This is a genomic window from Actinomyces ruminis (assembly GCF_002154335.2).
Lineage (GTDB): Bacteria > Actinomycetota > Actinomycetes > Actinomycetales > Actinomycetaceae > Actinomyces > Actinomyces ruminis.
In genome coordinates, this window is record NZ_MTPX02000041.1 from 172,291 (window position 1) to 225,663 (window position 53,373).

General features: G+C 67.1%; 47 protein-coding genes and 5 pseudogenes (1 of these 52 only partly in view). 21 read left to right on the forward strand and 31 right to left on the reverse strand.

The annotated features are described in order from the left end of the window. From BW737_RS07865 to BW737_RS07890, 7 genes are all read right to left on the reverse strand, one after another. Nucleotides 1-1,119, reverse strand: the 5' portion of a protein-coding gene (locus BW737_RS07865) for a Gfo/Idh/MocA family protein (protein WP_086614046.1). It extends 6 nt beyond the left edge of the window; the window shows 1,119 of its 1,125 coding nt (coding positions 1-1,119); it begins with the start codon at nucleotides 1,117-1,119; its stop codon lies off the left edge, out of view. A gap of 487 nt (nucleotides 1,120-1,606) precedes the next feature. Continuing rightward, complete coding sequence (locus tag BW737_RS07870) at nucleotides 1,607-2,638, reverse strand: LacI family DNA-binding transcriptional regulator (protein WP_218961847.1); 1,032 nt, start codon at nucleotides 2,636-2,638, stop codon at nucleotides 1,607-1,609. Between the two features lie 46 nt (nucleotides 2,639-2,684). Beyond that, nucleotides 2,685-3,206: a carbohydrate ABC transporter permease gene (locus BW737_RS16865; protein ID WP_218961848.1), complete on the reverse strand. Its 522-nt coding sequence runs from the start codon at nucleotides 3,204-3,206 to the stop codon at nucleotides 2,685-2,687. Further along, the gene (locus tag BW737_RS16870; RefSeq protein ID WP_218961849.1) at nucleotides 3,119-3,541 is read right to left on the reverse strand and encodes an ABC transporter permease family protein; all 423 of its coding nucleotides are present in this window, start codon (nucleotides 3,539-3,541) and stop codon (nucleotides 3,119-3,121) included. The genes BW737_RS16865 and BW737_RS16870 overlap by 88 nt, the downstream gene beginning before the upstream one ends. After that, entirely contained in the window at nucleotides 3,538-4,479 is a 942-nt protein-coding gene (locus tag BW737_RS07880; RefSeq protein WP_086614045.1) for a carbohydrate ABC transporter permease, read from the reverse strand. Before BW737_RS07880 ends, BW737_RS16870 begins: the two co-directional genes overlap by 4 nt. 62 nt (nucleotides 4,480-4,541) lie before the next feature. Further along, nucleotides 4,542-5,855 carry an ABC transporter substrate-binding protein gene (locus tag BW737_RS07885; protein WP_086614044.1) on the reverse strand — a complete coding sequence of 438 codons (1,314 nt, stop codon included), beginning with the start codon at nucleotides 5,853-5,855 and terminating at the stop codon, nucleotides 4,542-4,544. Nucleotides 5,856-6,647: 792 nt separating this feature from the next. Then, the gene (locus tag BW737_RS07890) at nucleotides 6,648-6,827 is read right to left on the reverse strand and encodes a hypothetical protein (RefSeq protein ID WP_086614043.1); all 180 of its coding nucleotides are present in this window, start codon (nucleotides 6,825-6,827) and stop codon (nucleotides 6,648-6,650) included. A 443-nt stretch (nucleotides 6,828-7,270) separates the two neighbouring features. On the opposite strand from BW737_RS07890, the gene BW737_RS16210 reads away from it, so the two are divergent. Continuing rightward, complete coding sequence (locus tag BW737_RS16210) at nucleotides 7,271-7,723, forward strand: hypothetical protein (RefSeq protein WP_180272129.1); 453 nt, start codon at nucleotides 7,271-7,273, stop codon at nucleotides 7,721-7,723. An 80-nt stretch (nucleotides 7,724-7,803) separates the two neighbouring features. Further along, a complete protein-coding gene (locus BW737_RS07900) occupies nucleotides 7,804-8,427 on the forward strand; it encodes an alpha-L-rhamnosidase C-terminal domain-containing protein (RefSeq protein ID WP_180272130.1) in 624 nt (207 codons plus the stop codon). 455 nt (nucleotides 8,428-8,882) lie between these two features. Here the strand turns inward: BW737_RS07900 and BW737_RS07905 are convergent, their stop codons facing one another. The 10 genes and pseudogenes from BW737_RS07905 to BW737_RS18135 all read right to left on the reverse strand — a co-directional run bounded on the left by BW737_RS07905 (nucleotide 8,883) and on the right by BW737_RS18135 (nucleotide 19,523). Then, nucleotides 8,883-10,616 (reverse strand): glycosyl hydrolase family 2 protein, encoded by a 1,734-nt coding sequence (locus BW737_RS07905; protein WP_143233329.1) that lies wholly within the window; start codon nucleotides 10,614-10,616, stop codon nucleotides 8,883-8,885. Beyond that, a complete protein-coding gene (locus BW737_RS07910; RefSeq protein ID WP_086614039.1) occupies nucleotides 10,604-11,830 on the reverse strand; it encodes a hypothetical protein in 1,227 nt (408 codons plus the stop codon). The genes BW737_RS07905 and BW737_RS07910 overlap by 13 nt, the downstream gene beginning before the upstream one ends. Nucleotides 11,831-11,859: 29 nt before the next feature. Next, nucleotides 11,860-12,537, reverse strand: coding sequence for a hypothetical protein (locus tag BW737_RS16875; RefSeq protein WP_218961858.1), 678 nt, complete (start codon nucleotides 12,535-12,537; stop codon nucleotides 11,860-11,862). Next, nucleotides 12,516-12,773, reverse strand: a complete 258-nt coding sequence (locus tag BW737_RS19900) for a family 43 glycosylhydrolase (protein ID WP_420835724.1) — start codon at nucleotides 12,771-12,773, stop codon at nucleotides 12,516-12,518. Before BW737_RS19900 ends, BW737_RS16875 begins: the two co-directional genes overlap by 22 nt. A gap of 11 nt (nucleotides 12,774-12,784) precedes the next feature. Further along, a pseudogene (locus tag BW737_RS16880) lies at nucleotides 12,785-13,450 on the reverse strand (family 43 glycosylhydrolase); the annotation flags it as partial. Between the two features lie 67 nt (nucleotides 13,451-13,517). Next, on the reverse strand, nucleotides 13,518-14,315 hold the full coding sequence (locus tag BW737_RS16215) for an alpha/beta hydrolase (RefSeq protein ID WP_180272131.1): 798 nt from the start codon (nucleotides 14,313-14,315) through the stop codon (nucleotides 13,518-13,520). Between the two features lie 251 nt (nucleotides 14,316-14,566). Continuing rightward, a complete protein-coding gene (locus tag BW737_RS07925; protein WP_086614037.1) occupies nucleotides 14,567-15,607 on the reverse strand; it encodes an alpha/beta hydrolase fold domain-containing protein in 1,041 nt (346 codons plus the stop codon). 27 nt (nucleotides 15,608-15,634) lie between these two features. Beyond that, entirely contained in the window at nucleotides 15,635-17,911 is a 2,277-nt protein-coding gene (locus BW737_RS07930; RefSeq protein ID WP_218961851.1) for a glycoside hydrolase family 3 N-terminal domain-containing protein, read from the reverse strand. 122 nt (nucleotides 17,912-18,033) lie between these two features. After that, nucleotides 18,034-19,332 (reverse strand): MFS transporter, encoded by a 1,299-nt coding sequence (locus BW737_RS07935; protein ID WP_257210611.1) that lies wholly within the window; start codon nucleotides 19,330-19,332, stop codon nucleotides 18,034-18,036. Beyond that, nucleotides 19,326-19,523 (reverse strand): hypothetical protein, encoded by a 198-nt coding sequence (locus BW737_RS18135; RefSeq protein ID WP_257210612.1) that lies wholly within the window; start codon nucleotides 19,521-19,523, stop codon nucleotides 19,326-19,328. Before BW737_RS18135 ends, BW737_RS07935 begins: the two co-directional genes overlap by 7 nt. Nucleotides 19,524-20,314: 791 nt before the next feature. Here BW737_RS18135 and BW737_RS07940 point away from each other — a divergent pair. From BW737_RS07940 to BW737_RS19905, 3 genes are all read left to right on the forward strand, one after another. Continuing rightward, nucleotides 20,315-21,265 (forward strand): ROK family protein, encoded by a 951-nt coding sequence (locus BW737_RS07940; protein WP_086614034.1) that lies wholly within the window; start codon nucleotides 20,315-20,317, stop codon nucleotides 21,263-21,265. A 499-nt stretch (nucleotides 21,266-21,764) separates the two neighbouring features. Further along, on the forward strand, nucleotides 21,765-22,076 hold the full coding sequence (locus BW737_RS07945; protein WP_086614033.1) for a type II toxin-antitoxin system Phd/YefM family antitoxin: 312 nt from the start codon (nucleotides 21,765-21,767) through the stop codon (nucleotides 22,074-22,076). Then, nucleotides 22,073-22,645, forward strand: a complete 573-nt coding sequence (locus BW737_RS19905; RefSeq protein WP_086614032.1) for a type II toxin-antitoxin system RelE/ParE family toxin — start codon at nucleotides 22,073-22,075, stop codon at nucleotides 22,643-22,645. Before BW737_RS07945 ends, BW737_RS19905 begins: the two co-directional genes overlap by 4 nt. Here BW737_RS19905 and BW737_RS07955 read toward each other — a convergent pair. Genes BW737_RS07955 through BW737_RS07960 form a run of 3 tightly spaced genes read right to left on the reverse strand, consistent with a single transcriptional unit; the run spans nucleotide 22,571 to nucleotide 24,006 of the window. Next, nucleotides 22,571-22,963, reverse strand: a complete 393-nt coding sequence (locus tag BW737_RS07955; RefSeq protein ID WP_086614031.1) for a C-glycoside deglycosidase beta subunit domain-containing protein — start codon at nucleotides 22,961-22,963, stop codon at nucleotides 22,571-22,573. The genes BW737_RS19905 and BW737_RS07955 overlap by 75 nt on opposite strands. A gap of 9 nt (nucleotides 22,964-22,972) precedes the next feature. After that, the gene (locus BW737_RS18140; RefSeq protein ID WP_257210613.1) at nucleotides 22,973-23,101 is read right to left on the reverse strand and encodes a hypothetical protein; all 129 of its coding nucleotides are present in this window, start codon (nucleotides 23,099-23,101) and stop codon (nucleotides 22,973-22,975) included. 23 nt (nucleotides 23,102-23,124) lie between these two features. Then, the gene (locus BW737_RS07960) at nucleotides 23,125-24,006 is read right to left on the reverse strand and encodes a sugar phosphate isomerase/epimerase family protein (RefSeq protein ID WP_218961852.1); all 882 of its coding nucleotides are present in this window, start codon (nucleotides 24,004-24,006) and stop codon (nucleotides 23,125-23,127) included. Between the two features lie 381 nt (nucleotides 24,007-24,387). Here BW737_RS07960 and BW737_RS07965 point away from each other — a divergent pair, with 381 nt between their 5' ends. From BW737_RS07965 to BW737_RS07975, 3 genes are all read left to right on the forward strand, one after another. Further along, entirely contained in the window at nucleotides 24,388-25,230 is an 843-nt protein-coding gene (locus BW737_RS07965) for an ROK family transcriptional regulator (RefSeq protein WP_086614030.1), read from the forward strand. Then, nucleotides 25,173-25,592: an ROK family protein gene (locus BW737_RS07970; RefSeq protein ID WP_086614029.1), complete on the forward strand. Its 420-nt coding sequence runs from the start codon at nucleotides 25,173-25,175 to the stop codon at nucleotides 25,590-25,592. Before BW737_RS07965 ends, BW737_RS07970 begins: the two co-directional genes overlap by 58 nt. 85 nt (nucleotides 25,593-25,677) lie before the next feature. Further along, nucleotides 25,678-25,962, forward strand: a complete 285-nt coding sequence (locus tag BW737_RS07975; protein WP_086614028.1) for a putative quinol monooxygenase — start codon at nucleotides 25,678-25,680, stop codon at nucleotides 25,960-25,962. Nucleotides 25,963-25,976: 14 nt separating this feature from the next. On the opposite strand, the gene BW737_RS07980 is transcribed toward BW737_RS07975, so the two are convergent. The 4 genes from BW737_RS07980 to BW737_RS18150 all read right to left on the reverse strand — a co-directional run bounded on the left by BW737_RS07980 (nucleotide 25,977) and on the right by BW737_RS18150 (nucleotide 29,044). Then, nucleotides 25,977-26,372 (reverse strand): C-glycoside deglycosidase beta subunit domain-containing protein, encoded by a 396-nt coding sequence (locus BW737_RS07980; protein ID WP_086614027.1) that lies wholly within the window; start codon nucleotides 26,370-26,372, stop codon nucleotides 25,977-25,979. A 7-nt stretch (nucleotides 26,373-26,379) separates the two neighbouring features. Then, complete coding sequence (locus BW737_RS07985; RefSeq protein WP_180272133.1) at nucleotides 26,380-27,414, reverse strand: sugar phosphate isomerase/epimerase family protein; 1,035 nt, start codon at nucleotides 27,412-27,414, stop codon at nucleotides 26,380-26,382. Between the two features lie 362 nt (nucleotides 27,415-27,776). Beyond that, on the reverse strand, nucleotides 27,777-28,499 hold the full coding sequence (locus BW737_RS18145) for a DUF4143 domain-containing protein (RefSeq protein ID WP_257210614.1): 723 nt from the start codon (nucleotides 28,497-28,499) through the stop codon (nucleotides 27,777-27,779). Next, nucleotides 28,460-29,044 carry an AAA family ATPase gene (locus BW737_RS18150; protein ID WP_257210615.1) on the reverse strand — a complete coding sequence of 195 codons (585 nt, stop codon included), beginning with the start codon at nucleotides 29,042-29,044 and terminating at the stop codon, nucleotides 28,460-28,462. The genes BW737_RS18145 and BW737_RS18150 overlap by 40 nt, the downstream gene beginning before the upstream one ends. 534 nt (nucleotides 29,045-29,578) lie before the next feature. Here BW737_RS18150 and BW737_RS16885 point away from each other — a divergent pair. Both BW737_RS16885 and BW737_RS08000 read left to right on the forward strand, forming a co-directional pair. Continuing rightward, nucleotides 29,579-29,815 carry a hypothetical protein gene (locus BW737_RS16885; protein ID WP_218961853.1) on the forward strand — a complete coding sequence of 79 codons (237 nt, stop codon included), beginning with the start codon at nucleotides 29,579-29,581 and terminating at the stop codon, nucleotides 29,813-29,815. Between the two features lie 166 nt (nucleotides 29,816-29,981). Then, nucleotides 29,982-30,983: a sugar phosphate isomerase/epimerase family protein gene (locus tag BW737_RS08000; protein WP_086614025.1), complete on the forward strand. Its 1,002-nt coding sequence runs from the start codon at nucleotides 29,982-29,984 to the stop codon at nucleotides 30,981-30,983. A 5-nt stretch (nucleotides 30,984-30,988) separates the two neighbouring features. Here BW737_RS08000 and BW737_RS08005 read toward each other — a convergent pair whose 3' ends face one another. Continuing rightward, nucleotides 30,989-33,244 (reverse strand): MMPL family transporter, encoded by a 2,256-nt coding sequence (locus BW737_RS08005; RefSeq protein WP_086614024.1) that lies wholly within the window; start codon nucleotides 33,242-33,244, stop codon nucleotides 30,989-30,991. Nucleotides 33,245-34,155: 911 nt separating this feature from the next. Here BW737_RS08005 and BW737_RS15675 point away from each other — a divergent pair. Both BW737_RS15675 and BW737_RS08020 read left to right on the forward strand, forming a co-directional pair. Beyond that, entirely contained in the window at nucleotides 34,156-36,348 is a 2,193-nt protein-coding gene (locus BW737_RS15675) for a hypothetical protein (protein ID WP_143233331.1), read from the forward strand. 140 nt (nucleotides 36,349-36,488) lie between these two features. Next, nucleotides 36,489-38,462: a hypothetical protein gene (locus BW737_RS08020; protein WP_086614021.1), complete on the forward strand. Its 1,974-nt coding sequence runs from the start codon at nucleotides 36,489-36,491 to the stop codon at nucleotides 38,460-38,462. Nucleotides 38,463-38,502: 40 nt separating this feature from the next. Here BW737_RS08020 and BW737_RS16890 read toward each other — a convergent pair whose 3' ends face one another. Beyond that, the gene (locus BW737_RS16890; protein WP_086614020.1) at nucleotides 38,503-38,700 is read right to left on the reverse strand and encodes a hypothetical protein; all 198 of its coding nucleotides are present in this window, start codon (nucleotides 38,698-38,700) and stop codon (nucleotides 38,503-38,505) included. A gap of 62 nt (nucleotides 38,701-38,762) precedes the next feature. Between BW737_RS16890 and BW737_RS08030 the strand changes: the two genes are divergently transcribed. The 8 genes from BW737_RS08030 to BW737_RS08065 all read left to right on the forward strand — a co-directional run bounded on the left by BW737_RS08030 (nucleotide 38,763) and on the right by BW737_RS08065 (nucleotide 47,138). Next, entirely contained in the window at nucleotides 38,763-39,989 is a 1,227-nt protein-coding gene (locus BW737_RS08030) for a hypothetical protein (protein ID WP_086614019.1), read from the forward strand. Nucleotides 39,990-40,055: 66 nt separating this feature from the next. Further along, on the forward strand, nucleotides 40,056-41,603 hold the full coding sequence (locus BW737_RS08035; RefSeq protein ID WP_143233332.1) for a hypothetical protein: 1,548 nt from the start codon (nucleotides 40,056-40,058) through the stop codon (nucleotides 41,601-41,603). A gap of 101 nt (nucleotides 41,604-41,704) precedes the next feature. Then, nucleotides 41,705-43,744: a hypothetical protein gene (locus BW737_RS08040; protein WP_143233333.1), complete on the forward strand. Its 2,040-nt coding sequence runs from the start codon at nucleotides 41,705-41,707 to the stop codon at nucleotides 43,742-43,744. 191 nt (nucleotides 43,745-43,935) lie between these two features. Further along, nucleotides 43,936-44,271, forward strand: coding sequence for a hypothetical protein (locus BW737_RS15680; protein WP_143233334.1), 336 nt, complete (start codon nucleotides 43,936-43,938; stop codon nucleotides 44,269-44,271). After that, complete coding sequence (locus BW737_RS08050) at nucleotides 44,235-44,645, forward strand: hypothetical protein (RefSeq protein ID WP_086614015.1); 411 nt, start codon at nucleotides 44,235-44,237, stop codon at nucleotides 44,643-44,645. Before BW737_RS15680 ends, BW737_RS08050 begins: the two co-directional genes overlap by 37 nt. Further along, a complete protein-coding gene (locus BW737_RS08055; RefSeq protein WP_086614014.1) occupies nucleotides 44,591-46,003 on the forward strand; it encodes a hypothetical protein in 1,413 nt (470 codons plus the stop codon). The genes BW737_RS08050 and BW737_RS08055 overlap by 55 nt, the downstream gene beginning before the upstream one ends. 97 nt (nucleotides 46,004-46,100) lie before the next feature. Next, nucleotides 46,101-46,475, forward strand: a complete 375-nt coding sequence (locus BW737_RS08060) for a DUF2218 domain-containing protein (protein WP_257210616.1) — start codon at nucleotides 46,101-46,103, stop codon at nucleotides 46,473-46,475. 225 nt (nucleotides 46,476-46,700) lie between these two features. Beyond that, entirely contained in the window at nucleotides 46,701-47,138 is a 438-nt protein-coding gene (locus tag BW737_RS08065; protein ID WP_086614013.1) for an organic hydroperoxide resistance protein, read from the forward strand. Between the two features lie 52 nt (nucleotides 47,139-47,190). On the opposite strand, the gene BW737_RS08070 is transcribed toward BW737_RS08065, so the two are convergent. From BW737_RS08070 to BW737_RS08090, 5 genes and pseudogenes are all read right to left on the reverse strand, one after another. After that, a complete protein-coding gene (locus BW737_RS08070; RefSeq protein WP_086614012.1) occupies nucleotides 47,191-48,669 on the reverse strand; it encodes an MFS transporter in 1,479 nt (492 codons plus the stop codon). Nucleotides 48,670-48,679: 10 nt separating this feature from the next. Next, a pseudogene (locus BW737_RS08075) lies at nucleotides 48,680-49,442 on the reverse strand (IspD/TarI family cytidylyltransferase). 79 nt (nucleotides 49,443-49,521) lie between these two features. Continuing rightward, a pseudogene (locus BW737_RS08080) lies at nucleotides 49,522-50,015 on the reverse strand (CarD family transcriptional regulator). A gap of 124 nt (nucleotides 50,016-50,139) precedes the next feature. Beyond that, nucleotides 50,140-50,865: a response regulator transcription factor gene (locus BW737_RS08085; protein ID WP_086614011.1), complete on the reverse strand. Its 726-nt coding sequence runs from the start codon at nucleotides 50,863-50,865 to the stop codon at nucleotides 50,140-50,142. Beyond that, a pseudogene (locus BW737_RS08090) lies at nucleotides 50,862-52,123 on the reverse strand (sensor histidine kinase). Before BW737_RS08090 ends, BW737_RS08085 begins: the two are co-directional and overlap by 4 nt. Nucleotides 52,124-52,187: 64 nt before the next feature. On the opposite strand from BW737_RS08090, the pseudogene phoU reads away from it, so the two are divergent. Beyond that, nucleotides 52,188-52,846: pseudogene (gene phoU / locus BW737_RS19445) on the forward strand (phosphate signaling complex protein PhoU). Nucleotides 52,847-53,373 lie beyond the last annotated feature (527 nt).

Consider the following 53,373-nt stretch of genomic DNA (forward strand, 5'->3'; position numbering starts at 1 on the left):
GAAGTAGACGGGCTTGCCGCCCTGAGCCGCGGACTTGTAGATGCCATCGAGAATCTCGGTGACGACGACGGCCTGGTCAGCGGTCACGTAGGGCTCGGTGTCGTTGAGGATGGCGTCGAGCCACAGGCCGGCCTCCAGGCCACCCATGTAGGAGAAGCCGGTCTGGGCGCCGCCAACGCCGCCGGCGGAGAAGTAGGCGCCGCCCGCGCCGAAACCGGTGTTGACCTGCTTGCCGCCCTCGATGGAGTTGACGTCAACGATCAGGTTAGCGGAACCGGCCGGGTCCTGGATGGTCTCGGCGCCGGCCTCGGTGCCCATGATGGTGATGCAACCCTCGCGCGCGGCCTTGATGTTCAGCGCCCAGGAGGCCTCAACGAACAGGGAGGCACCGTTCTTGAAGGTGACGAACCCGAAGGCGGAGTCCTCCACCTCGTAGGTGGCCGGGTCCCACTCGCCACCGATGTTGCCCTCCGGCTTGTCGGCCAGCTTGTAGTTGACCACGCCGGTGACGGAGGCGACGTCGTAGTTGTTCATCAGCCACAGGGCCACGTCGATCGAGTGGCCGCCCAGGTCGATGAGCGGGCCGCCGCCCTGCTTGGACTTGTCGGTGAACACGCCCCAGATCGGCACGCCGCGACGACGGGTGGCGTGGGCCTTGGCGGCGTAGATCTCGCCGAACTTGCCTTCGTCGGCCAGGGCCTTGAGGAACTGGTACTCCTCGCGCTGGCGGTACTGGAAGCCGACGGTGAGCTTCTTGCCGGTCCGCTTGGCGGTGTCGCGCATCTTGCGGGCGTCCTCACCGGTGACGGCCATCGGCTTCTCCACCATCACGTGCTTGCCGGCCTCCAGGGCGGCACAGGTGATCTCGCAGTGGTTGGCGTTCCAGGTGCACACGTGCATGACGTCGATGGAGTCGTCGTTCACGAGGTCCATGTAGTCGGTGGTGGTGTAGGCGTCCTCGTTGCCCCACTCCGCCTTGCCGGCCTCGGCACGCTCGATGTCGAAGTCGCAGAAGGCGACGATCTCGCACTTGTCCTTGTGCTGCGCCAGACCCACCAGGTGCTTCTGGGTTCCGATGAACCCCAGACCCACGATGCCGATGCGAAGCTTCTTGCTCATGTCTGAACTCCTGTGTTCGGGTTGAGCCCGCCGGCAATGGCTGGGCCCGGCAGGATGCGTTCCCGCCTCACGGGTTTGATTCAACTCGCCCTCTAGAGCCGATCCCAAGCCCCGCAGAGATAACTTGCGCCCTGGATGTGCATAAGTTGCTGCAGGCGGTCGGTTCGCATCTCGCCTCATCGACGGGCATCCCCGCCGCCTCGACAGCAACGAGGGGATGGCGGTCAGAATGTCCAAATCCGGCAGAAACGGTCCCGGGACGCACGCGAGCGCCCAGCGAGACCGTTGGAATCACGCCGTTTTTCCCTCCGGTCCGAGCGGTGTGGCGGGCGTTTATGCCGTTCTTGGACAATTCCTCGGCCCGACCGGGCCGACCGGTGCTTGCTGGCGGTTGAGTTTCACGACGTGGTAGCGGAAAGCCGCACCGGCCGACACTCACCGAGCCCATTACGAGGCCCGAGCATGACGCCGTGCCAATGGGCCGGCCCTACGGGAGTACCGTCGACCCCCGCACGATCAACTCTGGAGTGAGCACAACCCGCTGGTGGACGTGGTCACCGTCCCGGTTCATCTCGTCCAGAAGCAGGCGCACAGCCGCGGCACCCATCTCCTGCCCCTTCATGGCGATGCTGGTTAGTGGCACTCGGCAATCCCCCGCGGAACTGTTGCGGTCACACCCCATGACGGCGATTTCGTCGGGGACGGTAATACCCGCCTCGCTCAGTCCCTCGACCAGGCCGGAGGCGAGCGAGTCGGACACGCCTATGATGCCGTCAGGACGGGTATCGGGGCCCCTTCCGGCGATCTGGCGCGCCACGGTCAGCCCATCCGCCTCCTTGACTCCATCGGCCATGATCTCCTCGAAGGATGCGGCTCCCGCAGCCTCACGCATGGCACGCCGCGCCCCCCTGCGCCGCAGCCGGACCGGCTGGTAGTACTCGTCACCGCCCGCCGCGAAGACGATCCGTCGGCAGCCGATGTCCAACATGTGCCGTACCGCGAGATAGCCAACCTGCTCGTTGTCGACGACGACGGTGCACAAGTTGTCGTCCCCCTGGTCGTAGTTGATAAGAACCACGGGGGTCTGGCGGGCCTTCAGGCGAGCCACGTGCTCCGAGGAGTCCTGCATGGGGGCCAGGAGCAGTCCCGCCACGCGCGCCTCGTTGAAGGAATCGACGTTGTCCCCCTGGGCACCGAAGTCGTCGGCGCTGTCCGCCAGCAGCAGGTTGTGTCCGGCGGCGCGGGCTGCTGCCTGTGCGCCCCGCGCCACATCGACAAACATGGAGTTTGAGAGGTTTATAACTACAAGCCCCAGGGCCCCGGATCTACCGGAGGCGAGGGTACTGGCGTTGGCATTGCGGACGAAGCCGAGTTCGTCGATCGCCATCCGCACTCGCTCGATAGCGGCTGCCGAGACGCGCTCGGGGTGGTTGAGAACATTCGACGCGGTGCCCAGTGACACCCCGGCCCGGTCTGCGACATCGCGCAGACGCGGCGGCCGCTGCGTACGTGTGGGCACCTGTCGAACACCTCCCTTACCACCCCGAGCGCACGGAGCCGCCCGGTCACCCCTTCACGGCGCCCGCCGTCATGCCCTCCTGGATCTGCCGATTGAAGAAGGCGTACATGATGAGCGGCGGTATGGTGATCAGTAGGACATCCATGAACAGCAGGTTCCACTGGTTCAGGCCTTGGGACTGGTAATTGTACAGCGTGAGCTGGACGGTCTCGTTGCCAGCACCCGGCAGGAAGTACAAGGCGTAGGTGAAGTCGTTGAAGACGGTCACCGCCTGTACCACGATCACCGTGACAATCGTCGACTTCAGTAGCGGGAAGATGACCCGGAAGAACAGGCGCAGCGGGCCCGCGCCGTCGATCACAGCCGCCTCGTCCAGTTCTCTGGGGATCGTCTCCACGAAGGCACGGAACAGCAGGATGCAGAACGAGAGCCCGAAAGCTACGTGGACGGCGATCAAGCCGGCCAGAGTCTTGTACAGCCCTAGCCCCTCCAGAACCCAGATGGTCGGGACGACAGCTGGAGGATGATGAGTCCCATCATGACGAACAGATTGATGATGCCGTTCCACCGCGACCGACGCCGTTGCAGGACGTAGCCGACCATCGCGCCCAAGATCACCTGGATCGCTACGGCGAGCACCGTTACGACGGCAGAGTTGACGAAGGCACGTATCAGCACGTAGTCCTGGGTGGCGATCACTGCTTTGAAGTTCTCTACGAAGGCCCACTGGGTGGGCAATGAAAACTCCAGCAGGGAGGCTTCCTTCTGCGTCTTCCCCGCCGTCAGCACAATGAAGACGAACGGCACGATGAAGATCACGACGCTGACTAGGATCGCGATGATCCCCGGCACCAGACCTTTGCGAGTACGCCGTCTTCCGGCGAAAGGTGCGGTGGCACTCATGATTGGTCGCCCTTCCTGTTTAGCCACGCGTTGAGAGGAATCACGATCACCGCGATCACGAGGAACAGCACAACGTTGCCCGCTGTCGACAGGCCGTAGAACCCCGCCTGGTACTGCTTATAGATGACCGAGGCGATCACGTCGGAGGAGAATCCGGGGCCGCCACGGGTCATGGTCCAGATGAGGTCGAAGGACCGCAGTCCGCCGATGAGCGACAGGATGATGACAGTCACCGTCGCCGGCCGGCACAGGGGCAGGGTGATGTTCTTAAAGATCTGCCAGGCACCGGCGCCATCCACCTTCGCCGCCTCGACGAACTCGTGAGGAATAGCGACGATGCCGGAGATGTAGATGACGGTGGCCAGCCCGACTCCCTTCCAGACGTCGACGCCGGCTACGGAGAAGAGCGCGAGGTTCGGGTCGGTCAGCCAGCCGGGACCGTCAATGCCGACGACGGCTAGCACTCGGTTGACCAACCCGTCCCGCGGATCAAGCAGTACCTTCCAGGTCACGCCGACCCCGATGGTGGAAACCAGCACCGGGAAGAAAACAACGGACCGCAGGTAGTTGCGCCCGAAGACCTGCGAGGTGAGCAGGACCGCGAGGGCGAGTCCCAGGACAACCTTGGTCCCCGAGGTGACGAAGGCGTAGATGAAGGTGTTGATGAAGCCCTTCACCAAGGAGGGCTCCTTGAAGAACTGGACAAAGTTGTCCAGTCCGATGAACTCCATGTCGAACAGGGTCCAGCGTGTTAGGGAGAAGTAGAACGAGGCGACCGTCGGGATCAGGAAGAGAATGACAAAGAACAATGCTGCGGGGATGTGGAAGTACAGCGGGTAGTACTTGTCCAGGCCCCGCCCTTTACGCTTCGCCTTCCTGACCCGGGCCGCCTTCTTCGAAGCCCCGCCCGAAGCTGCGGGTGCGGTTGTAGCAGTCATGATCACTCCGAATGATGTGTGGGGGCGGGCCGCCGGACCCGCCCCCACACGGCGGTTGCCTGTCACCAACCCTCAAGGCCGAGCTGCTGCGCCTGTTTCTCGACATCCTGGTCATACAGTGCAGCGCCCTCGGCGGCCGTCGAGATACCGGAACCGACCTGAACGGTGATCTGCTCAAGCGAAGGCCCCTTGATCGGCGAGAGGAACTCCAGTGCCAGGCCGGTGTTGTCCTCCTCGTAGTAGGGGGTCATATCGCCAACCAGCGAAGTGGCGGTGCTAGGAAGCTCGCAGCCATCAATCACGAACGGGCCGCCAACCGTGATTGCCGAGCCCATGACAGAGCAGGCATCCGGAGTAGCCAGCCAGTCCAGGAGCTCGTAGGCGGCGTCGAGCTTCGCCCCCTCGGTGGTCTTGGGAATGTACATGCCGTTCGGCGTGCCGATAGTCAGCGTGGTGTTGGCTGCGTCATCGGCGGGAATCGCGAAGACGCCGAGTGACGCGTCGGCATCCGGATAGTTCTCCCCGATGGCCGCAGAAACGTTCGAAGTCAGCATCGGATAGTGGGCCGCAGTTCCCTCGGCGAGCATCTTGACACCGTCGTCGTACGTAGCGGAAGCGAAGTCGTCGTTCAGGTAGCCAGCGTCATAGACATCCTGCAGGTGCTGGAAGCCTGCGAAGGCGGGATCGTCAACGTACTTGGCCTTATTTGCCGTGTAGTTGTCGGCCCACTCGGGATCCGCAGCCAGCACGTTGGCGGCGTCACCGAGGACCATGACCTGCGAAGTCCAGGTGTCGGAGTAGGTCTGCACCACCGGAGTAATACCAGCAGCCTCGATAGCCTCGTTGTTGTCCATGAATTCCTCCCAAGACTCGGGCACATCCAAGCCGAGCTGGTCATAGACATCCTTGTTGTAGATCATTCCGAAGGCGAAGGAGGCACCGACCGGCAGACCGTACAGGCCATTATCCGTGGAGGCCGCCTGCGTCCAGTTGTCGTCAACCTTGTCGGCCCATTCCTGATCGGACAGATCCACGAGTGTGGAGTCGGGACTCAGCGCCTTAAGCAGCGAGCCGGAGTTGTACCAAAACAGGTCGTTCATATCCCCCGTAGACAGACGGGTCTTGACTAGGTTGTCGCCCTCGGATCCGGAGGGGTGAGTCTCGTAGGAAATCTGAATGTCCTCGTGAGAGGAGTTGAACGACTCCACCAACGGGTCCCAAAGGGCGATCGACGAGGGATCGGAGTCGATGTAGATCGAGAGCTCGGTGACGCCGTCGGCAGAGTCGTCTCCAGTGCCTGAGCCGCAGGCGCTGAGACCCAGCGCCCCGACCAGGGTAACGGCCGCCAGGGCAGCCATAGACTTGCGGATTCTCATGTGGGATGTCCTCCATGTGTGGATGCCTTCGCCGCTCCTCCGTTGGAGTGACGTGAGCCATGAAACTGAAGCGCTTCATTGCAGGCTCAGGATAGCCGCGGGCCACAGAGATCGTCAAGCAGCTATGTCGGAGCCGGCGCCTCCGAACGACACAGGCCGACAAAATGGCATAATATCGGTGTTTCGATCGCACGTACACCTTCCCGAACAGAGGCCTTCAGACATACATCCCCGACCCTCGAGCTTGCGTCCAACACTCCGAAGCGCTTCAATACAGACCTGCGGGCATCCGAGCAGATCGCGGTCCCGCACAATGCAGCGCGGCAACCACTTCCCCTGCGAGGTACACACATGTCTTTCCCTCCATGCGCGCCAGCCATGGTCGCCCAAGTCCCCTCCCCGCCTCGCTGCGCCCGCGATGCCATCGTCGCCCGCTCCCCGTTACCGCTGATCGGTATGGACGGACCCACGTCCCTCTCGGCCGAAGAAGACGTAGAAAGGATGACCTGCTGGTTCTACCCACGAGCACAGTTCGGACGCGGGGCGCTACGGGTCCAACTGGCGGAGAGTCGGCGAACCATGAGACACGTCTCCTACCCGGAAACCGCAACTCCTCCAGCGGTGCGCGCCATGTTTCGGCTGCGCGGGCGCGGCACCGCCGTCCTTGCCCGTGCCACCGGTGTTGTACACGTGCTGCCAGGCGGTAATCCCATCGCGGCAGGGATATCCGCAACGTCAAGCGGTCCGTGGGCACTCCCGCGACACGCGGAATACTTAAGACCCGGCGCGTCACTACACCTCGATAACGAGGAGACAATAACCCTCGTCGTCGACGCCCGGGAGGGCCAGCCGCCGGCGATATGCCTCGTCCCGAACACCGCGCGCGGGCGGGAGGCTAGTGGCGTCGATCTCGGCAGCAGCGACCACCATTGTCAGAACATCCGTGTCGACACACTGCTGGAGGGAGATCAATACTGGTATCCGGCCGCCGTTCATCCCGGTGGCCGTGTGCCACCGCACGAGGCCGGCGAGCCAGTTACCGACGTCGAGCTGCTACGCGAAGACTTCGCCCAAGCGTCGCTATGGGTTGCGCCTCTCCCCGTGCTGGGGAATGTAGTCATCGATTGCCACCCGGAGCTGGGCGACCAGTGCTGACAGTGGGGGAATCCGCGGCCGAGGCCCTGGCCGGCCTCGAGTTCGCGGAGTGCCGTACCGAGTTGGTGCAGGAGGGTACGAGTCGCTGGGTGAGTGCGAATCGCCTGGGCCTGCGGTACGTACGCGTGAGCGGCGTCACCGCCTCACGTGTGCACGTGCGCGCCAGTTCGCGAGCCTTCCTCCGACGTGGAGCATTCGCATGCTCGGATGAGCAACTTACCCGGATGTGGACGGTGGCGGCGACGACTCTGGGAACCTGTATGCAGACGCTCATCGTCGACGGGATCAAACGGGACCGCCTGCCCTGGATGGCGGACAACGCCGCCGCCATCGGCCCGAACGCGTACGCATTCGGCGATCCGCGTATCACCGCCGATGGCATCGCTGCCCTGTTCCGCCCGCAAAACGCATTCGCGAACGGAATTGCCGACTACACACTGTGGGGAATCATCGCGCTTGCCCTCGATCTGGAGGCCTTCAATGACGAGGCACTGCTGACTGCGACCGCATCCGACCTGATCGAAGTGCTCTCCTCATTGCTGGCTATGACGGATACCGGAGGCCTGCTGCATACGGTGAAGGACGACCTCTCCTTTCCTGAGTCAGGACCGGGGGCGATATTCCTGGACTGGGGCGTTGAGGTGGATCCGCTGCGCACACCGACGGCGTTCCAAGCTCTGTGGTACTGGGCGCTGCAAAGCGCGATACGGTAGGCACTCATGTGCGCAGGATGGAGGCGCCAGGCGCGCCGGGACCCGAACGGCTGCGCGCCTGGAAGGAATATGCCGCACGGGTGGCCGGGACGCTTTGGCGCGACGGATGGGATCCCGATGCCGGCGCATGGCGCGAGTACGTAGACGGCGTCTCTCAGCCGGTACCGCTGGCGAACACGCTGGCCACCCTAGCCGGGCTCACGCCTCCGGAGTCGCCCGGCGTGGAGGCGCAGATTCTGGCCACGTCGTCGGGAACTCCGTCGATGCGAGCGTGGGCTCTGCGCGCACTCGTACAGCGCGGGCTGCGTGGCCAGGCGGTTGATGAGCTTATTCGGTCCTGGGGACCTCTGGTCGCGGCCGGGGCCGATACGTTCTGGGAAGACTTCGCCTCGGAAGGGGAGCAGCCGACACAGATGTACGGGCGGCCGTTCGGTAAGAGCCTGTGCCACGGATGGTCTTCGGGGCCCGCGGATCTGCTGGTACTTGCGATCCTTGGCACACGGCCTCTGGTGCCCGGATGGGCACAGTTCACGGTGGATCCGCAGCTGGGGGACCTTGAGTGGGCCGCATGCGTCGTCCCGACCGTGCGCGGAGACGTGTGCGTCGTCGCGGAGCGGGGAACGACGACCGTAGACGTGCCGGCTGGCACAGTGCTGGTTCACGGCGCGGACCGGTTCACGGGCCCTACTAAGGTGAGTTGGTGAACTTGGCGCCCGAACGTAGAACCTCTCCGGCGCATTCCTTTAAAGGCTTGCCCTGGCGAACAGCGCCTCGGTCGAACAGTCGCATGGCGCCACCACCACGGATACGGCGGCGCCGCACACCGGAGAAACCGGGGCTCACCCAAGAACCGCATGATTCTGCGGTTTCACTCATTTGGTCTGGAACGCTGGATGGCCTCCGGTGTGCAACGACGGCCTTGCTGCACACCGGAGCACAACCACACAAATCCGACCGAACCGCCATTCCCGCAGGATGTCAACGAAAAACCGGGACCGGAAGAGTTTGTCATGACAGCTCCAGTGTGCAGCACTCACAAAATCGTCCCAGCCACACCTGCCCGGAGGGCACGCCCCACCGGCTGCCGCCATAACGACCGACCGCGGCGGTTATATCTACCGGTCTGGGCACGTGACTACAACCGACCTCGGCGGTTATATCAACCGACCTCGGTGAGATGGACGGGGCCGAGGAGGCCGTGCGGCACGCTCGGGTGCTGCACCGCCCAGGGGCCCTTCATGTATACGTCGGCGGCCAGCGTCGCGTTGCGCAGCGTCGTGCGCACCTCGATCTCGATGGTCGGTTCCTGCCCCGCAGCCACGACCGCCGCCAGCGCCTCCCCAACCGGGATGTCCACGTCATCGCGCAGCACCGGCCCAAACTCGCGGTCGCCCACCCGCACCAGCGCGCTGCCGCCCAGCTCCCCGAGCCGCAGCACCACGCCCGCGAGGGCGGCCCGGTCATCATCAGCGCCGGCGCCGACTTCCACCCGGGCCCGGTACACCCCGATGCCGGAGACGTCCTTCAGCCCCGGCACTTCACGCCAATCGCCGGGTCCCTGCCCGGGCAGGACGATGGTGCGCGGTCCGTCTGGCGCCTCGCTGGTGACGGTCAGGCTCCAGTCCACGAGGGCGAGTTCCGCACCGTCGGCGCCCATGGCGTCAATCGCGCCCGTACCGATCACCGCCCCGGCGACTGCACAGGCCCCGCCCGCACCCGCCACTTCTCCGGCGTCGGCACCGGGCCCTGTGGGCACAACCCGCAGCACTGCCAGCCCGAGCGGGGCGAGTGCGGTCTCCACGCGCGTGCACCCGACGACCGCTTCGGCACCCACCGGGGTGATCGTGCCCGTGTCCAGGTCCAGAACCTCCACGCGCCCGGCGCCCTCGATCTCCAGCGGCAGTGCAACCGCCTCGGCACCGGGGTTGTAAACAAGCACGTAGCGGCCCTCGACAGCGTCGCGCACCTGGCTCAGCAGCACCGGCCCGCGCCAGGCTACGCGGGGACGCACCCCGAGTGCCGCGAGCGCACCGGGCACCAGCGCCCAAGCATCCACCCGCTTCACGCACGGTCCGGCGAGCGCGGCGGCAATCGCCTCCCGCACCGCCGCGTCGGCGTCGGCGCCGCCCCAGCCGGCATCCCCCGCCGGTGGCTGCCCGACGACGACGATGGCCATCCCTGCCTGTGCGGCGCACGCCAGCGCCCGGGCCGCGTTAAGCGGGATGGTGCCGCCCTGGAGCGCGGCGTCCAGAATCAGGGCCCGGTAGGCGGGCCCGTCAGGGAAGAGCACCGTCCCGCCGGCATCCGTGTCGTGTTCGGGGCCGACGATTCCGTCCTCGGCCAGGCCGACCGGGTCGAGGATCTGCACGTTGTATCCGGCCCGCTCCAGCGGCTCGGCGTCGATGAGCCGGTCGGGGGCGGTGGCGTCGGCCTCGGCGTTGCCGCGGGCGGCGGTGGTCAGGAAGCCGTCGCGGTAGACGGCCACGTCCGCCCGGGGCGTGCCGGTCTCCAGCACGGCGGTGCCCCGCGCCCAGTAGTCGGTCAGCCCCTTCCAGTGCTCCCACTGGGGAAAGTGCCGGTGGTTCCAGGACTCGGAGACTACCGTGCCGAAGCGACCGCGCGTGGGCCAGAGCGCCTCGGGATCCTGGGCGGCAAAGCCGTGCACGAAGGGCTTGGTGACGCCCACCGCCCACTCCTTGTTGAGCATGTGCCGGTAGTCCGCCAGGGAGAAGTCGTAGCACTTGTCCATCTGGGCGCCGAGCTCGGTGGACACGCGCACGGCCCCGCCCTGGTGGGCGCCGCCCACGCAGCTGCGCTGCCAGTCCAGGGCGAAGCGCCAGTTCGGGTGGTCCATGCGCATGGGTGCGCGGTCGCCGGAGTTCAGGGACTCCACCTCGGCACGCCCGCCGCAGCGCACGAGTTCGCGGAAGGAGCGAACCGGTTCGAGGTTCTGCCCGTAGGCGGCCTGGGCCTTGTGCGCATGTGATGCCCGGTGGCCCAGTCCTGGATGAGGGCCAGGTGGTCAGTGACGTACAGGTCGGTGACGGTGCGGTCATAGTCGGTGCGCACGCGTCGCCCCAGGTCGGTGGTGGCTCCGTCCGCGTCGGCGGAGTCGAAGTCGGGGCGCGGGGGCGCCTCGGGCACCCAGTAGCGGCACTGGCCGTGTGCCATGAGCAGCGGCAAGTAGCGGGTGGGGTCGTATCCGCGCAGGGATCGGAAGCGCTCGAGGAAGCCGCGGCTCCAGAACAGGCAGTCGGCGTTCAGCTCCAGGGAGTCCTCAAACAGCTCGGTGGCGGTGGAGGTGTCGGCAGCCAAGGCGGCTGCGCCCGCCTCCCCGATCTGGTGCTCGTCCAGGTATGCCAGGGCAGCGCGGGCGGCCTCGGCGTCGAGGAAGCTGGTCACTCCCTGCTCGCTGTCCCGGGACCAGAAGGCCGTCAGCGCCCACTGCCCCTCCCCCGGCCTCCAGGCGACGACGGCGTCCGCGCCCTCGCCGCGCACCTGTCCGCTCAGGACGGTCAGGGTGGTCTCGTCCAGCAGGGTGGAGTGCTCGGGCTCGATGACCTTGGTGGGCTTGCCCCAGGGGTTGCCGGAGGGGACCACCCGTGGGGAGGTACCGCGCTGAACCACCCGGGCGGCGACGACGGCGACCAGCTCCCCGCCGCGTTCGAGGTCGGGATCATCGAAGGGTGCGGGCACGGGCGTGGTCACTGCGCCGCCGTCGCCGACGGCGTCCACCCAGGCGACCCCGTACTGGAGCTCCTGGGCGGCGTATGCGGTGCCGCGGGCGGTGTTGGGGGTCTGCAGCGGCCAGGCGGCGCCGAGGGTCATGGCCACGCCCACCCCCAGGCCCCGGGCCTCCTCCAGGACGGCGTCCAGGGCCTCGCGCTGGGCGGCGTCGGCCCAGAAGCCCGGTGAGAAGGCGATCTCCACCTCCCCGAAGCCGGCGGCGGCGATCGCCCGCAGCTCTTCAAGCAGCTCCGCCACGGGGGTGGGCTGCTGCCACCACCAGCGGATTCCAGGCCGGTCGCTCATTTCCGGCGTGGCGAAGCGGGCGGCGGTCAGGGCGGCGCGGGTGGCGGGGCGGTGCAGGTCGGCGGGCGCGGTCATGGTGTGCTCCTAGTTCGAAAGCCCGGCCCTCACAGGGCCCGGTACCGAAAGTCGGTGATGCGAGCGCTACCCGGCCCGGCGGCGAAGACGGCGGGGCGCAGCGAGACCAGGTCGTTCGCGGTGTTGGCGTGGTAGCCGGAGCACTCCAGGGTGAGCGGGTAGTGGGTCCACTCCGCCTGCCCGGGGGCGCGGTAGTACATCTGCACGATGTGCTCACGCTTCTCCAGGGCGAGCTCCAGCGCGCGGGTGCCCTCCGGCAGCGGCTGGCCGGCCCAGGTAGGGATGCCGCCGGTCCAGGCCTGCAGGCGCCCCTCGGCAAGCTCCAGCCCGAGGAAGAGCCGGTGGTTGAAGAACAGCAGCAGACCCGCCGTAGTCTCAGGGGCCTGCGAGCCGCCCGCGCCGCCGCCGTCGGCAGCGCTCGTGGAGCCGAGCAGCTCAACACCCACCTCGACCCGGTAGGAGCGGTCGGGGGCGCGCACGGTCATGGGCGAGGCCGACGCCGGCCCCTCCCCCTTGCCGGCCAGCACCAGACCCTCGCCGGTGAAGTCGGCACGGACGGTCTCGTCGGCGCCCGGCTGATCAAAGGTCCACCGCCAGCCCCAGGCGGGCGCAGCGAAGTCGTCGGACAGGGCGACGCCGTGGGGACGCTGCTCGCTACCGCCGCCGGGCAGGGGCAGCGGCACGGTCAGGTCGCCGCCGCAGGCCACCGGCCAGCCGTCCTCGGTCCAGTCGATGGGTTCGAGGAGGATCTGGCGGCCGAGCCCGGTGTGGCCGTTCTCGTAGGCGTGGTAGATGACGTACCACTGCCGCCCGGGCCCTCCAGCAGGGTGCCGTGGCCGCGGGACCACCAGGGCTGGGCCGGGTCGGTGCAGCGCAGCAGCGGGTTGGTGGACATGTTCTCCCAGGGACCGTCGATGGAGCGGGAGCGGGCCACGATGACCATGTGCCGGTGGCGGGGCCGGCGGTGCCGCCGACGGCGGATACCAGATAGTGCCAGCCGTCGCGCATCACGTGCTTGGGCCCCTCCAGGGAGTAGGCCTCCACCACCCAGTCCTCGGGGTAGTGCCAGCCGTCGTACACGTGCTCGACGTCCCCGACGGTGGCCAGGCCGTCATCGGTGAGCCGCACCCGGTCGACGCCGTTGAGGAACAGGTACCGCTCACCGTCCTCGCCCACGGCGTGGCCGGGGTCGATGTAGCCGCGCAGGCCCAGGTCGATGGGGCCGTGCCAGGAGCCCTCGATGTCGTCGGCCCACATCACCGCGATAGTGGGGGCGTCCACGCGCGACCAGGAGGTGGGCATGAAGGGGATGTACATGTAGTAGCGGCCGGCGTGCTCGACCAGGTCGATGGCGAAGACGCTGCCCCAGGGCTCGGGGCAGGTGGGACCGACGGGCTCCCAGTCCACCAGGTTCTCCGAGCGCCACAGCACAATGCCGGGGCTGGACTCGAAGGAGGAGTAGGTCAGGTAGTAGCGGTCCCCCACGCGCAGGACGGTGGGGTCGGGGTAGTCCCCGCCCATGACGGGGTTGCGGTAGGTGCCGTCGCCGAGGTTGGCGCGGCGCTGGTTCTCAATGCCGCGCCCCCAGGCGGGGGCGGCGGACGGGGCAGTGGCGGTCATAGGGTCTCTCCGGTGGTGCGATAGTGGTTCTTTGTCAGGAGTGCGGAGGAAGGCCCGCTGCACGGGCTCAGCGCGTGACGTCGCTGATAAAGGCGGCGAAGTGGGCGCAGGTGGTCTTGGCCGTGGGCAGGCCGGGCACGGACAGGTGGCCGTGGGTCTCCCCGGGAACGGTGTGCTGCTCGACGTCGACCCCGGCCTCCACCAACTGCTGGGTGAAGCGCTCCCCGGAGGCGCGCAGGTCGTCGGCCTCGCAGTTCTCGATGTAGGTGCGCGGGTAGCCGACCAGTGAGTCCGCGTTGCCGGGCATGGCGTAGTCGAAGTGCTCGACCCCGGTCATCTCGGGGCCGAGGAGTTGCCCGATGAGATGGTCATTCTGGGCGACAGCGGCCTCGCGACCGGCCCACAGGAGCGGCGGGAGCGTCTCGAGGACGGCGGCGAGCTCGGCGGAGGGTGCGGGCATCGGGTAGTGGACCAGCGGGTAGGCGAGGAAGACGCCGGCGGGTGGGCAGTCCGCGTCGCGCCCGTGCAGGCCGACGGAGGCCGCCAGGCAGGCGCCGGCGCTGCCGCCGCCGACGGCTACGCGTTCGGGGTCGGTGGGCAGGCCGTGTCCGCCGGCGCGGACCCACTGGTAGGCGGCCCAGCAGTCGTCGTGCGGGACGGGGTGGGTGATGCCGTCGACGGCAAGCCGGTAGTCGACGCTGATGACGGGCAGCCCGGTGGCGTCGGCCAGGCGGGCGGCGGTGTGGTCGGCCTCGGCGGTGTCCAGGTCGCCGAAGATGAAGGCGCCCCCGTGGATCCAGACGATGGCGCCGCGGCGGCCGTCGGTGTCGGGGGTGGTGAGCTCGCGCGGGGTGTACACGCGCACGGGCACGTCCCCGTGCGGGCCGGGGGCGACGGCGTCGCGGCGCTCGACCGCGGGCAGGTCGACGGGCTCGACGAGCAGGTCGTAGAGCGCCGCCTGAGCTGGTGCTCTGCGGTGAATTCGGGCCCGCGCGGGGGTAGGCCGTCCAGGACGTGAATCCGCTCGCCGTGGACGCCGGAGACACCTCCGACCTTCTCGGGGCCCTCGGTGACGACGACGGGTGCTGCTGAACTGTTCTGGCGCATGGTTGGTCGTCAGGCGTGGTGGTGGTTGATGACGTCGTTTATGAAGGCGGCCAGGTGCGCGCACATGCGCACACCGGACTCCAGGCCGGGCACGTTCAATGGGGCGTGCAGCTCGCCGGGGCAGGTGTGGACCTCGACGTCGACACCCGCATCGGCGAGCTGCTGGGCGAAGCGCTCCCCGGAGGCGCGCAGGCCGTCGAGCTCGCAGTTCTCAATGAAGGTGCGCGGGTAGCCGGTGAAGTCCTCGGTCATGCCCGCGAGCGCGTACTCGGGGTGCTCGATATCCAGCATGTCCGGGCCAAGCATGTTGCTCATCAGCCAGTCGTCGCCGTCGGGGTTGTCCTGGAAGGCGTCGGGCAGGACGGCCAGGGCGGCGGTGAGCTCCGCGGAGGCCGGCGGGCGCGGATAGTGCACCAGCGGGTAGGCGAGGAAGATGCCGGCAGGCGGGCAGCCCGCGTCGCGCCCGTGGTGGCCGACGGTGGCGGCCAGGGCCGCACCGGCGCTGCCACCGCCGACGAACGCCAGCCCGGGGTCGGTGGGCGTTCCGTGGCCGCCGGAGCGCGCCCAGGTGTAGGCGGCCCAGACGTCGTCGTGGAGCACCGGGTGGTGACGTCCCTCGGTGGCGAGCCGGTAGTCGACGTTGACGACGGGCAGGCCGGTGGCGTGCGCCAGGCGGGCGGCGGTGTGGTCGCCCTCGGGCATCTCCGGGCTGCCGCCGAGGAAGGCGCCGCCGTGCATCCACACGATGACGCCGCGGCGGCCGGCGGAGTCGGGCTCAGCAAGCCTCTTCGGAGTGGTGACGATGACGCGGATATCCCCGTTGGGGCCGGGAGCGAAGGCCTCGCGGCGATCCACCGCCGGCAGGTCAATGGGCTCGACCGGGGCATCGAAGCGGGCCAGCCGGGCGTTCTCCTCCGGCCCCCAGGCGGGCCCGCGCGGGGGCAGGCCCTCCATGAGGTGCAGGCGCTGGGCATGTACGCCGGTGAGGTGGCCGACCTTCTCGGGGACGCCGTCGTCGACGACGGGCGCGTGGGATGAGTTGAAGCGCATTGCTTACCTCCTTGTAGGCGCGACAGGTCAGTCGGTGACGGTCAGGAGCAGCGGCTCGGCGTCGGGGTCCGGCCCCAGCCGGATCTCGAAGTCGCCGGGCTCCACGCGCCAGCCCTGCCCGTCGTCATCCCACAGGGCCAGGTGGCTGCGCTCCAGCCGGAAGATGACCTGGGCTGTGGTACCTGCGGGGACGGCGACGCGCTGGAAGCCGGAGAGCCTGCGCACGGCGGGGGCGAGCGAGGCCAGCACGTCGCGGGTGAACAGCAGCACCACGTCTTCGCCGTCGCGCTCGCCGGTGTTGGCGACCGTGACGCTCACCTCCACGGCCTGGCCGGCGTTGAGCTCGGCCCGGGTGATGGTGGCGCGGTTCAGCTCGGCGTCCCGGTAGGTGAAGCTCGTGTAGGACAGGCCGTGGCCGAAGCGGAACCGGGGTCCGAGCTCCAGGTCGCGGTACTTGGAGGTGAAGAACTCCTGGAGGTTGGCGGGGCCGTCCAGGCCCATGTCGAAGGCGGGCTTGATCATCTCCCCGCCGCGGGTGGCGGGACGGCCGGTGTTCTCGTGGGCGTCGTAGGTGGCGGGCAGCTGCCCGCTGTGGCGGGGCAGGCCCATGGGCAGGCGCCCGGAGGGGTTGACCGCGCCGGTGAGGACGTCGGCGATCACCTCCGGGGCGGTGGTGCCCAGGTGCCAGGCCATGAGGACGGCGCCCGGCTCCTCGATCCAGTCCTCGACGACGAGCGGGCGCCCGGCCACGAGCACCACGGCCAGGGGCGTGCCGGTGGCGGCGACGGCGTGTACCAGGGCGGCCTGGTTCCCGGGCAGGTGCAGGTCGGCGCGGGAGGTGGCCTCGCCGGTGAGCTGGCTGGGCTCGTCCAGGGCGAGGATGACCAGGTCGGCGTCGGCTGCGGCCGCGGCGACTTCGGCGATCTGCGCGTCGGTGACGCCGAGCGGGTCCTGGCCGCCCAGCACCGTGAGCTCGGGTGCGGGCGTGCTGGTTGCCGCGGCGCGGTCGGCCAGGGCGGCGGTGAGCGCGTCTGCCAGCGAATGGGCGGGTGGGGCGGCGAAGTGCTGCACCCAGGCGCCCAGGTGGTCGGTGTGGGTGGCGGCCGGGCCGGCCAGCAGGATGCGGCGGGCCGTGGGGGCGATGGGCAGGGTGCCGTCGTTGGTGAGCAGCACGGGGCACTTCTCGGCGGCGATGCGGGCGGCGGACAGGTGCTCGGCGGTGGGGGCGGTGATCTCGGCTGCGGGGTCCACGTAGGGGTTGTCGAACAGGCCGAGGGCCGTCTTCAGGGTCAGGACGCGGCGCACGGCGTCGTCCACCCGGGCCACCAGGGCCGGGTCGTCCCCGTCCAGGAGGGCCGGGTGCTCGGGGCGGGCTGCGGGGTCGTGGAGGTGGCCGCCCATTTCGACGTCGAGGCCGGCGGCCAGCGACATGCGGGCGGCGTCGGGCAGGTCGGCGGCCACGCCGTGGGGGATGAGGTTCCCCACGCCGGAGGCGTCACCCACGATGGCGCCGGTGAAGCCGAGCTCTTCCTTGAGGATGCCGGTGAGCAGGCGGCGGTTGGCGTGCACCGGGCGGCCGTTCATGGTGTTGAAGGAGGCCATGACAGAGCCGACGCCGGCCTGAACGCAGGTGGCGAAGGGCGGCAGGTAGACGGAGTGGAGGCGCTGGTCGGACATGTCCACGGTGTTGTAGTCGCGGCCGCCCTCGGCGGCGCCGTAGCCGATGAAGTGCTTGGCGGTGGCCACCATGGTGCCCGGCTCGTCCAGGCGCTCGTGCTGGTAGCCGGAGACCATGGCGGCGCCCAGTTCGGCGGTCAGCAGCGGGTCCTCGCCGAAGCCCTCGGCCACGCGGCCCCAGCGCGGGTCGCGGGAGACGTCCACCATGGGTGAGAAGGTCCAGGTGACGCCGCCGGAGCGGGCCTCAGCGGCGGAGACGACGGCGCAGGACTGGGCGACGGCGGCGGAGAAGGAGGCGCCCATGGCCAGTGGTGTGGGGAAGGTGGTGCGCTGGCCGTGAATGACGTCCAGGCCGATCAACAGGGGGATGCCGTGCGCGGTCTCCTCCACGGCCACGCGCTGGACTGCGTTGGTGTCGGCCGCGTTGCCGGGCCAGAACAGGGCGCCGATGCCGGAGCGGGCGGCATCCAGACATTCCTCCTGGGTCATCTTGAAGGTGACCTGGATCTGCGCGAGCTTCTCCTCCCAGGTCAGGGAGGCCAGCAGGGCCTCGATGTGCTCGCGCTGGGCGGCGGTGAGCTGGGCAAGGGGGCTCTTGGTGCTGGTGGAGGCGTTGGCGGCGGTCACGTGGGGCTCCTCGTTGAGCTGCAAAACTGCGAATAGTCGAGCGGTCATGAATGAGTAAGGGCGGGCACAGGAGGATGTCGGCCCCAAGGTCGATCATTCACCTGTGCCCACCCGTAGGGCTATCAGATCTCGCCGCGCTCCTTGGCGGCCCGTTCAGCAGCCTCGGCGAGTCGCTCTGCCTCGTCGCGGCTGACGCCTTCGGCGAGCGCCTCGGCCTGGGCGGCGCGCTTGACCTCGAGCTCGGCGGAGATCTTCGCCATCGTCTTGGTGTCCAGCTTCCAGAAGCAGAGCGGAATGAAGGCGAGGAAGGCCATGATGGCCGGGACGAGGTTCGCGGCGATATTGATACCGGCCAGGGCGGTGTCGCTCTGCACCTTGAGCGCCCCGTCATAACCGAACCAGCCCATGATGTACAGGGCAACGGCGGCGCCGAGGGCGTTTGCAAGCTTTGTGGAAAGGGAAACGGTCGCGTAAGAGGTGCCGTCGGCGCGGATACCGGTCTTGTGCTCGTAGTAGTCGACCGCGTCCGGGACCATGGACAGGGCGATTGGGGAGGCAAAACCGGACAGGCCGTAGAGGAACTGCAAGGCGAGGAGCACCGTGAGGTTCGTCTGACCGAAGAAGAAGATGAGCAGCAGAACGATCCCGCCCGAGAGCACCGAGATCATCATCATGTTGCGCTTGCCCAGCTTGAGGGCGAAGGGCGGCAGCACGACGCCACCGATAACGCTTCCTACCTGGAAGGCACTCATGACACCCACCATTACGAGCGAACTCCCCAGGATCCAACGGCAGTAGTAGAACATAACGCCGATGCGGCCGAAGAGGCCGAAGAGCTGCAGCAACAGCGTCAGGAACACGACCATCAGCTGGCCATTACCGAGGACCGCCTTGACGGTCCGGCTGAAGGGCACCTTCTGCTGCTCGGCGGTCATGGTAATGCGCTCGCGCACGTTGATGCCGGTAATGAGGAAGCACGGCAGCGCAATAAGCGCATAGAGAAGCATTGTTATGAAGTAGGAGCGACTGTCCAAGCCGCGCTCCCTGCCGGCCTCAGAGGCAACGAAAAAAAGTAACAGGAAGGGTGTCGCCACGTTCATAATGAGCTGAGCGGCCTGGGAACCGATATTGCGGATCCAGTTGAGGGTGACACGCTCGCCGGAATCTGTGGTCATGACACCCGCCAGCGAGCCGTATGACATGTTCGCCACGGTGTAGAGGAAGCACAGGAGGACGTAGGTGATGCCGGCCCAGGCGATCTTGGCGCCGTTGCCACCATGGAAGGGCATCCAGAAGGCCAGAATCATGGAGATAGACAACAAGGGGGCGCCGAAGATGACGTAGGGGCGGAAGCGGCCCCAGCGGCTCTTCGTGCGCTCGGCGATGTAGCCGAACCCAAGGTCCTGGATGCCGTCTAGCACGCGGGCGGCGAGCAGGATGTTGCCGGCGGCCGCCGCCGGAATGAGGCGACGTCGGTGTAGAAGGTCATGAGGTAGGAGCCGACGGTCGTCCAGATGAACTGGGAACCGAACTCGGCGAAGCCGTAGGAGATCTTCTCCTTGAGGGGAACCTGTGCTCCCGTCGTGGTGGGCGCCTCTGACTGGGTCGTCATGACAGGCCTTTCTGTGATCGAAGTACGGGCTGCTCTGCCCGGAACTCCCGAGGCCAGGGACTGCGACGTCCGCACCTCGTTGCGTTCTGATACACAGTCAACGCGGGACCGCCGGGGGCGACAAGCACACCAACCCCCGCTTCCGCACCCCCCGTGCATAAGGCGAGCAACTGCGACTGCCCCGATCAACACGCCCACTCGCCTACCACGCAACTAAACCACTCCCAGCAGGCAGCCCTCGGGGAAATGGCGGGGAAATGTCGGCGGCCGGCCAGGCCCATCTCAGTTTTGCACGGCCGGGGCATAAGTCTCGGTATTGCGGCTACTATTCCGGTTGACGCAACCGAAAGCGCGGCGGACACTGCCTACGTGACACCCCAAGACAGCAGGCACAATGGCGTGCGGCCACCTGCCTCCTCACCATCCTCCCGGCACGCGAGCACGAGTACGGCTGCTCCACCCCGCGCCCCCTCCTTCGCCCACGTGTCTCAACTGTCCGAGCTCATCGCGGAGACACGCCAGTATCCGCATGGCGTCTCACGCGCCGACCTGTGCGAGACCCTCACGCTGGGCCGCAACGCCGTCGATCGACGGCTCAAGACCGCCGTCGGGTTAGGACTGCTCTCTCCCGCCGGGCGTGGCATGTCGACCGGCGGCCGCGCGCCGGAGATGTGGCGCTTCAATCCGGAGGCGGCAACGGTCCTCGCGCTGTCCATCTCCTACCGGTCCAGCACCGCGGCACTGACAGATCTGAATGGCACGATTATCGATCGGGTCAGCTGGGATGAGGCATTCTCAGCGATCCCCAGGCGGTCACCAGTCACGCCCTGGAGCACTTCGCCGCTCTGCGCAACCGCCACCCGGAGCTTCCGCCGGCATGGGGCCTGGGCGTCTGCATACCGACCGCCGTCGACTTCCGCGACGGGACGCTCATCGCCCCGGCCACGGCCAGGACCGGCGGCGCTTCGGACACCCTCATGTGGACCGGCTTCCCTCTGCGCCAACAGCTCACCCAGCAGCTCAACCTGCCCGTATGGCTCGACGACGAGGTCAACGTCATGGCCTTGGCGGCCGCCAAACGCATCGGCGCGCCTCAAGACCTGTTGTATGTGCGGCTCAGTCTGGGGCTGGGCATGGGCATTGTCTCGCACGGCAAGGTTCATCGGGGTGCCGCGGCCGCCTCCGGGGAGATCGCCCATATTCAGATGGCGGGCTCCGGCGGACGCGCTTGCCGCTGCGGTCGCAGGGGCTGCTTGGAGACAACACTCTCCGGCGGCGCCATGGAAGATGCGGCTGTCACCCCTCAGGCCTTGAAGCGTTCCCCCTATCTGCGCCGCCTTGACGAGTCCAGCGGTATTCGCTGCGAGCACGTCTTCCACGGCGCGGCGGAGGGGGACCCGGTGTGCGTGCGTCTGCTCACCGAGGCGGCCGACCGGCTCTCGGTGGTGCTGGCGGTGCTGACCACCACCTACAACCCGGGCGAGGTCGTGCTCGGTGGTGGCGTGACACAGGCCGGCGAGTTCTTCTCCCGCGCGGTCGGTCAGGCGTTGCGGCGCCGCGTCTTACCCGCCACCTCCGAACGCCTGCGCGTACGCATGGGCAAGGAGGACGACGCGTTGAATGGCGCGTGCCGCATGGTCACCGACTGGTTGTTGTCCCCCCACGTCATGCACGTCTGGCTGCCCCACGGCTCCCCCGCAGGAGTACAGGAGCTGGTCACCCACCGCCGCCAGGACGCCTGACCACCTCCCAGTTCCAGCTACTCACCACCCCTCATTTCAGCGAGACCGGCACCAGTGACACACCGAAACCGTGCGTTGTTACGAACAACCGAAAGATCACCGAGACGCCGGCCGCAGCGGACGTCAAGCTGCCGACAAATACAGAGCGATCGGCCAACGCCGACATCCGCCGAGGAACGCGAGGACTTCAGACGCGCCCGGGATCGTCAGCATTGTCTGAGATGGTCACAAACGAGCCCATGGCCTCAAGGGCTGACTCGGCAGTCGTTGAAATCATGCGGTTCCAGAAACCAGCGCGATCATCCGATCCGACGTTTGTGACCATTTGCGACAATCAGCGTCCGTCAACGCCGCAGCACGCGCACCCGCACGGCGCCAGGCGGCACCCAACACGTCGACCCTCGGCCGCTGTAAGCCACCGCGCATCCTCATTCAACACCCCTCCAGCCTGCTATCATCTTGATGATAGTTCATCGCTGTTGAGAGGTCGAAGACTCCCATGCCAGTCATCCGTCCGATCTCGGACCTGCGCAACAAGTTCACAGAGATCTCCGCAACCGTCCACGAGTCCGACCGCCCGGTCTTCCTGACCCGCAACGGAGTAGGCGACATGGTGGTGATGAGCATCGAGCACTACGAGGCGCTCACGCTGAACCAGGAGATCACCGAGGCGTTGGCCGCGGCGGAAGTCGAGATGGCAACGACCACGGAGCGGTTCACCTCGGAGGAGGTACTCGCGTACGCACTCGCCGCGATCAAAAACGCCAACGAATCCAGGCAGGCCAGCACGACGAGCCCCGTCGAAGCATGAGAGCGTACGTAGTCCGCTACCTCCCCAGAGCGCAGCGGGACCTCGTCGACGCCGGACTATCGGTACTCGAGGTGTCTGGAGACGCTGATGCCGCAGCGCGAACAGTGCGAGGTATTGTCGCTGCCATAAACTCGTTGAGCACCATGCCGAGCCGCCACCGCGTCTATACGCCATCTCGTTCGCTCTCACGCGAGTATCGCTATGTACGCGCCGGTCAGCACCTCGCCTTCTACTGGGTCGACGACGAGTTAGCAACCGTAACCGTGGCCCGAATTGTCCATGCGCGCGCGGACGCCAATCGCCACCTCGCTGACGGGCCACCACAAGACGCCCTGCCCACGCCGCTAACGGTCGATCAGACGAGCAATGCACCGATCCAAAGCGACACGTTCACGTCGTGCCCCGACTGTCTCCCCCGATCACCCGCGCCGCCGCAGCACACGCACCCGCACGGCGGCCCGGTGGCAGGTGCCGACCGGGCCGCCGTCGAAGCGTCAGATGGTGACGGTGCGCTTCATCTCGCCGGAGAAGGGCACGGGGATGTAGGCCACGCGCGCCGAGACCCGTAGCAGCACCTCGTGCTCGCCGGGGCCAAGCCCGCCGTCCTTCAGCACCCGCACAGTGGCCTCATCGGCGTACTCCCAGCGGAAGAAGGTGACCGTCTCCATCTCCTCCAGGGTGAACCAGTGCTCGCCGTCGTCGGCGGTGAAGCGGATCGAGTCGCGAGGCACGGCCTCGCCGTCGACCTCCACCTCAACGTCATGCACCATCGACAGCGGAATGCCACGGTAGTAGGGGATGCGAGTGCGCATCTCGAAGCCGATGGTCTTGCCGTCTTCCTCGACGTTCGCGAGGGAGTTCTCAGTGAAGATGTATCCGTCGAACATTGGTCCTACTCACTTTCCGTCGTTCTTGCCGTCGTTGAGGTGCCGCTCCATGAGCTCCTGGTGGCGACGCACCTGCTCCAGGTCCTTGATCTCCTCGCCGGGCAGGGTGAAGCGCTGCCCCTCGTACTCACTGCACACGTAGCCGTCGAAGCCCAGCTGGTTCAGCCGGGTGAAAATGCGGCCGTAGTCGATGGAGTACTCCTCGCCCTCATCGGTGACCTCCCAGAACTTGCCGTGGAAGGACTTGATGTAGGCAGGTACTCGTCCAGGGTCTCCAGCGGGGTGTTCTCGTACCCGGTGGACATCATGGCGTAGAAGCGGTCCTGGAAGCTGTGGAAGTGGCGGGTCAGCTCCTCGGGGAACATGTAGTCGTCCGGGTTGTCCGGGTTGCGCGGGAAGAACTGGCGCGGGTCGGTGCCGCGGGCGAAGATGTCGTCGATGTACTTGATGACGTCGTCGTTGACCCCGAGCGTCTCACGGAAGTAGTTGGTGGACACGCGCGGGTGCCGCTGGCAGTAGATGCCGAAGTCGACCACCAGCCCGACGTGCGGGTTGTCGACCTCCTTCATCTCCTTGATCCAGGCGGCGGTCATGGGGTGGTCGTAGCTCATGCCGGCATGCACCTCCACCGCCATGGTGATGCCCAGCTTCTCCGCCAGCGGCAGGGTCGGGCGGATGACGGCCGGGTCGGTCTGGGAGACGATGCGCACCAGCGGGAAGCCCAGCCGGTGGGTCAGGCGCAGGTCGGCGCTAAGCAGCTCGACCTGCTCCTCCAGCGTCAGCCAGCGGTTCTTGTACAGCGAGGAGTTGATGAAGATGTCGTTGGAGACGCGCTCAAGCGGGTGCCGTTCCATGATCGCGTCCCACTCGGCGAGGGTCTCCTCACTGGCGCGTGCGGCGCCGCGGATCATCTCGTCGGAGAGGATCTCAATGCCCTGCGTGCCCATGTCCTCGACGGCGGCAACGGTGCCTTCCAGGCCCAGGCCGCCGCGTCCGTAGGCGTCCTGCAGCGAGTACAGGGAGACGCCCTTCTTGATAGTCATGTATCCGTCCTCTCTCCGTCCTTGGAGGGTTCCTGGAGGGTGCTGAGTTCCAGCGCGGCCGGCAGGCGCCGCGGGCGGGATTGCCCGTGGGTGGTAGCCGCGGCTGTCTCGGGATGCCCCGGTTGAACCGAGGTTATGGCGCGGCGGCTGCCGGCGGCCAGGCACCCGGGTGCCGCTTCTGCACGATCACGGCATTAGGTCGGACACCGCCGACGACGCCCGCGGCACTGCGCGAATCGATTGCATCGACTCCGCGAGAACCATTGTCGGAACGGCGGCAGTGCCCTCCCTTGAGCCACCTGCGGCCACCTCTGAATTAGGCTGAAACCACGTCGACGCCCCTCCCCCGCGGCGCCGTGGTTACTACCCCGGGAGGCAGCCGTGTCCAGCCCCATCGCCGCTATCGACACCGATGTGCTCACAACCGTCAACCTCATCCGCACGGGCCGAGCCAGCACCCGGCAGGAGCTCGCCCGCCAAACGGGTATGGGACGCAACACGATCTCCTCGCTGATCAACACAGCCATCGACGCCGGGCTCATCGCTCCGGACGGGTCCGCGCCGTCGACGGGCGGCAGGGCTCCGGCCACCTGGCGCTTCCGCCAAGAGGCCGGGCTCGTGCTCGCAGTGGGGGTGCACACCTCCACGCTGCGCCTGGCGGTCACGGACCTGGCCGGCCAGCCGCTCGAGCGCCGCACCCTGAACTGGCCCATCACCCAGGGCCCGGAGGCAACCCTGACACGGGCGGCTGCCGAGTTGCAGGACATGGTGCGCGGCCACGACCTGCCCGTATGGGCCGCCGGTATCTCCCTGCCCGGCCCGATCAACCAGGAGACGGGGCGCCCGTCCAGCCCGCCGATCATGCCGGGCTGGGACGACTTCGACGTCGTCGGCACGCTCACTCGCTCCCTTGAAGTACCGGTCGCCACGGGCAACGACGTGAACATCATGCTGCTGGGGTACGCATCCACACTGCCCGATCAGATCGGGCGGAGGCCGGCGAACATCCTGTACCTGCAAGTCGGCACGGGCATCGGCGTGGGCATCATCTCCAACGGGCGACTTCACCTGGGCTCCGCGGGAGCCGCCGGCGATATCGGGCACGTACGGGTGTCCGGCATGGACTCGGTGATCTGCCGCTGCGGACGCACCGGCTGCCTGGAGCCGTGGCGGGCGGTTGGGCGCTGCTGCGCGACGCCCGCCGAGCCGCAGTGGAGGGTCTGAGCCCACACCTAAAGGAATGCCTCGATCAAAGCGGTGAACTGACCACCGAGGACATCGTGGCCGGCGTGAATGCGGGCGACACCGAATGCGTCACCCTGATGGTGCGTTCAGCGACGGCCGTAGGCGACGCCCTGGCCATGCTGGTGAGCTTCTTCAACCCCGGTCAGGTGGTGCTGGCCGGGCCCATGCCACAGGGCTGCCCCATGTTCCTCGACGTCGTCAAGCGGATTGTGGATGAGCGCGCCCTGTCCCTGGCTACGGCCGGTCTGGAGATCCTGCCTGCGGCCAGCGGCCTCGACGACGAGCTGCGCGGCTGCGCCCTGCTGGCCGTCTGCTCGGTGTTCAAGGCAGCCACCGCCTGATCCGCCCGCCCCCATCCGCCGAGATCGGTAGAAGTAACATGCCAGAACCGACAGTTGTTACGCGCCGACCCTCGAGGGAGTTCCCGTGATCCGCATCATCGCCACCTTCACCGTCCGCCCCGACGCCGTCGAGGAGTTCACCGCCAAGGCAATTCAGTTGGTGGCGGGCTCACGCGCCGAACCCGGCAACATTTCCTACGAGTTGCTGCGCGCCCGCGGCGACGCTACCACCCTCACCTTCCTGGAGGCGTGGGCCGATGACGCCGCCATCGAGGCGCACAACAACTCGGCGCACTTCACTACGCTCATCCCCCAGCTGATCGCTCTGTCCGACGGCGACCCCGCCATCGTCCAGTACGAGCCGGCCTGAGTGCGGACCGCTTGTCAAACCGTCACGGTGCGCGTCATCTCCCCGCCCACGGGCACCGGGATATAGGCCACCCGCACCCGGATGCGCACCGTGATCGCGTGCTCCCCGGCTGGCAGTCCGCCCGCGCGCAGCACACGCACGGTCGCCTCGTTCTTGTACTCCCACCGGAAGGCGGCCACCGTCCACATCTCCTCAAGCGTGAACCAGTGCGCGCCGCCGTCGGCGGTGAAGCGGATGTCCTTGGCAGGCACGGCCTCGCCGTCGACCAGGACCTCCACCGCATCAACCATGGACAGAGGAATGCCCCGGTAGTAGGGGATGCGAGTGTCTACCTCGAAGCCGACCACCTCGTCGTCGACTCCGGTGACGTTGCGGAAGGAGCCGGGGGTGAAGATGTATCCGTCAAACATGGTGATCTCACTTTCCGTCGATGAGGGTCTGGAGCATCTGCTGGTGGCGGGTCAGCTGCTCGACGTCGGGAATGGGGTCCCCGGGGACGATGAAGCGCTGGCCCTCGTACTCGCTGCACAGGTAGCCGTCGTAGTCGAGCTGCTTCAACCGGGCGATCACAGCCGGGTAGTCGATGGAGGCCTCCTGGTAGCCGCCGACGCCGTCGGGAACCATCTCCCAGAACTTGGCGTGGAAGGACTTGATCCACGGCAGATACTCATCCAAGGTGTCCAGGGGCGTGTTCTCATATCCGGAGGCGTTGGTCGCATACACCGCGTCCACCGGCGACTTGAACAGGCGGGTGAGCTCCTCGGGGAACTCGTAGGCGTCCTGGTTGCCGTCTCCCGTAGCGCGGGGAAAGGCCCGGCGGCCGTCGGAGCCGGATGCGTAGATGTCGGCGATGTACTTGACCACGTCCTCGTTCAGCCCCTGGGCGCGGAAGTAGTTGGTGGCGATCTCTGGGTAGCGTCGGCAGTAGATGCCGAAGTCGACCACGAGCCCGACGTGCGGGTTGTCGAGGTTCCGCATCTGCTCGATCCAGGCGGCGGTAAGGGGATGGTCGAAACTCATGCCGGCATGCACCTCCACCGCCATGGTGATGCCCAGTTTCTCCGCCAGTGGCAGCACGGGCGGCACCACGGCCGGGTCGGTCCGGGATACCAGGCGCACGAGCGGGAAGCCGAGTCGCTTCGCCAATCGCAGATCCGCCTCCAGGGAGGCGACCTGCTCCTCCAGGGTCAGCCACCGATTCCGGAACAGGGAGGAGTTGATGAAGATGTCGTTGGCGACGCGCTCAAGCGGGTGCCGGTCCATAATCGCGTTGAACTCATCAATGGCGGCTTCGCTGGCATTCTGGGCGCCTTCGAGCATTTGGTCACTGAGGAACTCGATGCCCTGGGCACCCATGTTCTCAACCAGGGCGATACACCCCTCCAGCCCAAGGCCACCGCGGCCGTACGCGTCCTGGAGCGCGTACAGGGTTACTCCACGTTTGAGAGTCATGTTTCCGTCCTTTCTTCTCAAGTGGTGGAAGGAAGGCGGTCGGGGCCGGGCACGCGGAACTGCGAGCGCGGGACGACCGCACAGTTCCGGGGGAATAGCCCTTTCAACCCCGGTACCCGGGAGCCTGCGTCGGCTCCCGGCCAGCCCGGTCGCCATCGGTCCGAGGCTGGAGTGCCCCGACGCCATCGACGCCGAACACGAAAGATGCTAGGACCCACGCCGGAGCGCGGCCAGCGGACGGCAGCGGACATACGCACGTTCAGGAAAGAACGTCGCTGGTGTCAGTGGTGATCAAGTGGCTCCGGGTGCCGCTTCTGTACCTACTTGTTGTCAAAACGCCCACCTGAGCCGCACAAGACGAGTCATGGGCGCAGCGCCTCCAGGGGGAAGGTCAGCGTGCCGTCGGGCAGCGTCGCAGTGAAGCCGGTTCCGGTGATGACGGCCCGGAACGCCGGTGGCGGCGCGTCGATCTGCGCCACCGCCTGTGCCAGCCGTGCTGCCCCGGCGGAAACCTGACCTCCCCCAAGCTTGACCTCCACCGCGGCACACGATCCGTCCGGCATGGTGATAACGGCATCGATCTCATGCCCGTTCGAGTCTCGGTAGCGATGCACGCGACCGCCCACCGCCTCGGCGTAAACGAGCAGATCGTGGATGACGGCGGACTCGAACAGGAATCCGAGCGTCTCCAGGTCGCGAGTCAACCGCGCGGCGTCGGCCCCCAGCGCGGCTGCGGCCAGGGCCGGATCGGCGAGGTGGTAGGCATTACTTCGGCGCAGCTTCGCCTTCGAGCGCAGCGCAGTCGCCCACGGCGTCACGGCCTCAACCACAAACACGCGTTGCAGCAACTCGAGCAGTTTCGAGACGGTGGCCTCGGACGGCGTCGGAAGCACGCGGGCGATGTCTCGGCGCAGCGTTGCCTGCGAGACCTCGCTCGCCGTGGAGCGCGCCAGCGCCACCAGCATCTGTTCTACGAGGACGGGCTCTGAGCGCAGCGTGGCGAGTCTCCCGAGGTCCGTGGTAGCAGTGTCCTGAAGATAGCCGTTCAACGCACGGGTACACACCTGCGCGTCGGCTGTGCGCAAGGCCGGGAAGCCCGGCGTAGCACATTGTTGACGACATCGGCGAGCGGGCTGGTGTGCATTGACGGGGTCGGGTCCGAGCCGGAGAAGAGGTCTTGCAGCCCGATGCCCGGCGTCGTCAGTTCGCCGGCCTTCTCCGCCCAGGTCATGGTGCGCTGGCGGATGCGGATGAATCGGCTCGCCCCGGTGTGCCTCACCGAGTCAGCGGTAGGCACAGCCGAACCGGTGAGGATGAAACGCCCGGGCTGATTTGAGGAGTCGACCGCCCGGCGCGCAAGGTTCCAGAACTGCGGGACGGTCTGCCACTCATCGAGCAACCGCGGAGCCTCGCCCTCGAGCAGCATGCGCGGATCGACGTCGGCGGCGGCCTGCGCCTCGGGAGTGTCGAGCAGCACGTACGATCCGGCGTGGTGTAGGCCGGTCATGGTCTTTCCGCATCCCCGCGGTCCCTCCAACACGATGGCGCCTACCGACTTGAGGGTCTCGGCGACCGCCGCATCCACGGCGCGTGGGAGATAAGCGATACCCACCTCCTGTTCCGTGTCCATGCCCGCGGCATAGACGAAGGTAGGGATTTGCAGGACTCGAAGGTAGGGATTTGCGGGAGCTGAAGGTAGGTATTTGCAGACTCCTTCCGTCCGGGGCGCGCAGTTCTGCCCGCACCCAACCTGGCCATGCCGGTCCACCCGCGCGAGGATTGGGGTGCCGATCAAGGAGGATCCCACCATGCCAGCTCCCAGCGTTCAGCTCTATGCCGTCCGCGACGCCCTCGCCGCCGACCTGGAGGGCACCCTCACCCGGGTCGCCGAGATCGGCTTATACCCAGGTCGAGGCCTTCGCCTTCGTCGAGCAGGCCAGACGCCTACACCGTGCCCTGGACCCCGCCGGGCTGACCGCCCCGACCGCGCATGCCTCAATCATCGACGTCGAGGAGCTCGAGCCGGTGCTGGAGGCGGCGCAGCAGATAGGCGTCGAGCTGCTCGTCGCCCCCTTTCTCGCCCCGACCGCTGGCGGACCGCCGACGACGTGGCCCGCCTGGCCGAAAAGGCGAATGCGCGGCAGCCGTGGCGACGCGGGCGGGGATGACACCCGGCTATCACAACCACTCCTGGGAGACCTCCACGCTGATCGGCGGCCGGCACGCGCTGGAGGTATTCGCCGAGGCGCTGGAGCCTGCCGACCGCGGTGAGGTCGACGTAGCTGCATCATTGCGGGCGGCACCGCAGGCGCTGCGCGTGGTGGAGTTCGACGATTACGCGGGCGAGATCTTCGAGGGCATTGCGACGTCGCTGGCCTGGCTGCGCGCGCACGATGTCTGAGAGACCTCGTCCTAGACCTTCTGCACCGTGCGCGCAAAAGCGGGGTAACAGGCTCTGTCCACCACCGGACCCGCGTCGGTAGTTTCGTAGATGTCGGGGGGCTCGGGTCGTGCGACGCCGCCGCATCAGCCTCCAGACGACCGTTCGTCTGCGAAGGAGCTTTGTTATGCCGCGTCCGATCAACCTGTTCACCGGCCAGTGGGTGGATCTGCCGTTCGAGGAGGTGTGTACCCTGGCGGAGCAGTGGGGCTTCGACGGCCTGGAGGTTCCCGTGGCCGGGGACCACCTGGACGTCTACCGCGCCGCTGAGGACGACGCCTACTGCCAGGAGTGGAAGGACACCCTGGCACACCACAACCTGAGCGTGTACGCCATCTCCAACCACTCCACCGGCCAGTGCATCTGCGACGACCCCATCGACTTCCGCCACCGCGGCCTGCTGTCGGACAAGGTGTGGGGCGACGGCGACGCCGAGGGCGTACGCACCCGCGCCGCCGAGGAACTCAAGCTCACCGCCAAGGTGGCCGCCAAGCTCGGCGCCAAGGTCGTCACCGGCTTCACCGGCTCCAAGATCTGGAAGTACGTGGCCATGTACCCGCCGGTAGGCGCCGACGTGATCGCCGACGGGTATGAGGACTTCGCCCGCCGCTTCAGCCCGATCATCGACGTCTTCGACTCCGAGGGCGTCAAGTTCGCCCTCGAGGTACACCCCAGCGAAATCGCCTACGACTACTGGACCACCAAGGCCACCCTGGACGCCATCGACAACCGCGAGGCCTTCGGCATCAACTGGGACCCCTCCCACATGATCTGGCAGCAGATCGACCCGGCCGTCTTCCTCACCGACTTCGCGAGTCGCATCTACCACGTCCACTGCAAGGACACCAAGACCCACTTCGACGGACGCAACGGCCGCCTGTCCTCCCACCTGCCCTGGGACGACCCGCGCCGCGGCTGGACCTTCGTATCCGCCGGCCTGGGCGAAGCCGACCTGGACGGCTACTTCCGCACCCTGAACCAGATCGGCTACACCGGCCCCATCTCCATCGAATGGGAGGACTCCGGCATGGACCGCCTACACGGCGCCCCCATGGCCCTGAAGTTCGCGCGCGAGCACGTCTACGACCTACCCGACGCCGCCTTCGACTCCCACTTCGACAACCGCTAAGCGTCTCAGACCCGCTGACGGAAGCGCTGGTACAGGTGGGCCAGGGGAGCTGGCGCCCACCAGTTCCAACGGCCGAGTACCGTCATGGTCGCGGGCACCAGCAACAGCCGCACTAGCGTTGCGTCAACCGCGACCATGACGGCCAGCCCGACCCCGATCTCCTTGATGGAGATCATCTCTCCCGATACAAAGCCGAGGAACACCGCAATGATGATCACCGCGGCGGAGGTAATGATGCGCCCCGAGCGCTGAAGGCCACGGGCAACGGCGTCGTCGTTATCGTGACCGGCCTCCCAGTACTCGTTGATGCGAGCCAGCAGGAAGACCTCATAGTCCATGGCCAGCCCGAATCCGAAGGCCATCAGGCAGGCCACCACGAAGGTTTGCAGGCCTGGGGTCTGCGGCAGGCCGAGGCGGCCATGCTCGAAGAGCCAAGAGGTGGCGCCGAGGGCGGCGATCAGCGAGGCGCTGTTGATCAGCAGCGCCTTGAGCGGCACCACGAGCGAGCCGGTCATGCAGAACAGCAGCAGGAAAACTGCCGCGACGACAATCAGTGCCGCCCAGGGCGCCCGCTCGGCCATGGAGTCGATGAAGTCATCCTGCTGGGCCGCCGCGCCGCCGACCCAGTAGTCATATCCGGGTTCCATGCCACGGATGGTCTCGACGGCGTCGCTCGCCTGCTGACCCACCGGGTCCTCCACGTCCATGAGGACGCTGATCAGCGTCATGCCCGCATGCCCGGGAAGCTCCGCGGCGGTGACCCGAGCGACGTCGTCCAGTGCCCGAATGTCGGAGACGAGCCCGTTTGCGTTGTCGGCGTCGGTCTGGGCCACGACGCTGATAGTGGGCGTGGCCAGCGCGGGGTAGTCGTCCTGGATGATGTTGTAACCGGTACGCACCGGTGCGTCTTGCGGCACGTACTCGATGATGTTGGTGCGCATACGCGCCGACCCAATCGGCGCCACCATTACGGCCAGGACGGCGGCGATTGCAGCCATGACGATCCACGGGTGCGCCACCACGCGATGCGACAGCCGACTGAATACGCCGTGATCCGAGGAGGAGTCGCCGACGGCGCGCAGCACGCGGCCCACCCCGGGAACCCGGCTCAGCGCACTCGGGCGAACCAGACGGCCGCCCAGCAGCGTGATCACGGCGGGCAGAAGCGTTATGGTGCACAGCACCGCCACCAGTGCCACGGCGATCGCGCCCGTGGCGATCGTCTTCAACATGGGGGAGCTCATCACCAGCAGCCCGGCGATCGAGCAGGCGATCGTCAGTGCGGAGAAGGAGACCGTGCGTCCGGCGGTGGCAACAGTGCGTTGAACACTGACGCGCACCAGTTGCTTCATCTGCTCGCCGGCGGGCAGCTCCTCAGCCCGCACGGCGGTCCCATGGCCGGCCTTCGCGAGTTGAGCGGCCACTTCTTCGCGGTAGCGGCTGACGAACAGCAGGCCGTAGTCGATGGACAGGGCGAGGCCGAGTATGGAGATGACGTTGAGGATAAAGGACTGCACGTCGAGTACGAAGGTCAGGCCCCACAGCGCCGCCATGCCGATGACGATCGAGGCGAGCGCGTTGACGAGGGGGAGCCCGGCCGCGAGCAGACCACCGAAGATGATCACCAGCAGGATCAGCGCCACCGGGAGGCTTACCGACTCTCCTTGCGCCAGATCCCTCTGCACCAGCTCACCGATGGAGTCGCCGATCAGCTTTGAGGACACGGCGTACGCCTTGGCCTGCGGCGCATACTCGCGCAAGGAGTCGAGATAGGCACCCTCCGCGGTCTCGGCCACATGCTCGGAGACGGACGCGACCTCCTGCTCGGACAGGCCGGCATCAAGCGTGATGATCTCGACGTAGCCGTCGCCGTCAGTTGACAGCACGGCCCGCGCCTCCTGTGAGGTCGGGTCGGGCAGGGCGAAGGCGTCGACCACCGAGGCGACGCCGTCCAGATCGCTCAGCTTCTCACGGGCGGCCGTGACCGCCCTGGCCACACCGGCATAGTCGTCGACGACATCCACCCCCTCGACGACGACCGTGATCCTCTCCCCCTCCCCTTCATCGCTTTCGGTCAGTTCGGCGACGACGCTGGACTCGGTGTCCGGGGTGGTGGCGTCGCCGCTGGCCAGCCTCTGGAACAGACCACCCGCGCCCCAGCCCTGAAAGACAAAGGAGGCCGCGACGGCGACCAGCAGCACCCAGGCGGCGACCACGGTCATGGGGTGACGGGAGACGACGCGGCCGATACGACTGAACATGAGGGACCTTTCACGGAGGCGGCCGTTCCGGCTCGGGCGATGCACACACGAACCACCGCAGCCATAAAACAACGATCGTTTTTGTTTGCGCCTCCACGGTAAGCCGCGTGCAAAGTCGTGTCAACACCCTGCGGCCACGCAAGTACCCGAGCAGTCAGTCCCATCGCCGGGCCGTGACACCTGGTGACAACCTGGGACCGTGGATGCTTCCCCCGTCGACGACGACGCCTCTCCCACCCCCGCCTCGGTCGCCCCGGCCCCGCGTCGCGGCACAGCGACGCTGCACGGTCTGCGCTTCGGCGCTCTGGTCATCGGCTATGGCTACTATCCACTGGAGACTGTCCTGCTGACGACTCGGTCGTCTGCCGACGACGTCATCCGCCGGCAGGAGCCGGACAGTGACCTCTCGGCGGTGACCACGGTCCGCGGTATCGTTCCCTCCTCTGAGAGGGGCTGGGATGCTGACCCTGTGGTGGCGGACGGGTGGACCGTGCGCTACGCCGACCCCGACGCCACTTACGAGGAGCTGAACCGGAGCGACCAGGCGGCAAACCCGAGCTCCCTCAGCTTCCCACTTGAAGCCGTCAGCCTGGACGCCCTGGCAGGAGCCGATGATACGGAGCCCGTTGCCCTCGGCGACCTCAACCGCCCCGAACGCAATGAGAGCGCCCGCACCCTCACCGTCCTAGGCACCACCGAACCGAAGACGCTGACGCCTCGCACGCACTTCGACCCCACTACCAAGCAGGTCTACACCGACACGGACACCCCATCGGCTGGCCCCGGCAACCGCGTCCAGCACGAGCAATTCACGACCGGGGGATGCTACAGGGATTTGCAGGCCGTCATCCCTACCCCGATGGGCAGACCACCCCCTGGCGGCAAACACACCAACCTGCCACGCTCTTGCCATGAGCACCCCCGACAACGCGCCCGCTCAGTCCGCACCCAGCACCCCGACTCGGCGACCGTGTCGGAGCCAGACCCGAAACCAAACCCGGCGAACCGATATCCTGCGCGGACTACGCGCCGGCGGCCTCATCACCGCCGTCGGGTCCGGCGTATGCGGCATCTGGGTGCGCCGGGGTCTCGCGATCGATATCGATTTACCCAATAGTGTACTCCCGAGTCTCGGAAGCGAACCCGCGTTGTTTTCTCTGGGGCTGTTGTTCATCCTGGGCTTGATCATATGGACAGTGGTGAGCGCACTTATTAAGGACATCCGAAAGCCATTCACCAGACGCGGCAGCCTGGCCACACTATTGCTCGGAGTGCCGCTCACTGCTGGCACATATCTGTCGCTGGTCGGAATACTATCACCCGACGACATATCCATATTGGCCATCATCAGCGTCCTTACCCCGGTCTTCTGGACAGCAGCCATATCCATCACGGCAGATCTCCACGCGAATTCTCGTCCGACACGCATATCCGTCCCCGTTATCACACTAGCATCGGGAGTGCCGATCGTTATAGGCTCGTTGTTGCTTGGCATGTGGTGGTGGCAGCACTCGCAAGACGTCGGGCTACCCTATCCGGTATTATGGCAGTTTACAGTCGCAGCCGCCGGAGTCGGAATTAGTGCAGTGGCGGGGGTTCTGCTGTACTCTGCGGAGACAGCACACCCCAGGCCGCCGCGCCGCAAATTCATGCGTGCACGCCCTTCCTGGACGACTATGATCGCAGCCACCGCCACAATCGTTATTGCAGCCGCAGTTCTCACAGTACCTGCTCGGATCTACGTGCCCGTATCATCACAAGTCGCCCCCGTCGAGGCAGATCCCGTTCCCGACGAACTCGGCGATCATCTGCTTTGGCAGCGGGTCTTCAATGATCAGGAGTCGGTGCGTGGCGTCGTGTCAGGTTCCGTAGGGCCGATTGTCATAACCGAGCACGGAGCGCAGGGCCTGGATTCTAGCACCGGCGCGACCACCTGGTCATACAGCCGCCAGGCCCATACCATTCACCTCACTGATTACCTTGATCCGACATGCGACAAAGATCAGCAAGCGCAGTGTTACGCGGCACTATCCCCGGACCGCACCCACCTGGTGATCGTCTATAGCGGCGGAGTGGGCGGAGACCTGTTCGTCGCGCTTGACACCGCCACCGGCGAAGCCACCTTTGAGCACCGTGCGATCGACTGGCGGAAGCAAGGAATACCAATCCAGATCACCGACCACGTCATCGCCGTCGGCACCGAGTTGATTTCTCTGGCGGATGGGAGCGTCGTCGCCGAACTTCCAGGGCATGACACTGCGAGCAGACTCGGCGACACACCGGAGCCGACGTACGCGCACACTTCAAATTCCGAAGCATCCCGCATTCATTCACCCTTCCTCCAGGGCGGACACTCCACATTGATTCTTGGATCAAGCTGCACAGCAATCGGTTTTGACGCCGACCACGCCACCTGGTGCGAAATCACCATAGCACCCGACAACAACCCCACAGCCACAATGACGGTGGACGGCGTTGTTCCCATATTCGAGGACAGGGAATACGCGGGGTTGACTGTCGTCGACGGCTGGACGGTGCGCTACAGCGATCCCGAAGCCACCTATGAGGATCTTGAAGCTCGTTTTAACCTCGATTCCCTCGGATACTCCATAGACGCGGTCAACCTTGATACCCTCTCGAGCTCCGTTACCGACGTACAGTCCGTGACGCTAGGGGATCTGGATCGCCCTGTTTTACCCGGCAACGCGTATACGCTCGGCATTCGCGATCCAGACACGTACTCCTATACATACCAAAGACCTACTCTCTCGGTCGTATTCGATCCCGTGACTGGGCAGGTGCAGTCCGCTGCCGAGCTGACCGAGCACGCGGCTGGCGTTGGTTACCTCGACACCCTTATCGTCGAGGGAACCGAGGACTTGGCTCTGAACGTCCTCGACCTCAACGATGACGTGGTATTGCGTCTGGACTCCGACGATATCGCCACCCCGGAATACACCTTCTCGGCAGAGGACACTCTGTACGTCCGTGGCGGCTACCTAGCGTCGGCACCCGGAATCGTGGCACTCACCTACGAGCGCAGCACCGTAGACGCAGACAAACACTCAACGGGTCGCGAGTTTGTCGTCTGTGGCCTCGGCTAGGCGCCTTCTCCCGGCAACCTCAACCTTGCAGGGCATTCCACGGCCTTAGGGCACTGTATGGATTTGCAGGCCATTGTCCCCTCCCCTGGTGGGCAGTGCGCCCCATGGCCAGGTGCAGCGCCTACTGCCACCCTGAAACCATGCGCACCTCCTCCCGCGACGACGACGCCGCCTCCACCCCAGTCACCCCGCCCCGACGCCGCGGTACTGAAATACTGCGCGGTCTGCGCGCCGGCGGACTGCTCACCGCCGTGGGCGCAGGCGCCTGGGCCTGGTGGCAGACCGCGCAGTATCACGGCGCATTCCGGCTCTCCGAGGACATCCGAAACTTCGCTCTCGGCTGCGGACTTCTCCTGGTTGCGGTCACGTGCTGTGTCTGGTTGCTGCTCGCTTCCACGACGTCGCTAGTAAAACGGCCTCGCGCACTGATACGTGCGCTCGTGCCGACAGTATTGTTCGCCGCCGCTTCGTCACTGTTCGGTTGGATGTGGTGGCGAGAGTCGCAGGACATCCAGATGGGCTATCCGGTGGTCGCGCAACTCGCCGTCGCTGCCGCTGGACTCGCGGTCGCCGCCGGCTCAGACCTGCAACTGCGTAGGACCAGTCCGCGAGGTCCCAACACCCCGGCGCGCGCTGCTCGGCGCCTTGGCATGACTGGCGTCTCGGTCGGCGCCGTAGTACTCACGCTCACCGCCGCAGTCGCCTCGCTGGCCGGTCTCCCCACCCTGTACGCCCCCACATCGGTACAGGTCGTCGCAGCCGAACCAGCGCCGATCCCCGAAACCTTGGCCGATGAGGTGCGCTGGCAACGAGTTATTGAATACGACCGTGACGATGACATCAAGGGCGTGATCGCCGGAGCAGCAGGGCCCATCGTCGTCACCAAACACGGCGCCATGGGGCTGGACCCCAACACCGGCGAGACCACCTGGTCCTACACCCGCCCCGCGACGCTCGCTGGGATAGGCAACAATTGTTCCACACGCGAGCAGGCATACTGCACCGCGGTATTGACCCCGGATCGCACCCGGCTGGTCCTGGGCTATGGATACGAGCCTTTGGAAACGGTATTTGTTGTGCTCGACGCCAGCACCGGGGAGGTCATCTTCGAGCACCAGTACAAGGATCTCTCCAGACTTGAAGAGAACCGCGGTAGGCGCTGGGTCTATTGGCACCCCAGTGTGCAGGTCACCGATCATGTGCTCGTGGTCGAGCAGGAGGTGCTGTCTCTGACCGATGGCAGCCTGTTGAGCACGCTGCCGGACGAACGCGCACCGAAACTAAACCTAGGCAATCGCTCCGACTGCCCTCGCAACGATTCTCTGCGGTGTGGAGGTTATCTGCCCCCGTCCCGCGCTGGACACTCGACCCTCATCCTGGGGATCACCTGCTGGAGCCCGGACAATGATCCAGAGAATTATGTCGATTATCCCTGGTGCGAAATGGAGGTGGCGCCGGACAGCGACCCCTCGGCGGTAAGCACGGTCGACGGAATCGTTCCGCCGACCCATGACCGCTGGGAAACCGATTCTGTGGTCGTGGACGGCTGGACCGTGCGCTACGCCGACTCGGACGCCGCCTATGAGAAACTGAGTCAACACAACCTGGTGGAGGAAGCGGCCTCTCTCAGTTTCCCTCTGGAGGCCGTTAGCCTGGATGCCCTGGCCGGAGTCGATGATGCCGAGCCCGTTGCCCTCGGTAGTCTGAACAGCCCCGAACGCTATGAGGGTGCACACACCCTTGCCGTCCTGGGCGCAGCCGAACCGAATGAGTCGGCCACCGTCCAGACCTGGTTCGACCCTGCCACTCGGCAGGCTTTCACCCGCGACGACGTCGACACCCGCGCCTCCGGTCCTGGCTATCTCGACTCCCTGTACCCCACCGGATCACGGACGGACGACGGGATCGACCTGCTTCGTCCCGACGGCACCATCGCCATGCACGTGGACTACCCCGATCAGCAGGAGAATCTCAACTACCAGGCCGGGTACACCCCGTACCTCGTACAGGCCCCCGGAACAGTAGCGATTGTCGACCACCGCAGCATCTGGCGCACAGACACCGATGACTCCGCACCCATCGGCTATGAAACTGTCATCTACAGCGTCGGCTGATCCACCCGTGGGCAGTCCGCCCCATGGCCAGGTGTCGCCCCTACTGCCACGCTGGGAGCATGCGCACCTCATCCGCCAACGACGATGGCACGCGAGCCGGTCTATACCTCCCGGCGCGGACGATCCGCGCCACCGCCCTGACTACCGCCGTCGCCGTCGGCTTGACGGTGCCCACGCTGGCGGGCTGCGCTGGATCGGCCCCGACGGCCACGCCGTCGACGGCCTCCCCTACCCCCACGACGGCGACGGCCTCCCCTCACCCCCACAACAGCGGCCGTCTCAGTCACCGCGCCCGCCGGCATGGCCGCAGACATTCCGGAGGCCCTGGGGCAACAGGTGCGCTGGCAACGCGTTATCGACAACAACGACGCCGAGATCTACCACGTCGAGGGCGTGCTGGCCGGGGCCTCTGGGCCCATTATCGTCACCGGCCACGGCGCGATGGGGCTCGACCCCGAAACCGGCGAGACCACCTGGTCCTACCGCGATCCCGAAACCACCGTGTCGGTCACCGGATACGGCGTGGTCTCCGCCGAACGGGCCCACGGCCAGGCGGTGCTGAGTCCGGACGGCACCCGCCTAGTCCTCGGGCTGAGCACGGCCACCGACAATTACGCCACCCGGCTGGTCGGGCTCGACACCGCCACCGGAGAGGTGCTGTTCGACCACACGGTGACCGGCTACGCGATCCTCACCGAGCGGGCCGTAGACCTGCACATCCAGGTCACCGATCACGTAGTCATGGCCGAACGGGAGGTGATCTCGCTCGAAGACGGCACCGTCCTGGCCACCCTGCCGCCGGACCCGGCCGTCGTTGACGGCAACCGGCAATGCCTGCGCACCGATGTGGAGTCCTGCGACAGCTACTGGCCCGGCTCCCAGGGCGGGCACTCCACCCTCATCCTGGACTCGACCTGCTGGAGCCCCGGCCTCACCGCAACCAGTTGGTGCGAATTGACCCTGGCGCCCGATGACAATCCCACTGCCTCACGGCGCGTCGGCGGCTTCGTACCCATCGACCGGAGCACGGGCGACGCCGAGGGGCAGAGCAATGTCGACGGGGACAACCTTGACGACGTCTATCCCGTTCTGACACCGCCCGTGCTTGACGGGTGGGCCATCCGCTATAGCGACGCCGACGCCGCCTACGCCGCTATGCGCGACGATGAGGCGGACCCGCTCTCCCTCCCCCTGGAGGCCGTGAGCCTGGACGCCCTCGTGGGCACCGACGACATCTCACCGGTGCCGCTGGGCGCCTCGGGGCAGACCGTACGGGACTACGGCGCCCGCACCTTGGCCGTGGTGGGTGCGAACGCGGACCCCGGCGACACGGTGGTCTTCGACCCGGCCACGCGGCAGGTACAGGGCGTCGACCAGGCGTTAGAGCAGGGCACGGGGCCCACTTATCTGGATGCGCTGACCGTCACCAGATCTGGCAGCGACCTAGACATCACTCGCCCCGACGGCTCCGTTGCCCTGCACCTGGCCGAATACGACGCTCGTATCGAGCACACCGACGCTACCTGATGCCGGCGCCCGGCGTGATCGTCGCCGTAGAGCAGCACCGCACTACCACAGAGGACGGGAAGACCGATGAGTCGGAAGTGGTCATCTTCGGCGTCGAATAGCGGCTCCGCGCCCGCCCGCGGCAGCGGAGCCCGGCGCCGCGCGCGTCCCAGCCGACTAGCGGTCATCGCCACCGTCCTCGTACTCGCCGTCGGGGCCGCGGCGCTGGTAATCGCGCAGAGGATGCACGCGTCCGAATCCGTGCAGGTGCCGGACGCCGCCGTCGCCCCCATACCCGACGTTCTCGGCGAGGAGGTCGCCTGGCAGCAGGTCATCCGCTACGACGACCGCGACGCCATAACCGGCGTAACCGCCGGAGCGGCCGGCCCCATCATCGTCACCACCCACGGCGCCTCGGGCCTGGACTCCGCAACCGGCGAGCAGACGTGGTCCTACACCCGCCCCGATTCGCTCGTCAGAATCGGAAATCCGTGCGACTCCAAAACCGGCCTCGATGGGCTGCCCGAACCATACGACGATGCGTCGTGCTACGCGGTGCTCACTCCGGATAGAAGCAGGCTCGTGTTGGGTTACGACGCCGACCAGGGCCTGCTGCTGGTCGTGCTCGACACCACCACCGGCGAGGCCGTCTTCGAGCACACGCACACATACGGAGGAGGCGAGGGCCGTAACACCGGCGCTAGGAAACGCAGTTATGTCCACGTCACCGACCGGGTGCTCATGGTGGGAGAGAAGGTACTGTCGCTTGACGATGGGAGCCCGCTTGCCACGGTTCCCACTAGTGCGCTTCCCGACGTCGGCCTCACCAACGACTGTCCCCGCGACGACGTGGAGCTGTGCGAGAGGTTGGAGGGGCCGTCAAGCGGCGGTCATGCGACGCTCATCCTCGGACTAGCCTGCTGGCGTCCCGACCATGACTATGACAAGAACTCGACCTGGTGCGAGGTGCAGATCGCCCCGGACGACGACCCCACCGCCATCCAGACCGTCGCCGGGGTCGTCCCCGCAGAATACGGCGGCCCGGAGGCCATCGAGGGGTGGATCGTGCGTTACGCCGACCCCGATGCCGCCTATGCGGAGCTGTCCCAGAGCTCCCGAGAGGGCACCGAACCAGCGGAGGAGGCCGCCGGGCGTGGTCTCCCGCTCGAGGCTGTGGACCTGGACTCCGTCTCCGGTTCCAGGCCCGCGGAGACGGTGCCGCTGGATGGGCTCGGCGGCACCGTGCGTTCCTACCGCATCAGGCATCCGTATCGAGTGCTCACCGCCGAGGGCAACCCCGAGGAGACAGAGCAGGCGGCCGAGGCCTATATAGTCCCGTCCGCGGATGAGGCCTATACCGGTGAAGAGCTAGCGGGGCAGACCTCCGGTGCCGCCTATCTGGAGACGCTCAACGTCCACAGGTCGAAAGACGAAGGCGTAAGCGTGGTACGCCCGGATGGTGAGGTCGTCCTGCACCTGGATGACTACCCCGCCGCCACCGATTGGCTTCCGACTTCCGGGTCTGGCTACGTACTCCGGGCGCCCGGCGTGGTCGCCGTCGTCGATCAGCACGCGGCAGTGGAACAGGCAACCGGAGACGCCTCTTACGAGCTCATCATCACCGCGCTGCGCTGACTACGTGGCGAAGCCGTACCAGACACATCGGCGCTGGAGCACGCGCCACACGGGCAGCTCGCCCCATGGCCGGGTGCGGCACCTCCTGCAATCCTCGACTCATGTCCACCGACGACGACGCCCCGCCCTCCCAGCCCATGCCCGGGTCGCGGTCCCCGCGCCGGAACCAAACCCGGCGCGCCGATATCCTGCGCGGACTACGCGCCGGCGGACTACTGGCCGCCGCCATCGCAGGCATCTGGGCCGGGTGGCAGGCCAGGCGGAACCCGGGCGTGTTAGGCCCACACAGCAGCAGCTTGGATCCACTCTCGCTCTCCTTCATCCTGCTCCTCGTAGCTGCTACGGTCTGGGCCTTTTACGCCTGCATAGTCGAACCGGCAGACAGTCCCCGTCCCCGACGCACGCTCCTACTCGCCGCCATGCTTGTGCTGGTCCCCACCACCATCGCCGTAGTTCTGATCGGCAGGTACTGGTGGCAGCGCTCCCAGGCCATTGGTCTCCCCTACCCAGTGCTCTCCCAACTAGCCGTCGCCTCCGCCGGAATCGGCGCCACGGTCACGGCCAGCCTCCTGCTGCACCTGGAACGCGGCAGTCTTACGCCCTCCAAACAACCCCTACTACGCCACCTCCGCCCCACCCGAACCACGACGGCGGTCGCCGTCCTTACCATCACCGTCGCCACCACCGCGCTCGCCCTGCCCGCCAACACCTTCCAACCCCAATCCACACAAGTAACCGCCACCGAAGCCGAACCAATCCCCGAAACGCTCGGCAACCAAGGCATCTGGTGGCACACCTTCGACCACAACGATTCCGATTCACTTAAGGGCGTTGTCGCCGGAGCAACCGGCCCCATCGTCATTACCGAACACGGGGCCCAGGGCCTGGACCCCCACACCGGCGAAACCACCTGGTCCTACACCCGCCCCGCAGAAATACAACCATTTGAGGGCGGCAAATGCAGGGCGAGCGACACAGTGGCCGGTTGCTCCGTGGGTTTGAGCCCGGACCGCACACACCTCGTGCTCGGATATGGCACCGGCGGTGAAGCAACCCTGCTCGTCGTGCTCGATACCACCACCGGGGCGGTCGCCTTCGAGCACATGCACGCCATCGACGACGTCGACCGGACCTGGCGGTCCTGGGGAACTCACATTCAAGTCACCGACCATGTTCTTGCGGCCGGGGAGGAAGTCCTCTCCCTCACCGATGGCAGCCTCGTTGCCTCTCTGCCCGAGGTCGACATTGCAGCATGCGACAACGATTCCATGTGCTACTCCTACGGCGGAGACGAGCCGTCGTACCAATCCGAATGGGTCTTCTCATCGTTCTTCCAGGGCGGTCACTCGACTCTCATCCTCGGGGCGTACTGCCCCCACACCGATCCCCTCACCTCCAGTGCCGTTTGGTGTGACGTGACGCTTGCCCCGGACAACGACCTCACGGCCGTCACCACCGTCGGCGGCATTCTTCCCGAGTTCGACAGCGGCCCGGTGGTGGTTGACGGATGGACCGTGCGCTACGACGATCCCGAGGCCACCTACCAGGATGTAGGGGAACGCCCCAAGGACTTCATCGACACTCATCCGGTTGACGCCGTCAGCCTCGATGCCCTGTCCGGCGCCGGCGACGCCGCCCCGGTGCCCCTCGGTGACCTCATCTATCCGGAACAGGTCAGGGCCTCACGCACGCTAAAAGTGCTGGGGATTTCTCCGACCGTGGTCATCTTCGATCCCATCACCGGCCAGGTGAACGACCTCCAGAAACTCACCGAGCAGAGGTCCGGCCTCGGCTATCTCGACGACCTCAAAATACGACAGCCACTGGAATATGGGAACGTAGAGGCCCGGCTTGAGTACATACGTGAGCACGGCCTAGAGGAAAGCCCAGAGGAGTTAGGTTACAAGGATTGGAAGGACCTCGAGGCGCGCAACCATGATTACTCCGCGATACAGCAACTGAATTACGAGGACATCACCGATCCGGCCGACATCGCGGCCGCCGACGGAACCCTGGCCTACTACCACGACGGCTACCTCGTACCCGCGCCCGGCGTCATAACCCTGGTCCATGACCGAGCCGTCGTAGACGACAATGACGGAACCAGCAACCACCAAACCGTGGTGGTCGGACTCGGCTAGGAAGCCGCTGCGGTCGCAGCGGATGAGGCCTCAGCCGTACTCTGCACGGCCTCGGGCGGTCTTGCACGACCTTGGTGCCTGTTCCACGACCACCCCGGGGTCGTGCAACGTACACCGGGGTCGTGCAGCGCACCCCGGAGTCGTGCAACGTACACCGACTCTCCCGCCCCGTAGCCTGACATTCTTAGATCATGCGCCCCTCCGCCGAGTCAGACGAGCCCGCCGCCGACATCTCCCCGCCTCCATCCAGCCCCAACGACGCGCCCCCGTCCACCCCGCATACCGAGCTCCCTCCCCCGCCGACCCCCGGGCCCGGTTTCCCGGCGGTTGCCGCCAGGGGAACGGCAGAGTTCCTGCGCGGCCTGCGCGCCGGTGGCCTGATCACCGCCATCGGGGCCGGCGCCCGGGCCATGAGCCAGGCATCCCACAACCCCGGCATGCTGGAAACGGCAATCGATGGCTCATCCCCACGCTCGTCCTGCTTACACCGGTGGCCCTGCTGGCCTGGGCGTACTACGCGCACCTGATCCGGGCGCTACCCCGCGATCACCGCCTCCGGGCCGCCACCCTCCTCGTGCTGCTGCTGACGGTCATACCGGCATTCGTCGTGGCAGGCCTCTTCGGCAGACTGTGGCTGCGGCAGTCCGGGGCGATCGGCATGGATTACCCGGCGCTGTTCCCACTCACCGTCACCGCCGCCGGGATCGCCCTCATGGTCGCCGCCGACGTCCCGCTGCGCCTGCTCAGAAGGCGGCGCCCGGCCGATCATCAGCCCTCCGGCGCCGCCTGCGCCCCACGCCGACGGCGCTGGCCGCCACGGTTCTCGCCCTTGCCATCGCAGCCACGGTGCTCCTGCTCCCGGGGCTTTCCTTCCCGGATCGCGCCCGATCCGTATGGCTGACCGCCGTCCGCCCCGTATCCGTCCCCGTCACGCTCGACGACGACGTCGCCTGGCAGCGGGTGTTCGGCGAAGACGAGCCGGTGCTGGGGGTCATTGCGGGAACGTTCAGCCCACTGGTCATCACCGACCACGGTGTCCTCGGCCTCGACCCCAACAGCGGCTATACCGATTGGATCCAAACCCGACCGGCGTCAACCATAAAGCTCGGCGACTGCGACGGCGACCAGCAGGAGGCCTCCTGCTACGCCGCCCTCAGCCCGGACCGTACGCACCTGGTGATCGCCTACGGCGCCGGCCCCACCCGTACCCTGTTCGTCGGCATCGACACCGCCACCGGGCGCATCGCCTTCGAGCACATGCACCACCACTCCAATCACGATTGGTCGGGCGACGAGAATCGCCTGCAGATCACCGATCACGTGCTCATGGTCGACGACGAGGTGTTGTCACTGACGGACGGCTCCGTCCTGGCCACGGTGCCGGATACGCGTTTCCCGACATGCGAGGACGACTGGGGCTGCGCGACCTCCGGCTGGGAGCACGCGTCGTTCTTCCAGGGCGGACATTCGACCCTGGTCCTGGGTACCTACTGCCCGAGCGACCGGGAAGGATGGTGCGAGTTGACCCTCGCGCCCGATGACGACCCCACGGCCATCACCACCGTCGGCGGCGTCGTCCCCGCCGGGAGTCAGGCCGGCCCGGTCGTCGTCGACGGGTGGACCGCGCGGTACCGTGACCCCGACACCGTCTACACCAAGCTCGCGGAGCAGGATCCGGGCGCCGCCGGGGCCGTTACTCACCCTCTGGATGCCGTCAACCTAGACGCCCTGTCCGGCGCCGCACCCACGCCCGCGGTACCTCTGGGAGACCTCGCAGCCCCGGTACGGGACCACGCCACCAGGACACTGCGAGTCCAGGCCGGTTCCTCGGCCGGCTCCGCCGACGTCGTCTTCGAACCCGCCACCGGGAAGGTCGGCACCGTCCGGGAACTGACCGAACGGGCATCCGGTCGCGGGTACCTCGATGCCCTGACCACAAGCCGCTCCGGCGATGCCTATTCCCCACAGGGCATGGGCTTCGACGTCGTCGCCCCGGACGGCGACGTCGCCGTGCACCTGGACGGCGAGGACATTGAGGACGACGCCACGATCTACGCGGCAGACCAGCATTACCTCGACGACGGCTACCTGGTGCCGGCGCCCGGCATCATCGCCCTGGTGTGCTCCCGCACGGTCACGGCCGAAGACCCTGATGAGTCCGCCCGGACCGCCTCCGGGACCGGGAGTTCCGGCAGTGCTGAGACCGTCGTCGTCGGACTCAGCAACCGGCCGGCGGCGATCATGGACCGCCCCGCCTGAAGCGCCCACCGTATTCCCATTACGGGCCGTCGGCCTGAGCGCTCAGCCATGGGCGATAACTCTAGGCTACCCTAAAGCGTCAGGCTAACCTCGTCCCATGACCACTAATTCAGTAAATGCGAATGAGACCCCTGACTTCGACTCCCGCTCGGTGGCCCGTGTGGCGACTGACAAGCCGGCCGACTACGGGCGCCGCCTTGTCAGTCACATGAGCCGAAAGATCGACGGCGAGTGGAACGGGGCCGAGTCCACCGGCCACCTGGTCTTCAACCGTGAGGGAGCCGTGGCCGGCGTCGCGGACCTGACCTGCGAGGACGGAGCGCTCGTCCTGACGCTTTCGGCCTCCGCACAGGAGCTGCCGCGCCTGGAGAACATCGCAGGTCGGCACCTGGCACGCTTCGGCTACGAGGATGGCTTGGTCATCTCCTGGACGCGCCAGGACGCTCCGCCGGCACCACGCAGGGCCCGCTGACCAAGGAGGACCTGGACCGCCTGCGCGCCGAGTACGAGGACCGCGCGGCACGCGGGGGCGAATCCGACGCGGCCGAGGACTTCCCGGATCTGCGGAGCTGACATAGCTTTCAACGCACTCGATGTCTTATCGCGTCAGACGCCCACGCTGAGTCTGCGTCCAGTCGACTCCCAGCCCGACGCGGTAGGACATCCGCACCACGCACACCGCATAAGAAGGTCCACCATGCCCGAAGCCGTCACGCCCATTTACACCGTCGAAGCCCTGGCCACCGGTGATGGCCGCAACGGCCATGTCGCCTCCGCCACCGGCCGCATCAACACCGACCTGGCCGTACCGAAGGAGATGGGTGGCTCCGGCGCGAACCTGCCCAACCCCGAGGAGCTCTTCGCCGCCGGCTACGCCGCCTGCTTCCACTCCGCCCTGCAGGCCGTCGCCCGCTCGCAGAAAGCCGACCTGGGCGACTCCAGCGTCGGCGCCCGGGTGTCCATTGGCTCCAACGGCGAGGGCGGCTTCGGCCTGGCCGTCGAGTTGGAGGTCGTCATTCCCGCGCAGCCGCATGATGCGGCTCAGGCACTGGCCGACGCGGCCCACCAGGTGTGTCCCTACTCCAACGCCACCCGCGGCAACATCCCGGTGACCATCACCGTCTGCGACGACTGACGCCGCCTGCCAGCGACATCGACCGACCTCGGTGAGGGGACAGCCTCGCCCGCTACTCGGCGACGGTAATGCGTCCGGCGGGATCCTGAACCCGCAGCATGAGCAGCAGACCGACGGCAAGCACCGTCACAATCCCGAGAATGCCCCAGTAACCGGCGCCACCACCGGCCACTTGCGTACCCACCCAAATGGATAGGCCGTACATCATGGGCGCCATGAAGGACACGGCCCGCCCGGTGGTGGCGTAGAGGCCAAAGATCTCGCCCTCCCGCCCCTGGGGCGCCAGTCGCGCGAGATAGGAGCGGGCGGCGGACTGCGCCGGCCCCACGCAGCCGGACAGCACCAGGCCCAGCACCCAGAACACCCGTGCGCCCGCAGTGTGCAGCACGAACACAAGCAGGCCGGCAACCACGAGCACCGTCAGCGCGCCGAGGATCACTCGCCGCGGGCCGAACATGTCATCGAGCCGCCCAGACGCGATAGTGGCAACACCGGCGACCACGTTGGCGGCAACAGCGAATATGATCACGTCCCCGGAGGAGAAGCCGAAGGTGTTCTGGGCGATGATGCCACCATAGGTGAACACCCCGGCCAGCCCGTCACGGAAGACGGCGGCCGCCAGCAGGAACCACAACACCTCCGGATGCGTGCGATACAGGCCCACGAGGGTGCGCCACAGTTGCTTGTAGGAGGCCAGCAGCGACTCGCGGCGCAAGACACGCGGCGGTGACACCACGGGGTCGACGGGCTCGGTCTCCAGCCCGGCCATTGTCCGCTCGTCGTCGCCATCGGCACCCGCGATCGCGGCCCACCGCCGCCAGGCGCGCTTGCCGGACTGGGTGACCAGCACCGGGACGGCGCACAGCGCGAACCAGCCGGCCGAGATGAGCATCGACACGCGCACGTCCATGCCATTCTCATCGGTCACCCCGAACCAGCCGACCTCCGGGTTGATGAAACCGACGTACAGAATCAGCAGCAGCACGATGCCACCGAGGTATCCCATGCCCCAGCCGAGCCCGGAGACGGCGCCCACGCGGTCTTTGGTGGCCAGGCGGGACAGCAGCCCGTTGTAGTTGACGGAGGCCAACTCGAAGAACACGTTGCCGACCCCGAGTAGGACGATGCCCAGCCACAAGTAACCGGGCTCGGGCAGTACGAAGTACAGGGCCGCACTGACGGCGACGACGATCGCCGTGTACACCCCCAACCAGAAAACGGTGCTGCCGGCGCGGTCGGCGCGCTGCCCGGTGACGGGGGCGAGCAAGGCAATGCAGGCGCCCGCGATGGTCAGCCCCACCGAGAGGGCGGACTCGTTGGCAGCGGGGTCGCCGAATGCGGCACTGGTCAGGTACACCGAGAAGACGAAGGTGGTGATCACCGCGTTGAAGGCGGCCGAGCCCCAGTCCCACAGCCCCCAGGCGAGCACCGGCCAGGTCAGCAGCTTGCCGTGCGCAGACACGGCGTGGTCGCCGCCTGCTGCGCCGGCCGGGGTGAATTCGGCATCCCGTCCCGGAATGTGTGGCCTCATGGCGTAGAGCCTAAGACCGATCGTCCTCCCGGCGGGCGAGGACTTCGGCCACAGCCAGGTCCAGCGGCGTGGTCACCTTCAGGGCGAGCGGGTCCCCGGCGACGACGGCGACCTGGCCGCCCATGGCCTCCACCAGGCTGCGTCGTCGCGGGCGGCGTGGGCCTCGTCGGCGGCGCTACCCGCCCCGAGCCGGTGCGCGGCCTCCAGGGTGGTGCGGGCGAAGCCTGTGGGGTCTGGATCGCCCGCAGCCGCGCTCGATCTGGAGTGCCGACTACTCGTTCGACCCGCTCCCCCATGTCCGTTATCTCCTTGACGGTGTCAACGACGGGCAGGCCGGGGACGACGGCGTCGTGCCCGGCGCGCACAGCGGCGACAATGCGGCGGATCAGCTCGGGCGGGGTCAGGGCGCGGGCCGCGTCGTGCACCAGCACCACTTCGGCGTCGGGGCACGCGACCAGGGCAGCGCCCAATCCAAGGGCAACCGAGGCCTGTCGGGAGGCCGGCGAACCGGCGACGACGTCGATGCCCGCGCCACCCATCAGATCGGCGATCTCGGCGGTGAAGCGGTCAACCGCGGCGGCGGGCGCAGTAATGGTGATGTGGTCGACGACGCCGGAAGCGAGCAGGCCGCGGGTGGCCCGGTGCAGCAGGGACTCGCCGCCGACCTCCACCAGCGCCTTGGGGCCATGAGCGCCGAGCCTGGTACCAGAGCCGGCGGCGGTGAGTACGGCGACGGCAATCCCAGCAGTCATTTCCGACATGTCCGGGACCATACCAGCGTTATGGAAACGCGCGGCCGCCGCCCGACTTCAGGTTGGGAAGAGTCGGGCGTGAGCTCGGGGAGGGCCGTCCTCAGGCCGCCGTGCCGGAGGCGAGGACCTCGTCGAGCGTGTTCTCGCTTCTTCCTCGGGGGTCTTCTGCGCGAGCGCGAGCTCAGAGACGAGGATCTGCCGGGCCTTGGCCAGCATGCGCTTCTCCCCGGCGGACAGGCCGCGGTCGGTGTCCCGGCGGGACAGGTCACGCACAACCTCGGCGACCTTGATGACGTCGCCAGAGGCGATCTTCTCCTGGTTGGCCTTGAAGCGCCGCGACCAGTTGGTGGGCTCCTCCGTCAGCGGCGCCCGCAGCACCTCGAAGACGCGCTCGAGTCCGGACTCATCGACGACGTCGCGCACACCGATGAGGTCGACGCTTTCGGCCGGGACCAGAATGGTCAGATCCCCCTGGGCGACCTCGAGCTGCAAGTAGGTCTTCTCCTCGCCTCTGACCTTGCGCTGGCGGATGTCAATGATCCGGGCGGCTCCGTGGTGGGGGTAGACGACGGTCTCGCCGACTTCAAATGTCATGTGTGAGGTCACTCCAGAATTTGTCGCGGGGTCTCATTTTATCAGGAAATGACGCCGCAAGATCGGGGAGCTAGCTCACATGGGTGGGCCGCCCCCGCAGTGTCGAGACCAGGCCCTCGGCGCGTCACTGATGCCGGTCTCGCGGGGTGGGGGCGGGGACGAGGCGGTAACCAACCCCGCGCACAGTGGTAAGCAGGGTCGGGGAGCTGGGGTCTGTCTCGATCTTGGCGCGGATCCGCTTGACGTGTACATCCAGCGTCTTGGTGTCACCGACGTAGTTGGCCCCCCACAGGCGTTCAATGATCTGTGCGCGGGTGAGCACCCGATCGGGGTGACGCAGAAACAGTTCCAGTAGTTCGAACTCGCGCTTGGGCATGGGCACCACCTGCCCGGCCACGCGCACCTCGTGGCGGCCCACGTCCATGGTGACCCGCCCGGCCGTCAGCACCGGCTCCTCGGGTGCCTCATCCGCGGTGCGGCGCAGCACCGCGTGCACACGGGCCACGAGTTCCCGGTAGGAGTAGGGCTTGGTGATGTAGTCATCGGCGCCCAGCTCCAGCCCGGCGATCTTGTCCATCTCCGCATCCCGGGCGGTGAGCATGATGACCGGCACACGCGAACTGCGGCGGATGCGCCGGCACACCTCCGCCCCGGACATGCGCGGCAGCATCAGGTCCAGCAGAACCAGGTCGATGGGCCCGCTGCCACCGGGCGCGCCCGCTCCCTCGAAGCGCTCCATGGCGGCCACGCCATCCTGCGCCTCCACCACTTCGAAGCCGTCGCGGCGCAGGTTCAGCGCCAGCGGCTCACGGTAGTTCTCCTCGTCCTCCACCAGCAGGATGCGCGTCACGACTGTTCCTCCCCCCGGGCGGGCTCGTCGGAAATGGCGGCGATGGCGGCGAACGAGGCGCCGGCGGCCCCGCTGGCCACGGCCTGGACCGCCTCGGGGTCCGGCCCGGGGCGGTCCGCCTCGGTGCGGTGTCTGGGCAGCACCAGCGTGAAGGTGCTACCGCGCCCGGGCGCGACCACAGCTCCACCGTGCCACCGTGGTCGGCGGCCACGTGCTTGACGATAGACAGGCCCAGTCCGGTGCCGCCGGTAGCCCGCGAACGCGCCTTATCCACCCGGTAGAAGCGTTCAAAGACGCGCTCCTGCGCCTGTTTGGGGATGCCGATCCCCTGGTCGACGACGGCGATGCGCACCAGCTCCGGATCGTGAGCGTCCACACTCAGCCCCACGCTGACGCGGGTACGTGGATCGGAGTAGCGGATGGCGTTGTCCAGCAGGTTGCTGACGGCCGTGACCAGCAGGGAGGCGTCGCCCAGCACGTGGAGGTTCTCGGCACCGCCCGCAACCAGGGCCACCTCCTTCGCCTCGGCCTCCACCCGCACCCGGTCCAGAGCGTCGACGACGACGTCGTCCAGGCTCACGTCTTCGGGCTCGACCAGGGCGTCACCGTCCTGCAGGCGGGAGAGCTCAATGATGTCCCCCACCAGCAGTTCCAGGCGGTGCGATTCCCGGCTCATGCGCGCGGTGTAGTCGACGACGAGCGCGGAGTCGTCGGCGTGCTCGCGCACGGTTTCGGCCAGCAGGGAGATGGCGCCTACGGGGGTCTTGAGCTCGTGAGAGGCGTTGACCACGAAGTCGCGCCGCATCTCCTCCACGCGTCGAGCGGCGGTGCGATCCTCGATGAGTACCAGCACCCGGCCCCGCCCGATTCCGGCGACGCGCACCTGCAGGTGGAAGTTGCCCGCACCGGGCAGGCGGCCACGAGCCACCGTGATCTCGGCCTCCTCGGCCTGGCCGGAGGAGCGCACACGTTCAACCATCTCGGCGATCTGCGGCTCGCTGACCTCGTCGTCGCGGACCAGGTTGTAGGTGTAGGCAGCGGCGGAGGCGCGCAGGACCTCGCCGTCGTCGTCGAGCAGGACCACGGTGGAACTGAGCGCGGCCAGCACCGGGATCAGACCGTCCCGCTCCAGCGTCGAGCCGGCGATGATCCCGTTGCCCTGTGCGTCGCGGGTGGCGTGCCCGAGCGCGAGTCCTGCCGCCGCGCCCACGGCAACTCCGGCCACGGCTACCGCAATGATCAGCCAAACAGTTCCCACGCCCCCTAGTAGAGGGGTGGGCGGGCCGTTTGCGAGCCCGAGCGCCGACACGTGGGAGGCAGCCGTGCGCGACATCTTCAACCAGGAGCTCAAGCAGCTGGGAACCGACCTGGCATCCATGGCGGAGCAGGTGGCCACCGCCATCGAGCGCGCCGCGGAGGCGCTGCGCAGCGGCGACATTGTGGTGGCCGAACAGGTCATCGACGCCGACGAGCGCATCAACGACCTCCAGCGCGACATTGACGACATGTGCGTAATGCTGCTGGCCCGCCAACAGCCCGTGGACCGGGACCTGCGCAACGTCATCTCCGCCCTGCGCATGGCCCAGACCCTGGAGCGGCAGGGCGACCTTGCCCGCCATGTCGCCGCGATCGCGCGCGGGCGCTATCCGCTGCCCGCGGTACCCGAGCCGGTTTTCGGGCTGATGGTGAAGATGGCCGACGCCGCCGTACGCGCCGGCCACGACTCAGTCGTCTGATTCAGACCCAGGACCTGCAGCTGGCCGCGCAGATCCAGGAGCGCGACGCCGAGCTGGACGCACTGCACCGGCAGTCCTTCCAGATGATCCTCGACCCGGAAAACGAGCTGAGCCGCCAGCAGGTGGTAGACGCGGTGCTCATGGGCCGCTTCCTAGAGCGTTTTGGTGACCACTCCACGTCGGTCGCCCGCCGGATGGCTTACCTCGTCTCGGGTATCACCCCTCCCAGCCCCAGCGAATCCTGAAAGGGACTCTTCCGGTTTGAGGGTGTGGTAGTTCGAGTGCGTGGGGTCGTTGTCGCTTGCGGGCCGGGATCGTTCCAGGACGTGGGGGAGACCTCCAGGACGCCGACCAGCCGTAGAGAACCCCCTGCCGTGCGGCGTCCTGAAGGGCCGAACCACGTCATCGCGGGCTGACCCGCGTCTTCGACGCGTCCCCCCACCGACTCGCCGCCCGCGCATACAACAACGCGCAACACTGACAACGACCTCATCAGCCCGACAACCTCCCCGCCCACCCCCCCGACACCGACCTCGTCGGCCCGAAGACGTCCTCGCAAGCCTCAAAACGACCCGGCCCGGCCAGACGAACACGACCTCCTGCGCCCGAACACGACCCTCACACCCCAGCCCGTGCCGAACCATCACGGGATATCGACACGAACGTGGTACTCCGGCCCGGCGGGTTGTGGGGAGGACCACGGTCAACTCCCTCGGTGTTTGGACCGGGCCCCCCGCGGTCGGACCGGGTTCCGTCAGACGGACCGCCTTTC

What these genes read in the sequence shown, in the direction of transcription:
- BW737_RS16870 (WP_218961849.1), bottom strand. Translation starts at nt 3,541, where the DNA reads ATGAGTGCCACCGCACCTTTCGCCGGAAGACGGCGTACTCGCAAAGGT.
- BW737_RS07880 (WP_086614045.1), bottom strand. Translation starts at nt 4,479, where the DNA reads ATGACTGCTACAACCGCACCCGCAGCTTCGGGCGGGGCTTCGAAGAAG.
- BW737_RS07885 (WP_086614044.1), bottom strand. Translation starts at nt 5,855, where the DNA reads ATGAGAATCCGCAAGTCTATGGCTGCCCTGGCGGCCGTTACCCTGGTC.
- BW737_RS16210 (WP_180272129.1), top strand. Translation starts at nt 7,271, where the DNA reads ATGCAGACGCTCATCGTCGACGGGATCAAACGGGACCGCCTGCCCTGG.
- BW737_RS07910 (WP_086614039.1), bottom strand. Translation starts at nt 11,830, where the DNA reads ATGACCGCGCCCGCCGACCTGCACCGCCCCGCCACCCGCGCCGCCCTG.
- BW737_RS19900 (WP_420835724.1), bottom strand. Translation starts at nt 12,773, where the DNA reads ATGGTCATCGTGGCCCGCTCCCGCTCCATCGACGGTCCCTGGGAGAAC.
- BW737_RS07925 (WP_086614037.1), bottom strand. Translation starts at nt 15,607, where the DNA reads ATGCGCTTCAACTCATCCCACGCGCCCGTCGTCGACGACGGCGTCCCC.
- BW737_RS18135 (WP_257210612.1), bottom strand. Translation starts at nt 19,523, where the DNA reads ATGACGACCCAGTCAGAGGCGCCCACCACGACGGGAGCACAGGTTCCC.
- BW737_RS07945 (WP_086614033.1), top strand. Translation starts at nt 21,765, where the DNA reads ATGCCAGTCATCCGTCCGATCTCGGACCTGCGCAACAAGTTCACAGAG.
- BW737_RS19905 (WP_086614032.1), top strand. Translation starts at nt 22,073, where the DNA reads ATGAGAGCGTACGTAGTCCGCTACCTCCCCAGAGCGCAGCGGGACCTC.
- BW737_RS07955 (WP_086614031.1), bottom strand. Translation starts at nt 22,963, where the DNA reads ATGTTCGACGGATACATCTTCACTGAGAACTCCCTCGCGAACGTCGAG.
- BW737_RS07960 (WP_218961852.1), bottom strand. Translation starts at nt 24,006, where the DNA reads ATGACTATCAAGAAGGGCGTCTCCCTGTACTCGCTGCAGGACGCCTAC.
- BW737_RS07980 (WP_086614027.1), bottom strand. Translation starts at nt 26,372, where the DNA reads ATGTTTGACGGATACATCTTCACCCCCGGCTCCTTCCGCAACGTCACC.
- BW737_RS07985 (WP_180272133.1), bottom strand. Translation starts at nt 27,414, where the DNA reads ATGACTCTCAAACGTGGAGTAACCCTGTACGCGCTCCAGGACGCGTAC.
- BW737_RS18150 (WP_257210615.1), bottom strand. Translation starts at nt 29,044, where the DNA reads ATGGACACGGAACAGGAGGTGGGTATCGCTTATCTCCCACGCGCCGTG.
- BW737_RS16885 (WP_218961853.1), top strand. Translation starts at nt 29,579, where the DNA reads ATGACACCCGGCTATCACAACCACTCCTGGGAGACCTCCACGCTGATC.
- BW737_RS08000 (WP_086614025.1), top strand. Translation starts at nt 29,982, where the DNA reads ATGCCGCGTCCGATCAACCTGTTCACCGGCCAGTGGGTGGATCTGCCG.
- BW737_RS08005 (WP_086614024.1), bottom strand. Translation starts at nt 33,244, where the DNA reads ATGTTCAGTCGTATCGGCCGCGTCGTCTCCCGTCACCCCATGACCGTG.
- BW737_RS15675 (WP_143233331.1), top strand. Translation starts at nt 34,156, where the DNA reads ATGAGCACCCCCGACAACGCGCCCGCTCAGTCCGCACCCAGCACCCCG.
- BW737_RS08020 (WP_086614021.1), top strand. Translation starts at nt 36,489, where the DNA reads ATGCGCACCTCCTCCCGCGACGACGACGCCGCCTCCACCCCAGTCACC.
- BW737_RS08030 (WP_086614019.1), top strand. Translation starts at nt 38,763, where the DNA reads ATGGCCGCAGACATTCCGGAGGCCCTGGGGCAACAGGTGCGCTGGCAA.
- BW737_RS08035 (WP_143233332.1), top strand. Translation starts at nt 40,056, where the DNA reads ATGAGTCGGAAGTGGTCATCTTCGGCGTCGAATAGCGGCTCCGCGCCC.
- BW737_RS08040 (WP_143233333.1), top strand. Translation starts at nt 41,705, where the DNA reads ATGTCCACCGACGACGACGCCCCGCCCTCCCAGCCCATGCCCGGGTCG.
- BW737_RS15680 (WP_143233334.1), top strand. Translation starts at nt 43,936, where the DNA reads ATGCGCCCCTCCGCCGAGTCAGACGAGCCCGCCGCCGACATCTCCCCG.
- BW737_RS08060 (WP_257210616.1), top strand. Translation starts at nt 46,101, where the DNA reads ATGACCACTAATTCAGTAAATGCGAATGAGACCCCTGACTTCGACTCC.
- BW737_RS08065 (WP_086614013.1), top strand. Translation starts at nt 46,701, where the DNA reads ATGCCCGAAGCCGTCACGCCCATTTACACCGTCGAAGCCCTGGCCACC.
- BW737_RS08070 (WP_086614012.1), bottom strand. Translation starts at nt 48,669, where the DNA reads ATGAGGCCACACATTCCGGGACGGGATGCCGAATTCACCCCGGCCGGC.